Here is a 48,316-nt window from a genome sequence, read left to right on the forward strand (position 1 = left end):
TCTCCGGCCGCCTCAGCCACCGCCCCTCCCAGCTCTCCGGCGGCCAGCAGCAGCGCGTCGCCTGCGCCCGCGCCCTCGCCGGCAAGCCCGACATCGTCTTCGCCGACGAACCCACCGGCAACCTCGACTCCCGCTCCGGCGCCGAGATCCTCTCCTTCCTACGCAACTCCGTGCGCGAACTCGGCCAGACCGTCGTCATGGTCACCCACGACCCCGTCGCCGCCTCCTACGCCGACCGCGTCGTCTTCCTCGCCGACGGCCGCATCGTCGACGAACTCCACAACCCCACCGCCGACACCGTCCTGGACCGCATGCGCCGCTTCGACGCCAAGGGCCGCACCAGCTGAGGCCGCACGGACACCGCTGCGCCGACGCCCCCTAACCCACCAGGACTGACTCTCCCCCATGTACCGCACCGCACTGCGCAACGTGCTGGCCCACAAGGCCCGCCTGCTGATGACGGTCCTCGCCGTCATGCTGGGCACCGCCTTCGTCGCCGGCACGCTCGTCTTCACCGACACCCTCGGCAACGCCCTCAGGTCGCAGAACGCCAAGAGCTACACCGACATCGCCGTCACCGTCTCCGACCGGGGCGCCGTCGGCCGCGGCTACGACCACGGCGGCAAGTCCGCCACGAACGCGCCGCTCACCGAGGAGACCCGCAAGGCCGTCGCGGCCCTGCCCGGCACCGCCGACGCCCGCGGCATCGTCAGCGGCTTCGCCGGCATCGCCGACAAGAAGGGCGCGCTGGTCGGCGACGGCTTCTCGACCACCGGCACCAACTTCGTGCCCGGCGCCGACGGCACCGACCCGCGCTACCCGCTGGTCGAGGGCCGCGGCCCGAAGAACGCCACCGAGATCGCCCTCGACGCCAAGACCGCCGAGAAGGGCGGCTACCAGGTCGGCGACACCGTCCGGGTGGCCGTCAACGGGCCGGTCATGGAGCTGAAGCTCACCGGCACCCTGCACACCAACGACCCGCGCGTCGTCTCCGGCGGCTCGCTCGCCGCCTTCGACACCGCCACCGCCCAGCAGCTCTACCTGAGCCCGGGCCACTTCGCCGAGCTCGACGTGAAGGCCAAGCCGGGCACGGACGACGACGCGCTGCTCGCCACCGTCCGGCAGGCCCTGCCGCAGGGCGGCGAATTCGAGGCCAAGACCGGCCGCGCGCTCGCCGACGAGCAGGACAAGATGATCGAAGCCGGCACCAAGGGCATGAGCAAGGCGCTGCTGGTCTTCGCCGGCATCGCGCTGTTCGTCGGCATCTTCATCATCGCCAACACCTTCACCATGCTGATCGCCCAGCGCACCAAGGAGCTCGCGCTGCTCCGCGCGATCGGCGCCGGCCGCCGGCAGGTCACCCGCTCCGTCCTGGTCGAGGCGTTCCTGGTCGGCCTGACCGCCTCGGTGGCCGGTCTGGCCGCCGGTGTCGGCATCGCGGCCGGGCTGCGCTCGCTGCTCAACGGCCCGATGGAGGCCAACCTGCCGGACGGCCCGCTGGTGGTCGCACCGGGCACGGTGGTCACCGCGATCCTCGTCGGCGTCCTGGTGACCGTGCTGTCGGCCCTGCTGCCCGCCATCCGCGCCGCGCGGATCGCCCCGATCGCGGCGATGAGCTCGGTCGAGCAGCCGGCCACCCAGAAGAGCCTGCTGCTCCGCAACGTGATCGGCCTGGTCCTCACGGGCATCGGCGCGGCCGCCCTGGCGCTCGGCGCCGTCGGCAAGACGGTCGGCCTGGTCGGCCTCGGCGCGGCCGTGCTGATGATCGGCGTGTTCGTCCTCACCCCGCTGCTGGCCCGGCCGCTGATCACCCTGTTCGCCCCGCTGCTGCGCGCCGTGTACGGCACGCCGGGCCGGCTCGCCAGGGAGAACGCGGTCCGCAACCCGCGCCGCACCGCCGCCACCGCCTCGGCGCTGACCATCGGCGTCATGCTGATCACCGCACTGACGGTGGTCGGCGCCTCGGTGAACAAGGCCGTGGACGACGCCACCGCGAGCGACTCCAAGGCCGACTACACCGTCGCCATGGCGAACTACTCGATGCTCTCCCCCGACGTCGTCCCGCAGATCGCCAAGGCGCCCGGCGTCACCGCGGTGAGCGGCACCCGGACCGTTCCGGTGGAGACCGGCACGGACGACAGCGAGTGGCTGACGGCGGTCGACGCGAACACCCTCGACCAGCTGGTCACGGTCAAGGTCAAGGACGGTTCGGCGGACGCCCTCAAGCAGGGCAAGCTGCTGGTGAGTTCGGGCCGCTCGGAGACCGCCGGCTACAAGGTCGGCGACGTCCTCAGCGTCACCTACCCGGACGGCGCCAAGGGCTCGCTCACCGTCGGCGGCGTCATGGAGGCCAACTCCGTACTGGCCGGAGTCGTCGCCCCCGAGGCCGTCGTCGGCCCGCACGCCCAGCCGGGCACCGGCCCGGACAAGGTCCTGGTCAAGGGTGCCGATGGCGCGGACGCGAAGCTCAAGCAGGCGCTGCGCGACGCGACCGGCGGCAACCCGCTGATCGAGGTCAAGGGCGAGGCGGACGTGAAGAAGGAGAACCGTCGCATGATCACGGACCTCCTGAGCGTCCTCTACGGCCTGCTCGGCATGGCCGTCGTCATCGCGGTGCTCGGCGTGGTCAACACCATGGCGATGTCGGTCTTCGAGCGCCGCCGGGAGATCGGCATGCTGCGGGCGATCGGCCTCGACCGGCGCGGCGTCGGCCGGATGATCCGGCTGGAGTCGCTGCTGATCGCGCTGTTCGGCGGCGTGGTCGGCGTGGTCCTCGGGATCGTGGTCGCCTGGGCGGGCCTCAAGACGCTCGGCGACACGTTCAAGGGCATGTCGACCGTGGTGCCGCCGCTGCAGATCCTCGGCTTCCTGGTCGCGGCCGCCCTGATCGGCCTGCTGGCCGCCCTCTGGCCGGCCCGCCGGGCCGCCCGGACGGACATCCTGGGCGCGATCAAGAGCGAGTAGAAGCCCCCGGCCACGAGGGGCCCCGCACCATCGGTGCGGGGCCCCTCGTCGTTGCACGGCCCGGTGAACCCACACCCTGGTGCGAGGGTTGCGGCGACCCGGTGGTGAACCCGGCCGACGGGACGAGGAGTCGGACGACGTGCCGGACGTTGACGCCGTCCACGTCGGCGATCGGCGGCCCGGTCTCGTCCGGCGGGGTGAGCCGGAGGCCGGACGGTGATGCGGTCCACCCGTCGGCACGAACGTGGCGCCGGCAGCAGAACCGAACCGGCCCCGCACGGCGGCGGATTGCCGTGCGGGGCCGGTCGAGGAGAACGGGCGGGTCAGGCGGCGACGGGCTTGCGGGTCGCCTTCCCTCCGAACAGGCCGAAGAACACGGCCAGCGTCGGGACGAGGTAGCCGAGCCAGACCACCAGCTGGAGGACCGTCGGGTCCGGCTGGAAGTTGAACACGCCCTTCAGCAGCGTGCCGTACCAGCTGTCCTTCGGGATCGTGCTGCTGATGTCGAAGGCCAGGCTGTGCAGGCCCGGCAGCCAGCCCGCCTCCTGGAGGTCGTGCACGCCGTACGCGAGCACGCCGGCCGCGACGACGACGAGCATCGCGCCGGTCCAGGTGAAGAACTTCGCCAGGTTGATCCGCAGCGCGCCGCGGTAGAACAGCCAGCCGAGCACGACGGCGGTCAGCAGGCCGAGCGCGGCGCCGGCCAGCGGGTTCCACCCGTCGTCGGTGGCCTGCACGGCCGACCAGATGAACAGCGCCGTCTCCAGGCCCTCGCGGCCGACCGCGAGGAAGGCCGTGACGACGAGCGCCGTGGTGCCCATCGCGATCGCCGCGTCCAGCTTGCCGTGCAGCTCGGTCTTCAGGTGCCGGGCGGTGCGCCGCATCCAGAAGACCATCCAGGTCACCAGGCCGACCGAGACGATCGACAGGCTGCCGCCGAGCGCCTCCTGGGCCTCGAAGGTGAGCTGCGAGGAGCCGAACTGGAGCACCGCGCCGAACGCCATGCTGAGCACGACCGCCGAGCCGACGCCGAGCCACACCGGCGGCAGCTTGTCCCGGCGGTCGGTCTTGACCAGGTAGGCGATCAGGATGCAGACGACCAGGCTGGCTTCGAGGCCTTCGCGCAGGCCGATCAGGTAGTTGCCGAACACGGCTGACTCCTCGGGGTGATAGGGGTATGCGGGATCAGCCGAACAGGGCCTGGCCCCACCACTCCCCCGGCTTGCGGACGCCCGCCGGGCAGGCGAAGTGCGCGGAACCGACGTGCTGGATGTACTCGTTGAGCTTGTCGCTCGCCGCGAGGCGCTGCTGGAGCGGCACGAACGCCTTGCGGCTGTCGCGCTGGTAGGCCAGGAAGAACAGGCCCGCGTCCAGGCGGCCGAGGCCGTCGGTGCCGTCGGTGAAGGAGAAGCCGCGGCGCAGGATCATCAGCCCGCTGTTGGCGTCGGGGTGGGCCAGGGCGACGTGCGAGTCGGCCGGCATCGCCTTGAGGTCCGGGTCGTCGTGCTCCCGGGCCTTGCCGTAGGGGGCGCCCTCGCCCTTCGTGCGGCCGAAGACGTCCTCCTGCTCCTTGAGCGAGGTGCGGTCCCACGTCTCGATGTGCATCCGGATCCGCCGGGCGACCAGGTAGGAGCCGCCGGTCATCCAGTCCGGGCCGTCGCCGGGGGCCGCCCACACGTGGTCGGCCAGCCGGGCGGTGTCGGTGCCCGCGATGTTGTGGGTGCCGTCCTTGAAGCCCAGGAGGTTGCGGGGGGTCTGCTGGTCCGGCGTGGTGGAGGAGGTCTTGCCGAAGCCCAGCTGCGACCAGCGGATGCTCACCGTCCCCATCCCGATCCGGGCGAGGTTGCGGATCGCGTGCACGGCGACCTGCGGGTCGTCGGCGCAGGCCTGGACGCAGAGGTCGCCGCCGCTGCGCAGCGGGTCGAGCTTGTCGCCCTTGAAGTTCGGCAGCTCGATCAGGGCCTCGGGGCGCCTGGCCTTGAGGCCGAAGCGGTCGACGCCGTCCTTCTCGAACAGGCCCGGGCCGAAGCCGATCGTCAGAGTGAGCCGGGAGGCGGGCAGGCCGAGGGCCTCGCCGGTGTCGTCCGGCGGCGCCTCGGGCAGGCCGCTGGCGGCGCCGGTGCCGACCTCGCGGCCGCCGGTCATGGCCGCGGCGGCCTTCGTCCACTCCTTGAGCAGCTTGACCAGCGAATCGCGGGTGGCCTTCTCGGAGACGTCGAACGCGGCGAAGTGCAGCCGGTCCTGGACGGGGGTGGCGATGCCGGCCTGGTGGTCGCCGTAGAAGGGCACCTCGGCGCCCGGGGCCGCGGCGGGCGCCGGTGCGGGGTCGTCCTGCCGGGTGGCGGCGGCGACCGAGCCGACGGCGGCGGCGCCGAGCGCGACGCCCGCCCCGGCCCAGCCGATGACGGCGCGGCGGCTGACCGCGCTGCGGGGGTCGGCGTCGGCAGCGGCCGTGTCCGTGCGGTCCATCGGGTTCTCGGCGTCCATCGGCGGGCGGGCCCTTCTCTGTGCTGCTGGGTCCCACGGCTGCCGTGACGACCGGACGGGGCCGCCACGGCGGCCGTGGGGTGTGGTGAATACGGGCTGGGGGTCGGCGACTTGACGACTATCGGATGGTCGGCGGCTCGCCGACCACCGCGTGGCCGGTCGGTCGACGGCCACCGCGCGGCCGGTCACGCGCCGGCCACGGCGCGGTCGGCTACTTGACGACCACGGCGGCGGCCAGCTTCGACAGCGGCTCGCCCAGCGAGTTGACGGCGTCGGAGAAGGTCTTGCGCTCGGCCTCGGTGACCTTGTCATAGGACGTGTAGGTGCCGTCGGCCTGCTTGTACTTGGCGAGCAGCGCCTGGATCGAGGCGAACTCGGAGTCCAGGGTCTTCGCGAGGTCGGGGTTCTTCTCGGCGGCGACCGGCTTCAGCAGCTCGTACGCCTTCTGCGCGCCCTCGACGTTGGCGTTGAAGTCCGCCAGGTCGGTGTGGCTGTAGCGGTCCTCCTCGCCGGTGATCTTGTTGGTGGCGACCTCGTCCAGCAGCTCCTTGGCGCCGTTGGCCATGCTGGTCGCGGTGATCTCCGCCTCGGGGATCTTCTTCTGCCAGTCCAACAGGTCGCCCACGAGCTGGTCGGCGAGCTGCTTCTCGTCGTCGCCGATCTTCCCGTCGGCCCAGAGGGACTTCTCCAGGCGGTGCCAGCCGGTCCACGGCTTGCCGGCCTCGACCTTGTCCTCGCGGGTGTCGGTCTTCGGGTCGACGTCGCCGAAGCTCTCGGCGACCGGCTCGGTGCGCTCCCAGCCGGTGCGCGAGGGGGCGTAGAGGGACTTGGCCTTCTCCACGTCGCCCGCCTTGATCGCGGCGGCGAAGGCCTCGACCGCCGGGATGGTGGCGTCGGCCTGCTCCTGCGCGTACCTGCGGTAGGCGTCGACGGCGGCGGCCAGGCGCGGGTCCGCGGAGGCGGTGGCGGCGCCCTCGCCGGTCACCGTGATCTTCTGCCGGATGCCGTCGCCGACCATGCCGGGCTTGCAGGCGATCTCGTACGAGCCGGCCTTGATCTCGGCGTTGATGGTCGCCTTGGTGCCGGGGCCGATGTTCTCGCGCTCGGTGACGATCTTGTCGCCCTCGGCGTAGACGTAGACCTCGGTGGTCTTCGAGCCCTTGTTGCTGATGTCCAGGACGACGTGGCCGGCCGGGAAGGAGGTCTTCGAGACCTCGCACGCGGAGTCGGTGGCGTTGATCTTCACCGCGTCGGCGCCACCGGCCTTGTCGTCCTTCTTGTCCGCACAGCCGGCCAGCGTCGCGGTCGCGACGGCGAGAGTGAGCAGCGCGGCTGCGGTCGTACGACGACGGGCGGGCATGACGGCTCCAACGGAAAAGGGCATGGGTGTGCCAGGGCGTGGCGAGGCGCCGACCGGGTCGGCGCCTCGTGATTAGCTAAGGCATACCTTACGTAAGATTTCCTTACCGGCGATACCCACCCCCCTGAGTCCGTCGCCTCCGGCCTCCTGAAGAGCGGCGCTTCGTCAGAGCAGCGCTCAGCTCCCCGGGGTGCGGCGGGCCGCGGCGCGGGCGGTCCAGCGGCCCTCGTGGCGGGTGATCCGGATCGGGTGGCCGAAGGTCGCGCTGATCAGTTCGGTCGTCATCACCTCGTCGACCGGCCCGGCCGCCACGCACTCGCCCTCCCGCAGCAGGAGGGCGTGGGTCGTCGTCTCCGGCAGCTCCTCCAGGTGGTGGGTGACCAGCACGCTGGCGAGGTCGGGGTGCTGGTGGCGCAGCAGGTCGAGGCTGTCGAGCAGGAGTTCGCGGGCGGTCAGGTCGAGCCCGGTGGCCGGCTCGTCGAGCAGGAGCAGGCGGGGGCTCGGCATCAGCGCGCGGGCGATCAGCGCCCGGCCGCGCTCGCCCTGGGAGAGCGTCGTCCACGGGGCCCCGGCCATGGCCGTCATGCCGAGGGTCTCGATCAGGAGCTCCGCCCGCTCGACCGCCCCGGGGGCGGGCTTGCGGTGCCACTCCGGCTCGATGGTGTTGGTGGCCCCGGTGAGCACCACCTCCCGCACGGTCAGCGGCGAGCGCAGCGGGTGGCGCGGATTGACGTGCCCGAGGTGGGCGCGCAGTTCGCGGACGTCGACCCGCCCGAGCCGGCGGCCGAGCACGTCCACCTCGCCCCGGGTCGGGTGGGAGACCGCCCCGAGGAGGGCGAGCAGCGTGGACTTCCCGGCGCCGTTGGGGCCGAGCAGCGCCCAGTGCTCGCCGGGCCGGATGGTCAGGGAGATCCCGCGCAGGAGGTGGCGGCCGTCGCGGACGACGTCCACGTCCCGGGTGCGCAGCAGGGGGGCGGGCGATGTCATGCGTGCACGGTACAACCATCCCGAACAGACCGTCATGAACCGTTCACATGCTGGATCTTCACCCCTGGTCAGACCCGGTCTGGATTGATCTGCACAGGACACAACTTGGCAAAGATATGACCATTCCCCTGGCCATTCATGACCGATCACCGTCAATCTCGGTCACAGCTGTTCGCGGGCCGTAGTTCGCCCGAGCTTTACCGCGCGTTTCCCCAACCACGCGCGTCCCCTGCCACGCGCGTTTCCCTGTCACCACCCCACTGGAGTCAGAGTGAGCCCCACCTCCTCGTCGGCGTCCCGTCGTGCCCGCATAGCCGGTGCCACCGCCGTCATCGCCGCCCTCGTCGCCGTCACCGTCCCCGCCGGCACCGCCTCCGCCGCGCCCGCCGGACGGGACGCCGCGGTCGCCCAGGCCCGCGCCAACGTGGCCCGCAACGCCGGGGTGTTCGGGTTCGGCGACGGCCAGGACCTCGTGCTCAAGGACGTCGTCCTGGACGCCGACGGCTCGTCACACGTCCGCTTCGACCGCACCTACCAGGGCCTGCCCGTCGTCGGCGGCGACCTCGTCGTCCACCAGAACGCCCGCGGCCGCCTCAAGGACTCCACCCGCGCCGCCGCCCACGACCCCGCCGTGGCGTCCACCTCCCCGGCCGTGGCCCCGCAGGCCACCGCCGGCAAGGCGATCGCCTCCGCCCCGGGCGTCCACGACGCCGTCGGCACGCCCGAACTGGTCGTCTGGGCCGCCGACGGCACGCCCCGCCTCGCCTGGCGCACCACCGTCGCCGGCACCGGCGAGCACGGCCAGCCCGCCGGCCGGGTCGTCGTCACCGACGCCACCACCGGCGACGAGATCGAGGCCTACGACAAGGAGCACCAGGCCGCCGGCACCGGCCACTCCGAGTACACCGGCGACGTCACCGTCGACACCACCCCGGCCGCCGGTGGCGGTTACACCCTCGCGGACCCCGTGCGCGGCCACGTCACCAAGGACGCCGGCAACGCCTCCGCCGACGCCATCACCGCGGCCTCCGGCACGCCGTTCACCAGCAGCACGAACGTGTGGGGGGACGGCAAGAAGTTCTCCACCGACCGCTCCACCGCGGCCGTCGACGCCCACGCGAACACCGCCTGGACGTACGACTACTACAAGAAGACCTTCGGCCGGAACGGCATCAAGAACGACGGCAAGGGCGCCACCGTCTTCGTCCACGTCGGCACCAACTGGGACAACGCCCAGTGGTCCGACGACTGCTTCTGCATGATGACCGGCGACGGCAACGGCACCAGCGACCCCGAGCAGGTCGACCTCGACACCATGGGCCACGAGATGACCCACGGCGTCACCAGCGCCACCGCCAACCTCCGCTACAGCGGGGAATCCGGCGGCCTCAACGAGTCCACCAGCGACATCTTCGGCACCATGGTCGAGTGGTTCGCCAACAACAAGGTCGACACCCCCGACTACCTGTTCAGCGACCAGTCCACCCCGCCGTGGCTGCGCCGCTTCGACAAGCCCTCGCTGGACGGCAAGTCGGCGGACTGCTGGAGCGCCACCGTCGGCAAGCTCAACGTCCACTACTCCTCCGGCGTCGGCAACCACTGGTTCTACCTGGCCAGTGAGGGCAGCGGCAGCAAGACCATCAACGGCGTCGCGTACAACAGCCCCACCTGCAACGGCTCCAAGGTGACCGGCGTCGGCAACCAGAAGATCGCCAAGATCTGGTACCGCGCGCTGACCGTCTACATGACGTCCACCACCAACTACAAGGGCGCGCGCACCGCCTCGCTCAACGCCGCGAGCGACCTGTACGGGCTCAACAGCGCCGAGTACAAGGCCGTCGCGGCGGCGTGGAGCGCGGTCAAGGTCAACTGACGGCCGCCGCTCAGGCGGTGAACCCGACGTGGACGTGGTCGTGGTGGGTGTCGTCGGTGAAGAACTGGTTGCCGGCCCCCGGGATCGCGATCGGCCCGCCCACGTTGTACGAACCGGCGGCGGCCGCGGCCCGCATGAAGGACTCGATCAGCTGCCGCGGCGTCGCCGGGTCCACCACCGGGTGCCCGTCGATCCGCCAGACGTCGAAGGCCCGGCCCAGCGGATGGTCGCTGGGCCGGGTCGTGCCGAAGACGTCCAGCGGGTGGCCGGTGCGCACGACGCTCACCGACAGCGCGTAGGTGCCGGCCAGGCCCAGCATCGCGTTCATCACGCTGTCGTGGACGCTCCCGCTGCGCAGATCGGCGAGCGCCTCCGGCGGCAGCTCGATCCGCGGCTGCGCCAGCACCTTCGCCAGCGCCGCGGGCGGCGGCTCGGCGGGCGGGCCCGGCACGCCCGGGTGCAGGTCGGTGACGGTCCAGCGCGGCTCGGCGCGGCTCAGGCGGACGTCCACCGTGACGCCGCCCCCGGCGGCCGAGCCGTCCGGCTGCCGGGTCCACTGGCGGCAGACGACAAGCACGCTCGCCGAGCCGGTCAGGATCCCGCCGTACTGGGCGTCGATCACCTCCAGGCTCGCCTCCGGCGCGGCGGGGGCGAGCGGCCCGGCCGCGTCCGCGAGGGCCGGCGGCAGCCCGAGCGCCGCCACCCGGGCCCGCGCCGCCTCCGCCCCCTGCCCGCCGGGCGGCCACGCCCCGAGCGCGGCGACCAGCTCGACGGCGCGGCGCTTGACGTCGGGCTGCACCTCGGACGGGCCGGGCTGCCAGAGCGGCGGGTTGGGGAGGGGGGTCTGGCTGGGGCTGGGGCTCGGGCTCGCCGTCGGAGTCGGGCTCGGGCTCGGGCTCGCCGCTGGGGCGGGGCTCGCGGTCGTCGAACTCGGCGCCGCCACCGGTTGCCTGCTCCCGCTCCCGCACCCGGCGGCGCCGAGCAGCAGCGCCGCCGCGCCCGCCCGCAGCACCCCGCGCCGGCCCGCCGTCCGCATGTCGTCCTGGCTGGTCACGCGCCCAGTATGCGGCGGACCGGGCCCGATCCCGTGGAGGGCTCAGCCGAGCCGGCGGATCGGGTCGCCCGCGAGGAAGGCCGCGATGTCCTCGATCGCCTCGCCGTAGTAGCGGCCGTAGTTGTCCCGCGTCACGTACCCCAGGTGCGGTGTGGCCAGCAGCCGGGGAGCGGTCCGCATCGGGTGGTCGGCGGGCAGCGGCTCGACGTCGAAGACGTCCACGGCGGCGCCCGCGATCCGGCCCTCGGTGAGCGCGGCGATCAGCGCCGCCTGGTCGACGATCGCCGCCCGGGACGTGTTCACCAGGTACGCGGACGGCTTCATCAGGTCCAGTTCGGCGTCGCCGATGAGTCCGCGGGTGCCCTCGTTCAGACCGACGTGGACGGACACGAAGTCGCTCTCGCGCAGCAGTTCCTCCTTGCTCGCCGCCCGCCGCACGCCCGCCTGGGCGGCGCCCTCGTCCGTCAGGCTCCGGCTCCACGCGACGACGTCCATGCCGAACGCGACCCCGACCCTCGCCACCAGGGCGCCGATCCGGCCGAGCCCGATCAGGCCGAGCACCCGGCCGTGCAGGTCGGCACCGACGGTGCTCTGCCAGGGGCCGTTCCCGCGCAGCGCGTCGTTCTCCGCCATGATCCCGCGGGCGAGCCCGAGCAGCAGCGCCCAGGTCAGCTCGACCGGCGGCGTGCCGGAGCTGGCGGTGCCGCACACGGTGACGCCGTGCGCCTCGGCGGCGGCGAGGTCGATCACCGAGTTCCGCATGCCGGAGGCGATCAGCAGCCGCAGCCGGGGCAGCCGGGCGAACAGCGAGGCGGGGAACGGCACGCGCTCGCGCAGCGTCACGACGATGTCGAACTCGGCCAGGGCTTCGGCGAGTTCGTCCTCGGTGGCGAAGTGTTCGCGGAACGGGACCGGCTCGACCCGGTCGGCGATCGCGGACCAGTCGGCGAACGCGGTTCCGACGCCCTGGAAGTCGTCGAGCAGGGCGCAGCGGAGTTTCACGGCAGGAAGATTCATGCCGTCAACTGTCGCAGACGCCTTGGTTTCCCGTCGCTCCGGTGGGGTGCAGGCCGTAGTGGTCGCGCGGGCTCTCCACGATCCATGACGGCTCACCGAGCTTGTTCCCCAGGATCCGGATCGGCACCCGGAGGTCGCGTGCGTGCGGCCAGTCGACCTCCCACGCACGCCGCATGATCTCCTCGGCCGGATGCGTCCCGTCACCGAGCTCGACGAGCCCGTGCAGGAGATCCGTCTCCTTGAAGGTGAGCTGCGTCGCGCGGCCGTCGACTGTCGCGACGCGGGCGTCCAGGTCGACGACCAGACGGCCGTCGAACGCGGTCACGGTGCCGCGCCGCGGCAGGTCCTCGGGGGTCGGCCACGTCATGCCCCGCAGCCTACCGACCGGCCGCGGCCTGGAGCCAGGCCGCGTTCCAACCGGCCAGCTCCGCGGGGCGGTTGGTGATGATGCCGTCCGCCCCGGCCTCCTCCAGCGCCTTCCAGCGGGCCGGCGCGTCGACCGTCCAGACGTTCACGGCGACGCCGGCGGCGTGCAGGTCCTTGACCACTCCGGGACGCGGGGCGAGGGCGTCGTCCGACGGGTTGTAGGCGGTGAGCCCGAGGTCGCGCGCGGTGGCGACGGGATCGGGGTCGAGCTCGGAGCGCAGCAGGCCGAGGGGCAGCTCGGGCGCGAGCTCGCGGGCGTAGCGCAGGGCGTCCACCTGGAAGCTCTGCACGAAGACCCGGCCCGTCATGCCGTGGTCGCGGACCTCCTTCACGATCCGGGCGACCTCGTCGCGGGTGTGCGGCCCCTTGATCTCCAGGAGCAGGTTGCCGCCGCGGGTGCGCAGGTCCTCCAGCTGGGCGGCGAGCGTCGGCAGCCGGGTGCCCGCGTAGGCCGGGGCGAACCAGGAGCCGGCGTCGAGCGCGTCCAGCTGGGCGGCCGTCAGGTCGCGGACGCGGCCGGTGCCGTTCGTCGTGCGGTCCACGGTGTCGTCGTGCAGCACGTACGGGACGCCGTCCCTGCTCGGCTGGACGTCGTTCTCGATCCACTGGGCGCCCGCCCGGCGGGCGACCTCGTCCGAGACGAGCGTGTTCTCCGGCGCCGCGGACGACCCGCCGCGGTGCGCGAACACCGTCACCGGCGTCCCGGCCGGACGGATCCACGCGTTCGGCGCGAGCGCCGTCACCTTCACCGCCGCGAACGACACCCGCGCGCCGTTCACCAGCAGCGCCTGGCCGCCGTCCGCGCTGCGGGCCAGCCGGGTGGTGCGCAGCGCCTCGCGGCCCTCGAAGATCCAGCGGGCGCTGGTGCCGTGCACCTCGACGGCGATCCGCACGTCCCGGCCGGTGGTGGCGGCGGACGGTGCGGCGGCGGTGTCGGTGACGTTCCACGTGTCGCCGGTGGTGCGCCGGGCGAACTCCAGCCCGTTGCCGGCCGTGCTGCCGGAGCGGACGGTGGCGATCGACCAGGGCGTCGTACCGGCGGCGGGGACGTCCAGGCCGAGGGCCGTCCAGCGGGTGGCGTCCTGGACGGTCTCGAAGCGGGCGGTGGCCTCCAGCCGGAAGTCGTCCAGGTGGCGGCCGAAGGTGATCCGGCTCTGCCGCGCCCCGTCGGCGGAGCTGCCGACCAGACGGCCGTTCTCGACGCGCCAGTCGCCCTCGACGGGGTTCCACCCGGCGGGGAGGCCGGGGCCGGCGAAGCTCTCGTCGACGACGACGTCGCCGGGGCTGCTCGTGCTTCCCGTGCTGCTCGTCGGCACGGCCGGCGCAGCCGGGGCGGTCAGGGCGACGGTCCCGAGCCCGAGGGCCGCCGCGACCAGCGCGGCGACGAGGCCGGTCCGTCGGCGGCGGGCGGCGGCTTGCCGACGTGGTGTCATGTACAGCACGCTACGCGCGGCCGGCGAATGCGCCCCGAAGAAACGGGGAACCTGCCGTGACGATTGGGCTTTTCGTAGGTTTTTCGCAGGCATTCCACCCGCTTTCCACCCCTGACGTCGAGCCCCTCGGTTCGCCGGACCGGACGGGTCGGGCACGACTCACCCCCGACGTCGCCCGGGAACCACATCGGGAAGCGACACCCACGACTCGGCACCGACCTTCGGCCACGCAGCCACCCCGGCCTCGCCCCGGCCTCGCCCGGGCCTCGCGCCGCCACCCCGGACATCGCTTCGCCACCCACCCGACCACCTCCGCCTCACGTCAGTGGCGCCAGGACCGCCTCCGCCGAGGCCGTGCGGGCGTACAGCACCGAGCGGCCCGCGCGGTGGGCGCTCACCAGGTGGGCGTCGCGGAGGGCCGTCAGGTACTGCGAGACGGCCGCGGGCGACAGGCCCGTACGCCGGGCGAGGTCGGTGGTCGACGCCGGGGCGTCCAGTTCGACGAGCAGGAGCGCGCGGGAACGGCCGAGGACGGCGGCGAGGGCCGCGTTCGGCGCGGCGGGCCGGGCGGCCCACAGGCTGCCGATGCCGCGCGCCGGGTACGCGAGCTGCGGCGGGTCCGGCGGCGCGACCCGCATCAGCGGGCCCGGTCCGGTGAAGGCCGAGGGGATCAGCAGCAGGCCCGCCCCGGACGTCCGGCGGTCCAGCGGCTTCGGGCGGCGCTCCAGCCGGAGCGTGTCCCGCGACCAGCGGACCTCGGCGTGCAGGTCGTTGAGCACCCGCGCCGCACCGTGTTCGGCCACCTGCCGGGCGCGGTGCAGGACGTCCGCGTCCAGCGCGGCGCGGACGCGCGCCCAGTACGGCGCGAGCGCGACCTTCCAGTACGCCTCGAACGCCTCCGTGAGCCGCGCGAGGCCGGCCGGCGGGTCGGCGTACAGGGCGCGCAGCCGGGGGCCGAGGCCGTCGCCGTACTCCCGCAACCGGTCGAGGTCGCGCCGTACCCGCTCGGCCGGCGTGGCCCGGATCGCGGCCAGTTCCTCCGCGAGCGTGGGCGCCGGGCCGGCCGGGGCGGGGTTGACGAAGTCCGGCACGTACCCCGCGGGCGGCACGATCTCGGTGAGCCAGCCGCGCAACGGCCCGACGGCGGCGAGCCGGGGCCGCACCTGCTCGACCCACGGACGGTGCACCGGGTGGGCCCGGCCGGACGCGAGCAGGCGAAGGCTCGGCCCGAGCTCCCACATCGGCGAGACGGCGAAGCGCATGCTCGCCAGATCCCCCACCGTGAACGACAGTTCCGTCTCCACGGCCATGCGCGTCCTCCCGTACCCGTCCATTGGATTCGCACATTCCCGAATCATTGGCGATCAGGCTAGCCCGGATTCGATCATGTCGACCATGACTCCCCACATGACGCCCGACACCTCGCCGACCACCGTGCACGCCTCCGCCGCCGGCACCTGGACCCTCGGCGACCGCGCCGTCCACCGGATCGGCTTCGGCGCCATGCGCCTCCCCCAGACCGGCCCCGCCCTCACCCCGCACGCCGTCCCGCGCGACCGCGACCAGGCCGTCGCCGTCCTGCGCCGCGCCGTCGAACTCGGCGTCAACCACATCGACACCGCCGCCTTCTACTTCTCCCCGCTGCGCTCCGCCAACGAGCTCATCAACCGCGCCCTCGCGCCCTACCCCGACGACCTCGTGATCGCCACCAAGGTCGGCCCCGCCCGCGCCCTCGACGGCACGTGGGCCGAACACGCCCGCACCCCCGAGGCCCTGCGCGCCCAGGTGGAGGAGAACCTCCGCCAGCTCGGCCGCGACCACCTCGACCTGGTGAACCTGCGCGTCCTCGGCACCGACTCCATCGCCGAACGCTTCGGCGCCCTCGCCGAGTTGCGCCGGGCCGGACTCATCCGCCACCTCGGCCTCTCCAACATCCACCCGCACCACCTGGCCGAGGCCCGGGAGATCGCCCCCGTCGTGTGCGTCCAGAACCCGTACGGCATCGGCGCCGCCCCCGCACAGGACGAGGTGCTGCGCCTCTGCACCGAGCAGGGCATCGCCTTCGTCCCGTTCTACGCCATCGCCGGCACCGGCCGCGAGCACGGCACCGGCGCGAGCACCGGCGAGCCGCCGCAGGTGGAGGCCGTGGCGAGGGCCCACGGCGCGAGCACCGCCCAGGTCCGCCTGGCCTGGACCCTCCACCGGGCCCCCAACGTCCTGGCCATCCCCGGCACCGGCGACCTCACCCACCTCACCGAGAACATCGCCGCCGGCACCCTGCACCTGACCCCCGACGACCTCACCCTCCTGAACACCGCCCACCAGGCCTGACACCACCCGAGAAGTCGCCCCACCCGACTTCTCACGCAGCCGGTCATTCGCTCCCGGCCCCCGGCCCCCGCAAGCACCCCGCGTGGAAGGTCGCCCCCGCACCCAACATCAGAAGTCGACCCGCCCGACTTCCTGCGCACACCTCCGAGCCAACGCCACAGCCGCGCAAGGAATCGGGGGCCACGGTCCCGCACCCGCCGCATCCCAGAAGCCGGAAGGACACCGCGCAGGGGCGGCGCGTGCGACTTCCCACGCGCGGAACACGCCACCGTCCAACACCAGAAGTCGGCCCGCTCGACTTCCTGTGCACGCCCCTGGCCCAACGCCACACCCGCGCAAGGAGTCGGGTGAGGCGACTTCCTACACGCTCGCAGCAGCCCGGAGGCCGTAAGGACGGTGCCTGGGAAGTCGACCCCTCCGACTTCCCAGGCGCGCGACCAGCGGATGAACGCCCAGGGGGCGCCTCGCAGAGGAAGTCGGCCCGCCCGACTTCTCGCGCGCGGCGGGACGGCGGGGGGCTTCTGGTCCCTGCGGAACCGGGTGGGTGGGGTGGGACGTCGGTTCGGGGGAGTTGATCACTGTGCCCAGGAGGCCCTGCATGGCTGGAAACGCTGCCCGTTACCTCTACCTCGTCCGGCACGGGGAGGCGCTGCCGGACGAGAGCGGGCTCTCGGAGGTCGGGCGGCGTCAGGCTGCGCTGCTCGGGCGGCGGTTGGCGGGGCGGCCGATCTCTGCCGTGCACCATGGACCGCTGGCCCGCGCCGCGCAGACGGCCGGGCTGATCGCCGAGCACCTGCCCGCGGCCACCGCCCGGGCCTGCGACGCGGCGGGCGACTACGTTCCCTACGTCCCCGGGCGGGCGGAGTTGCCCGCCGAGAGTGCCGACCTCTTCCTCCGCTTCGTCGCGCGTTCCGAGCCCCAGGAGTCGGGGCCCGAGCTGGCGCGGCAGGCCGTGGCAACGTTCACCGGGCCCGTGCCCGGGGACGAGGAGCGGCACGAGCTCGTCGTCACGCACAACTTCCTCATCGCCTGGCTCGTACGCCATGCCCTCGATGCGCCGCCGTGGCGTTGGCTCGGGCTCAACCATGCCCATGCCTCGCTGACCGTCATCCGGTACGCCCCCGGGCGGCCGCCCTCGCCGCTGCTGGTCAACGACCTCGGCCACCTGCCCGAGGACCTTCGCTGGACCGGCTTTCCGGCCGGGTACGGGGTGTGAGCCGCGCGACCCGACGCCCTCCCGTTGGCAAAATATATAGACCGGTCTATTCTCTTCCGCATGGGAGCCAAGGGTGAGGAAACCCGCGCCCGGCTGATCGCCGGCGCGCGGGCGCTGATCGAGGCGCAGGGGTACTTCGGCAGCGGCGTCAACCAGATCGTCGCCGAGAGCGGCGCGCCGCGCGGTTCGCTGTACTTCCACTTCCCCGAGGGCAAGGACCAGTTGGTCGCCGCCGCCCTCGTCCAGGCCGGGCGGGAGGTCGAGGACCTGCTCAGGTCGCTCGCCGCCGAGGGCGTCGACGCCGGCGCGCTCACCCGGCGGCTGACCGAGGTCTTCGCCGACCGCCTGGAACGCTCCGACTTCACCAAGGGCTGCCCGATCGCCACCGTCGCACTGGAGGTCGCGGGCACCAACGAGCCGCTGCGCGCGGTCTGTTCGGCGGTGTACGAGAGCTGGCAGCGGGTCCTCGCCGAGCGGCTGGAGGCCGGTCGGTTCGGACCCGCCGAGGCCTGGACCGCCGCCGGGCAGGCGCTCGCCCTGATGGAGGGCGCGGTGCTGCTCGCGTCGGTCCGGCGCAGCCGGGAGCCGCTCGACCACGCCCAGCACGCCGTGCAGTACCTCATCGGCGCCAAGGGCTGATTCCGCGGGCCTCGCCGCTCGGGAGCTCCCGTGCTCCCGCATGCCCAGAAAATATACAGACCGGTCTACAGAGAATGGACGTCCCGCCGTGCCACTCCCCACCACCTTCGTCCTCGGCGCCACCGGCTTCATCGGGCGCTGGCTGGTCCTCGAACTCCTCACCCGCGGCGAACCCGTCGCCGTCGCCGTCCGCGGCGGCACCGGCAGCCCGCGCGACACCGCCCTCCGCTCGTGGCTGCGCGCCCACGGCACCGTCGACACCACCCTCACCACCGTCGCCGCCGACCTCACGGACCCCGGCCTCGGCCTCTCCCCCGACGACGACGCCCGCCTCGCCGCGGTCCGCGACGTCCACAACCTGGCCGCCCGCTACGAGTTCGGCCTCACCCGCGCCGAGGCCCAGCCCGCCAACGTCGACGGTGCCCTGCACGCGCTCCGGTGGTCCGCGACCCGCCCCCACCTGCGCCGCCACGTCCACCTCTCCGGCTACCGCGTCGGTCGCGACCCCCAGCCCCGGTACCCGCTCACGCCCCGCGAGACCGCCGCCCTCTACTCCCGGCTCGGCGCCTACGAAGCCTCGAAGCAACTCGGCGACGCAGCAGTGCGCGTCACGGCCGACCGGCTGGGCATCCCCGTCACGACCGTCAACCCGAGCAGCGTCATCGGGCACTCGGCCACCGGCGAGGCCGGGCAGTACCTCGGGCTCGCCCACCTCGTCCGGCAGCTCCACCGCGGCCGCCTCCCCCTGCTCCCCGGGACACGACGGACCTTCGTCCCGGTGGTCACGGTCGACCACCTGGCCCGCTTCCTCGCCGCCGTCCCCGCCCACGACCGGGAGCCCGCGCCGGCCCGCACCGTCCTCGACCCCGAGACCCCGGCCCTCCCGGACCTCATCGCCCTCCTCGCCGCCCACCTCGGCGTCCGCCCACCGCGCGGCCTCATCCCCGTCCCCGTGGTCCGCTGCCTCCCCCGGGCCCTCACCGGCGCGGACCCCGAGACCCTCACCTTCCTCTCCGAGGACCGCTACGACACCACGTCCGCCGACGAGTTGGCCGCCGCCACCGGCCTCGCCCACCCACCCGTCCGGGCCGCCCTCCGCACCTGGGCCACCCGCCTGGTGGCCGACGGCTTCGGAGCCGACCCCGGAGCCGACCCCGGAGCCGCCGAGTAGAGCGCCCACAGCCGGACAACCGGGTACGGTCGCCCCGTGAGCGCCGAATACAGCGAACTGGGCCTGCCTCCGACGGATCTCGCGCACGCCGCACTACGCCGCGCGAAGACCCTGCTCCCGACGGCGATCTTCAACCACAGCCTGCGCACCTACCTCTACGGACGTCTCCTCGGCGAGCGGCGCGGCCTGCGGCCGGACCGCGACTACGACGACGAACTCCTCTTTCTGGGCTGCGTCCTGCACGACTGCGGGCTCAGCGACGAGGGCGACGGCGACCAGCGGTTCGAGCTGGACGGCGCCGACCTGGCCGTCCGCTTCCTGGCGGAGCAGGGCGTGCCGCCGGACCGGACGGACGTCGTGTGGGACGCGGTCGCGCTGCACCTGGACCGTGAAGTCGCCCTGCGGAAGCGGCCGGAGATCGCGCTGGTCGCGCTCGGGGCGGGCTTCGACCTGGGCGGCGGGCCGGCCGCCCTGCCGGACGGCTACGCGGACCGCGTCCACCGGGCGCTGCCCCGGCTGCGCGCGGCGGCGGTCCTCCACGACCGCATCGTCGGCCAGGCGCTGGAGAAACCGCACAAGGCGCCGCCCTTCACGCTGGCCGGCGAGCTCGTGCGCCAGGCGACGGGACGGACCTGGCCGGCATGGGAGCAGCTTGCGCGATCGTCGGGCTGGAACGACTACGACGAAACCGCCCCTGCGTAGGAAGTCTGCGTAGGAAGTCGGACCCGCCGACTTCCTACGCAGAGCCTCGCGAGGTCGCCCCGGCGGCCGTTCTTCACGAAGTGCCAGCGGGCCTGACAGCCGATCGCCAAGCTGTACATCGTGAATGGAGCTACCAGCAGCACGGTCCTCGCCCTGATCGGTGTCCTCCTGGGGACCACCGGGACGCTCGTGGGGCAGCACCTGGCGACACGCGCCGAAGCGCGACGGGACCGACAACACCGCACGGACGCGGAGCGGGCCGAACGCAAGGAGGCGATCCTGGGCTTCCTCGCCGCGGCGCAGCAGGTCGAGTTGGTGCTGGATCGCCGGAGCCTCGGCCTGCCGGCTTCGGAGGACCCCGAGGACCAGAAGCTGCACGACCTGTGGCTGACCAAGAAGGCCGTCGAGTTGGTCTGCTCGCACACGGCGAGTCAGGCCGCACACGAGTACACCACGGCCCTCCACGAACACCTGCGGAACAGCGTGTCGCCCGAACGGCCCGCCAAGCGCGATTGCCGGCACGCATTCGTGGAATCGGCCCGAGCGGAGCTGGGGGGCGGGCCGTCGGGAATTCTCCGCTGACGCCCGCACCGACCGGGAACACGGCGCCCGGAGGCACCGGATGCACTGCGGGTAGGCGTGGTACGGGCGTCAGGGTTTCGGGGCGTCAGAACTCCGGGGGTGTCAAGGCGTCAGCCCGCCGCCTCGAAGGCCAGGATCGTCCACCCCACCCCCGGGCGACCGTGCAGATCGGTGCGGCTGATGCGGTGGATGGGGTGCAGGCCGTTGGCGGCGGCCTGGGCGACCGTCTCCTCCGGCGGGACGTCGAACATCCGACGGCCGGGCGGTACCGGGCCGTGGCGCAGCGACAGGATCATCCGGCCGCCGGGGGCGACCAGGCGGGCCAGTGAGGCCATCGCGGGCGGGCGTTCGGCGGGGGCGAGGTGCATCCAGACGGCCGTCAGGAGGACGAGGCCGAAGCGTTCCGCGCCGAGCGAGGGCAGCTCCGGGAGGGCGTCGGAGATCCATCTGACACCGGAGTCCCGGTGCAACTCCTCGCCGATGTGCCGGAGTTCTGGTGTCGGTTCGGCGGCGACCACCGGGTGGCCGAGGGCGGCGAGGGCCGCCGCGTCGCGCCCGGTGCCGGCGCCGACGTCGAGGACGGCGGCGGGCGGCGCGGGGAAGAGGTGGAGCATCTCGCGGTGCACCTCGGCGAAGGTGACGCTCTCGTACTGGACGGCCAGCGCCTGCGCCTCGGCGCCGTAACCCGCCGTGCCGGACGGCCCGTTCACAACGCCCCCCGCATGATCACCGCATCGCCGGCCGCCGCCGCGTCCGCGAAGAAGTCCCGCAGCTCCCGCAGGTCGGCGACGACCTCGGCGGCGAGGGTCTCGGACCACGGGGTCGCGAAGCCGAGCGCGACGACGGTCCGCGCGAGCACCGGGTCCTGCTGGCGGACCAGCTCCCCGAGGGCCGAGCCCCGCAGGAACACCGAGGCGGCGGCGACCTGTTCGGGGCGCAGCACGAGCACGTCGGGCTCCCCCGCCGGGCGCGGTGCGCCGCCGTGGAGGGGCAGGCGGGCCGCCGGGTCGGGGTGCAGGCCGTTCTCGGTGAGGGCGAGCGCCATCAGCCGCGCGGTGCGCCGTACGGCCAGGGCGAGCCCGGCGGCCGTCAGCTCGGCGAAGCCCGCGTCGTACCGGGAGGGGACGAGCGCGCCGAGTTCGGTCGGCGAGCTGGTGTCCACGGCCTGCCCGGGCAGGCGCCGCCAGAAGTGGTCGCTCACCCGAACAGCCTAGCGCCGCCGGATCATGCCGGGCGGGAGGGCACGGGCGCGAGGGCTCCGGACGCGAGGGCTCCGGACGCGGTCAGGCCTCCCCCGCGTGCCAGGCGGGCCACTCCCACGGGCGGTCGGCCCAGTGGACGCGCGCGGGGTCGTGGGGGTCGACGTCGGGGAACAGCTGGTGGATCCGGGGCTCGAACTCCTCGGGGGCCAGCGGCTCCCAGCCGTGGCCCTCGAAGTGGACCAGCCGGTAGCGGCTGTCGGTGCGGAACTCCGCGACATCGACCAGGTGGCCGGACGTGCTGTTGGTCTCCATGCCCCCAATATGTGGCGCGATGGCAATCCGCGCCCGTCCGGAACCCTCTTCCGGGTCATGTCCGGGTTTCGGCGCGCCCGTTGGGCCCGGTGGCTCGTTGAGCACGAAGCACACCACGAACCGGGGGGTACCGGACGCAGGAGGACATCGACATGACAGGGCAGCCCAGCGGCGGGCAGTGGCAGTGGCCGCAGCAGGCCTGGCAGCCACCGCCGGTTCCCGCCCCGCCGCCGACCGGGCCCGCCTACACGTCCGTCCCCCCGCCGCCGCCCGACGTGCCACCACCGGCGGCGCCCGCCCCGAAGCGCTCGCGGAGGACGTGGGCGGCCGCGGCGCTGGGGACGGTGGCGCTGATGGCGGCCGTGCTGGCGATGTGCGGGCCGGGGGCGGGCGACGAGGTGTCCGTGGTGGCCGTGCCGCAGGCGGCCTCGCCGTCCCCGTCCGTCCCGGCGGCGCCGCACCTGTTGCCGGTCCCGCCGCGCCCGGTGACGCCGGCGCCGTCCCCCCTGCCCGCGCCGACCCCCGCGGGCGGCGAGTCGGCGAACGCGGGCAGCGTCGCACCCATGGCGGAGGAGGAGCCGACGGCGACGGAACACGCCTCGGGCCCGCACCCGAAGTCGAGCCGCGCCCCGCACACGACGCCCCACCCGACCTCCGCCCCGGCGGCGTCCTCCGCCGGACGGGCCGGCCCGCCGGGGAAACCCCCGGCCCTGGGCCCGGGCTCCCTCTGCGACCAGGCCGAACGCATCGGCCGCTGGTCCGCCGACTCGGAACAGGCCCGCCTCTGCCGAAGCATCTACGGCTAGCCGGCCGGTTCGAGGGGGGGTCGGTGGTGTGCGGCGGAGAGGCCCGAAGCCACGAGGTGATGCGGGGCTTGGCCCGTCTCGCGGCCGCATTCCCAGGTGGGGACTCGACGGTCCGTCCGGTCGGCCGGTGGTGCACCCGGCGGTCCCGTTCGGCGACGATCGCCCCCGGGCCGGCCCCGCCTGCGCCCTGCCCGGGCGGGGCCGGCTCACCCCTCGACGCACGTCGCGCCCCGGCCGTCAGGCCGGGCCCAGCAGTGCCCTGTCCAGCCGCGGTGCCAGCACGCGCGCCAGCGTGTCGGTGATGTGGCCGGTGTCGCGGTACAGGACCACGCCCTCAAGGACCGCCGGGCAGTCGGGGCCGCTGCCCGGGCAGAGGAGCGGGCTGACGTCCACCACGCGGACGCCGTACCGCGCCGCCAGGCCGCCGTCGAGCATCGGGTCGGGCTCGAAGGCGGTCGCCCGGGGGAAGAAGCAGGCGTCGGAGCGGCCGTCGGAGGCGGCGAGGCAGGTGGGGACGTCCTTGCCGGCCATCGGGGTGTCGCCGAGGTAGGCGAGGGGCGCACCGGTGGCGGCGAGGCGGTCGAGGGTGCGGGTCCAGCCTCGGGCGCGTTCGTCCTGGCTGCCGTAGCGGTTGAGGCCGGCCATGAGGATCAGGCGTGGCCTGGGTCCGGCGGCGAGCCGGGTGAGGGTGTTCTCGCGCCAGCGGTCGCACTCGTCGAACGTCCGGCCGAGGACGTCGTTGCGCACCGTGAGGGTGGCCAGCGGGCAGCCGGGTTTGACGAGGACCTCCAGGGCCCAGTGCCGTTGTTCGGCGATGGCGATGCCGGCCGAGATCCACTGTCCGGCGTGCGAGTCGCCGAGCAGGACGACGCGGTCGGGGCTGTTCTCGTCGCCGAACAGGCAGCGCGGGCTGGTGTCGGCGTTGAGCGGGATCTCGCAGCCCTTGCCGGGCGGGAAGTCGGCCCGGGCGCGCGCGAGCGACGGCGTGAGCCCGGTGACGCGCGTGCCGGGGGCGAGGAGGCCGGGCCCGTCGACGGCGCCGGCCGGGGCGACGGCCGGCGTGTCGGCGGTGCCGAGGGCGCGGACGGTGCCGCCGCCGAGGGTGAGGCCGGCGATCAGCGGGATGACGAGCGCGCTGGCGCCGACGGCGAGGCCTCGGCGCGGGGCCGGGCTGCTGCCGTACCGCAGGGGCTGTTCGACGAGCCGCAGGGTGAGCCAGGCGGGCAGGGCGGCGGCTGCGACGAGGGCGAGCTGGACGGGCCAGGACAGCGTGCCGTACCGGGCCTGGGCGATGGTCAGCACCGGCCAGTGCCACAGGTACCACGCGTACGAGAGGCGCCCGGCGGCGCGCAGCGGGCGGGTGCCGAGGAGCCGTCCGGCGTCCGGCGCACCGCCCGGGCCGGCGAGGAGGACGGCGGCGGTGCCGAGGACGGGCAGGAGTGCGGCGGTGCCGGGGAAGGGCGTGGTGTGGTCGTACAGGAGGACCGGCGCGACGACCGCCGCGAGGCCGCCCCACCCGACGATCCGCCGTGCCCACCCACCGCGGCCGAGCACCCCGCCGAGCAGCGCCGCCAGCGCCCCCGCCGTGAACTCCCAGAGCCGGCCGACGGTGGAGAAGTACGCGAGCGGCGCCGACGTCTGCGTCCACTGGATGCACAGCACCAGCGAGGCGGCACCGACGCCCGCCGTCACGAGGAGGGTGGCGGCGGTGCGGCGGCGGCCGTGGAGGTGGCGGGCGAGGCCGAGCAGCAGGACGCCCCACAAGAGGTAGAACTGGTTCTCGACGCCGAGCGACCAGAAGTGCTGGAGCGGGCTCGGGTCGCGCCCGGCGGCGAGGTAGTCGGTCTGCTGCCCGACGAACCGCCAGTTGGCGTACTGCCCGGCGGCGGCGATCAGGTCACGGGCGAGGTCGGTGCCGCGCAGCGGGTCGAGCAGGACGCCGCCCGCGACGGCGGTGGCGACGAGCACGACGGCGGCGGCGGGCAGGATGCGGCGGGCGCGGCGGGCGAGGAAGTCGACGAGGCCGGGCGGACGGCCGGACGAACCGCCGGACGAACTGCCGGTCAGCAGGCCGGTGATGAGGAATCCGGAGATGACGAAGAAGACGTCGACGCCGACGTAGCCGCCGGTGAGGCCGGGCACGGCGGCGTGGTAGGCGAGGACGGACAGGACGGCGACGCCGCGCAGGCCCTCGACGTCGGGACGGAAGGCGGCACGCTTGCGCGGCGCGCCGGCATCGGGAACGGGAACGGCTGCGGGAACGGGAACGGCTGCGGGAACGACGGGCCGCTCGACCCGGACGACGCCGGGGAGCAGGGACGCAGAGTCGGAGGCGGTGTCGGAGTCGGATGAGGTCGGCGGTTCGGCGCTCGCCGGTGGTACGGCCGTCGGCACGGCGGGGCTCCTTGCTGGGCAGGCAGCGGGGATCGGGGGCCGCCTGGCCGATGGGGCGGCCGGGCGGCGGGTCCGCGCCGGTGGGGCGACGCGCAAGGAAGGGAAGAGCTCGTAGGACTCGTAAGGGGGGCGCGGGTCAGAAGACCAGCGGGTCGGCCCAGCCGGACGCCAGCAGGCCGCAGAGCAGCAGCACGGCGGTGACGGCGACGGCCTCGGCCCGGCCGAAGCCCGGGTCGGTGCGGCGCCGCGCGGGCGGGGCGACGTCGGCGACGGCGGCTCCGTTGCCGCCGCGCAGCAGGGGACACAGGGCCCTGATGAGCGGGACGATCGTGTACGCGGTGAGCGCGAGGAGCGCGGTGAGCGCCCAGTACGGCCGCCAGCCGTGTTCGGCGACGGCGCGGCCGAGTCCGGCGGCGCCCGCGAGGACGACGAGCCCGAGCCAGCCGACGCCGATCCGGGCGACGGTCCGGGCGAGCGAGCCGCCGCGCGACACGGCGCCGGTGGGCACCCAGTCGGCGCTGCGGCGGCGCAGCGCGTGCGCGATGGCGACCACGTGGCAGAGCCCGCCGAGGAGTTGGACGCGGGTGACCTCGAAGCGCCAGCGGGTGCGGGACATCGCGGGCAGCAGGACGAGGGCGACCCAGATCGGCGGCAGGAAGGGCAGGACCTGCCAGGGCCGGATGTCGTCCGGGGCGAAGAACAGCATGATCAGGGCGGGCAGCGGAACGGCGAAGACGTTCACCGCGCTCGTCACGTAGCCGAGGATGCCGTTCCAGAAGCAGAGCCGGGCGGAGCGGGGCAGCGGTCCCCGGCGGAAGTCCGGGTCGCGGACGAGGGCCAGGGAGCCGAGGCACCAGCGGTACTGCTGGCTGATGAAGGCGGGCAGGCCGGTGGGCGACATGCCCTTGGCGACCAGGGCCGGCACGTACCGGGTGGTCCACCCGGCGCGGGCGAGCGAGAGGCCGGTGTAGAGGTCCTCGCTGTGGTCGGTCTCGGCGAAGCCGCCGACGCGCATCAGCGCGGCGCGGCGGTAGAGGGCGTTGGTGCCGCAGCAGACGGTGCCGTCCTGCGCGTCCCGGGAGGGCTGGATCCAGCGGTAGAAGATCTCCTGGGTGGCTCCGGCGGCGCGTTCGAGCCAGGACATGTCGGCGTCCGTGTCGAAGCACTGCGGGCTCTGCACGATGCCGACCTCGGGGGTGTCGAGGTAGGGCACCAGGTGGTGCAGGAAGTCGGGGCGCGGGCAGAAGTCGGCGTCGAGGACGGCGATGATCTCGCCGTCGCCCTCGGCGAGGCCGTGGTTGAGGTTGCCGGCCTTCTTGAACCGGCCGCGGTCGGGCCGGGCGCGGTAGCGGAAGCCGTAGGACTCGGCGAGTTCGCGCACCTCGGGGCGGGCGGCGTCGTCGAGGACGAGGACGGTGAGTTCGCCGGGCCAGTGGACGGCGGCGGTGTGCCGGTAGGCGTTGTCGAGGACGGCCAGCGGCTCTCCGGCGGTGGGCAGCAGCAGGTCGACGCCGGGGTGCCGGGCGGGCCGCCAGGCGCGGATCAGCAGGTCGTGCGAGTCGCGCGTGTAGCGGCGGGCGCGCTGGCCGTCGGTGAGCGAGAGCAGCCAGGTGGCCGCGTTGAGGACGGTGAGGAGCAGGAAGGGCCAGAGCAGCGGCCGGCTCAGGGCGAACAGACCGAGGGTGGCGGTGGCTCCGGCGTAGGAGAGCGTCGCGCACAGCGGCACCCAGCGGCGTTGCGGGCCGAAGTACCAGTAGAGCTCGTCGTCGCCGGGCGGGGCGGGCAGTCGGTGGTCATCAGGGCGGTCGGGGTCGTCGGGCCGGCCCGGATCGGGTGTCCGGCGCGGGCCGGTGTCGGGTGCGGGCATGGCGGTGCCATGGAGTACGGGCATGCGGAATTGGCCCCCTGGGAGTGGGACGGAACGTCGGCCGTTCGAGCCCAGGGTCTCACATTGGCCTAGACCAATCATGAACGAGGTATGACATCTCCGCATCGGTGCTGGTCAGCGACTTTGACGGCACATCAGCTCGGGACCGCCCTCCAGGGATCATGGATCCGGACACGAGAAGACGCCCCCGGCCGTGCCTCGTGGGCAACGTCCGGGGGCGTCGGGACCGCGACCGCTCCCGTCGTGGAAAGGGTCAGATCTCCTTCGTCAGCGTCTCGAAGCGCAGGTCCTCGCGGCGCGGGATGCCGAAGCGCTCGTCGCCGTACGGGAACGGCGTGTAGACGCCGGTCCGGCGGTAGCCGCGGCGCTCGTACCAGGCGATGAGGTCGGCGCGCTGCTCGATCACCTTCATCTCCAGCACCGTGACGCCCCACTCCTCCCCCGCGAGCCGCTCCGCCTCGGCCAGCACGGACCGGCCGAGGCCGCCGCCCTGGAGGCCGGGGCGCACCGAGAACATGCCGAAGTAGGCGTGGCCGGCGTGGCGTTCCAGCTGGCAGCAGGCGAGGAGTTCGCCGTCCCGCTCGGCGACCAGGACGACGCCGTCGGGGTCGCCGACCGCCTCGGCGACGGCGTCGGCGTCGGTGCGCTGCCCGTCCAGGAGATCGGCCTCGGTGGTCCAGCCGGTGCGGCTGGAGTCGCCGCGGTAGGCGGACTCGACGAGGGCGACGAGTGCGGGCACGTCGGCGGCGGTCGCCGGACGGAAGACGGGCGGGTGAGCGGTCTCGGTCATGGGGGCGGTCCTTCCGCTTGCTCTGGTCTGTCGCGATCGGCCCAGGTGGGGCGGCCTTGCGGGCATCGTGTCACAGCCGTGGAGACCCCTGAGCGGCAGGCCCGGGGCGAACCGCGGACGACAAACGGGAGGCGCACGGGCAACGGGCGGACGACCGGGGCGCGCGGTGTCACCCCGCCACACGGGGCGGCGGTTCAGGATGTGGCCCCGGCGTCTGGTCTTCCTGGCGGGTGCATGGCTACTCTGCTCCCCGGCCGGGCCAACTCCCCGCCACACCGGCCCCATTGGGCCGCCACGCACCGGACCAGAGGAGTGTTCATGTCCAGCACTTCCCGCTCCGCCCGCACCACCAGATCCACCGCGACCCGCCGCCGCACCACGCTCGCCGCGCTGGCCGCGACCGTCGCGCTCGTCGCGGGCGCCGCCGCCCCGGCGTACGCGGACGCTCCCGCGCCCGCCGCCGCACCCGCCGCCCGCGGCGACCACCCCGAGCTCGACTTCGCCGGCTCCACGGTCGCCGCGCACGAGGGCGGCGACGCCGACCCGGCCGCGATCCGCTCGCTCGCCGTCACCCAGACCGCCGGGATGGACGTCTCCGGCTGGCAGGGCAGCGTCGACTGGGCCACGGCCGCCGCCAACGGCGCCACCTTCGCCTACGTCAAGGCGACCGAGGGCACCACGTACCGGAACCCGTCCTTCGCGCAGCAGTACAACGGCTCCTACGACGCCGGGCTGATCCGCGGCGCCTACCACTTCGCGCTGCCGGACCGCTCCTCCGGCGCCACCCAGGCCGACTTCCTGGTGGACCACGGCGGTGGCTGGTCCGCCGACGGCGTCACGCTGCCGCCCGCGCTCGACATCGAGTACAACCCGTACGGCGCGACCTGCTACGGGCTGAGCCAGGGCGCCATGGTCGCCTGGATCCACTCCTTCAGCGACACCGTCCTCGCCCGCACCGGCCGCTACCCGACGATCTACACCACGACCAACTGGTGGTCCCAGTGCACCGGAAACAACGGTGACTTCGGCGCCACCAACCCGCTCTGGATAGCCCGCTACTCCAGTTCGCCCGGCACCCTGCCGAACGGCTGGGGCTACCAGACCATCTGGCAGTACGCCTCCTCCGGCACCTTCCCCGGCGACCAGGACCTCTTCAACGGCGCCTACGACCGCCTCCAGGCGCTCGCCGCCGGCTGACGCGCGAAGGGAGCCCCCGGCAGATGCCCGGGGGCTCCCCTGCGTCGCGCTCAGCGCGGGTCGACGAGGTCCTGGGCGAAGACCGTCCCGAGCGGCTCGGGGCCCACGTACTGCTGGCAGTTGCACTGGCGCGGCTCGAACTGCACCGGCCGGCGCTCGGCGTCCCACGCGGTGGGCGCCTCGACCTCCTCGTGGCAGCGGCCCTGCTTGTCGTGCTTGGCCAGGTGGTGCGTGCAGCCGCAGACCGGCTCCGGCGGGCGCTTGGCCGCCTCCAGCGCGGCCTGCTGGCGGTCGGCCGCGTCCAGCAGCTCCAGCTTGCGCTCGTGCCGCGTCTTCAGCGCCCGGCGGGCGTTGTTGGCGACGTACCCGCCGCCGTACAGCACTGCCGGCACGATCCACCACGCGATGTCGAACATCGGCCCATCCCCCGTCGTCCCCGAATTCCCCCCTTGCGGGGTTCCGGCGCACATCGTACGCCTGACCTGCGGTGGAGGACCCAACGAGGACCCGACGAGGATCCGACGAGGACTCGGGTCAGCGGATCACGGGGAGCACCGCGGCGTCCGAACGGCCCGACGCCGCCTCGATGAACGCGACCGGGTCGGCCACCTCGGCGAGCAGCGCGCGGACCGCGCGCAGGGCCGCGTCGGCGGGCGGCGGGCCGCCGACGGCCGCGATCAGGTCGAGCAGGTGGACGGTCGCCTCCATGAGCGCCACCTCGGCCAGCGCGCCGATTCGCACGGTGCCGAGGAGCGGGTGGGCGGCGACGGTGTCGGGCGGGAGGTCCGCGCAGCCGGCCAGCGCGGCAGGGCCCTCGACCTCGAAGCGGGCGATCAGCCCGGCCGGGTCCGTCCCGGCGGCGGTCTGCTTCGCGGCGTCGGCGACCTGCCCGGCGGCGGTGTGCGCGAGACCGCCCGGCTGGTTGAAGAAGCGCAGGATGTCGGCAGCGGACTCCACCTTCGCCGGGCCGTCGACGATGGCGGAGCGCAGCTGCGTGAACGATTCGGCGCTGGGGGCGACGTGCGCGAACAGGTCCAGGACCGTCCACTCCGGCAGCCGGGTCCGCCGGGCCCACGTCTCGGCGTCCAGCCCCTTGCCGCGTTCCGCCCAGGAGAGCCAGGCCTCAGCCAACAGCTCGGTCGCGGGGGCGATGTGACGGGTCATTAGGTCTCCTCCGGCAGGGGCGCGGACAACGTGCGTCCACCGTAACCGAACGGCCCGGAAAACCGGTTGCCGGATGGGCACTTGAGACCCCACGATCGGGGCATGACCAGGACCTCCGCCCGCCCGCTGCCGCTTGCCCCCGCCGCCCGCCCGGCCCGGGCCCAGCAGCAGCGCCGCCACCGCCGGAGGCCCGACCGCGCCCACGCGTGAGCGCCGAGCTCGTCCCGGGGCTCCTCGCCGGCTACGGCATCGCCGTCCCGGTCGGGGCCGTCGGGGCCTACCTCGTGGCGCTCACCGCCCGCACCGGGCTGCGCACCGGGGCCTGCGCGGCCCTCGGCGTGGCCACGGCCGACGGGCTGTACGCGCTGCTCGCCGCCGTCGGCGGGGCCGGGCTGGCGCCGCTGCTCACGCCGGTCGCCGGGCCGCTGCGGATCGCCTCGGCGCTGGTACTGCTCGCCCTCGCCGTCCGGACGGCCGTCACCGCGCTCCGCGCCGGGTTCCGGACCGGGCAGGCCGTCGAGGCCGCACCGCCCGGACCGGCCAGGGCCTACCTCACGCTGCTCGGCATCACGCTGATGAACCCGCTCACCGTGCTCTACTTCGCCGCACTCGTCCTCGGCCGGCAGGACACGGCTCCGGGCTCGGCTCCGGGCTCGGCCGGGCGGGCGGTCTTCGTCGCCGCCGCGTTCGCGGCCTCCGCCAGCTGGCAGCTCCTGCTCGCCGCCGGCGGGGCCCTGCTGGGCCGGGCGCTCACCGGTCCGCGCGCCCGGCTGCTCACAGCACTCGCCTCCGCGGCGGTGATCGGCGGGCTGGCGGTGCACCTCCTCGCCGGTGCGCCCGGTTCACCCTGAATCGGAGCAGTTCATCCGCTTCGGTAGCACATTTACCTTGTATCCTGGATTCGTATCCCTGGACATCCCTCGCCGTCCCCCACCGCGAAGGAGTGCGGACATGGCCGAGCAGGACAGCCCCGGGCCGGACGACACCGGTCAGGTCGGCCCCGCACCCGACAGCCGCGCACACGAGGGCCCCGAGAAGCGGGGACGCCTGAACCGTCCGCTGGTGCTCCGCACGGCCGTCGCGCTCGTCGACCGCGAGGGCCTCGCGGCGCTCACCATGCGGCGCCTGGCCGGGGAGCTCGGCGTCGAGTCCATGGCCCTCTACCGCTACACCCCCGGCAAGGAGGCGCTGCTCGACGGACTGATCGAGGCCTACTTCGCCGAGGTCAACGAGCGACTGCGCAGCTCCGCGCAGTCCCCGGAGCCCGCCTGGCGCGCCGAACTGCGCCGCATCGCGCGGACGTTCGCCGCCGTCGCGCACGCCCACCCCGAGATCCTGCCGCTCGTCGCCACCCGCCCGCTCGCCGTGCCGATGGCCCGCCGGCCCGCGTCCGTGCTCGACCTCACCGAGCACATCCTCGCCGTCCTCGGGCGGGCCGGCTTCGACGACTCCACCGCGCTCACCGTCTACCGCGCCTTCGTCGCCTGGAGCCTCGGCTGCATGCTCGTCGACAAGCGCCAGGTCGTCGACAACGAGGCCGAGCCGGACCCGGCGCTGCGCCTGGGCCTGCACCGGCTGTCCGCCGCCGACTACCCCCGGCTGCGCGCGCTGGTGCCCCGGTTCGCGGACTTCGACGACGAGGCGGAGCTGCTGGCCGGCCTGGACAGCCTGCTCGACCGGATGCCCCCGTCCCCGCTTGACGGGTTCTACGGCGGCGGCGCATCCTGAGGATACGAGGTACACGTCGGACATATCCCCCGCGCCCGAAAGAGGCCGCCATGATGTCCGCCGTTCCCAACGAACCATTCCCCGACGACATCCTCCGCGTCCGCGTCACCGCCAGGGACGCGGACACCCTGCGCGCGCTCCTGCGCGAGGTCCGCCCCGACAGGGGCGGCAGCCCGAGCATCGCCCCCGACGGGAGCGTCGGCATCGACGCGTACGTCCCGGAGGAACTGATTCCCGCCCTCGAACGCGAGGGCGTCACGGTCGTCCGGATCGCGAACGCCAGCGCCAAGGGCCGGGCTGCCCAGGCCGAGGTCGGCACCGGCAACCGGTTCGCCGAAGGCGCCGTGCCGCGCGGCCTGGCCGCCAAGCTCCCCGGCTGACCAGGGAGGAGAGCGTCATGCCGTACCTGAACATCGTCGAGGTCGAGTCCGCGCTGGAGAACCTCGCCACCGCGTACCCGGGCCTCGCCCAACTCGTCGACCTGCCCGAGACCTCCGTCGAGAACCGGACGATCCACGCGCTGAAGATCGGCGCCCCCGCGCCCTTCCCCAAGGACGCCGTCGTCATGCTCGGCGGCGTGCACGCCCGCGAGTGGGGCAGCTGCGAGATCCTCGTGCACCTCGCCGCCGACCTGCTGGAGGCCCACCAGAACGGCACCGGCCTCGGCTACGGCGGCGCGACGTACAGCGCCGCCCAGGTGACCGGGCTGCTCCAGCGCCTGGACCTCGTCCTCCTCCCGCTCGTCAACCCCGACGGCCGGCTCTACAGCCAGACCGTCCAGCCGATGTGGCGCAAGAACCGCAACCCGGCCTACGGCGGCGGGAACCCGGCCCCCGGCTGCACCGGCGTCGACCTCAACCGCAACTACGACTTCCTCTTCGACTTCACCACCGCCTTCTCGCCGGCCGCCGACGTCACCCACATGTCGACCAACCCGTGCGATCCGATGGTCTACGCGGGCCCGCACGCGTTCTCCGAGCCCGAGACCCGCAACGTCCGCTGGCTGCTCGACCAGTACCCGCGCACCGGCTGGCTGATCGACGTGCACAGCTACTCCGAGGACATGCTCTACAACTGGGGTGACGACGACAACCAGTCCGACAACCCCCGGATGAACTTCCAGAACGCGACGTTCGACCACAGGCGGGGCGTCGCGAACGACCTCGACTACGCCGAGTACATCGACAAGGGCGACGTCGACAACGAGGTGCTGCTCGCCGAGCGGTTCTGCCAGGGCGTCGCGAGCGTCCGCGGGATCGTCTACACGCCGAAGACCGGGTTCAACCTGTACCCGACCAGCGGGACCAGCGACGACTACGCGTTCGCGCGGCACTTCGTCGACCCGCAGAAGGGCAGGGTGCTCGGGTTCACCGTCGAGTGGGGAACGGAGTTCCACCCGAAGTGGGCGGACATGGAGAAGATCATCCTCGACGTGGACGCGGGCCTCGTGGCGTTCTGCCTGGCCACCGCGTGAAACCCCCTGAGTGAAATCCCCTGAGCCATCGTGCCCGACAGCGCCGCCCCCCCCCCCCCGGGGGGGGGCGGGCGCTCCAAGGCGTCTGCAACTCGTCTGCTCAGGCGGCCCGGTGGAAGAAGAACGGGTCGATCGACACCGCCACGCCGGAGGTGCCGTCGACGTCGAGCAGTTGGTGGGTCGTGAAGTCCGCGTTGCGCTGGTACGTCACGCCCACCGGGAAGTTGGCGTTGTCGGGGGTGTTGTTGCCCGAGAACACGCCGTAGAAGTCGGCGCCGACCGTGAGCAGCCGGATGTAGTCGCCGAGGTACGGCAGGCCGACGGCCACGGGCACGTCGGCGGGGGCCTGGTGGAGCACAGTGGTCTCCGGCGTGCTCTTCCAGCCGTCCGCGGTGGTCTCCAGGACCGTCGTCCACTGGTTGTCGGCGAACTTCTGGTAGGCCAGGCCGACCAGGCCGGCGGAGTTGACGGCCAGCGCCGGGTTCTTGACGTCGGTGATGTCCTGGCGCGCCTGCGCCCAGCTCTGGCCACGGTCGGCCGAGTGCCGGACGTGCAGGGTGTTGTCGGTGCCGCCCGCTCCGCCGACCCGGTCGCACCAGGCGATCCAGACGCTGTCCGCGTCCTTCGGGTCGACCGCGATGGTCAGGTCACCGCCGAGGCGTTCCTGCCCCAGGGTCGAGTTGAAGGCCACGAAGCGGCCGGTCGCCACCCGCTGGCCCGGGCTGCTGTCGGTGGCGTCCTTGAGGTCCTGGAACGGATTGGCCCCGGCGCCGGCGCTGTCGTCGCGGGTCACCACGACGTCGAAGGTGACGTCGGAGACGGCCTGGACGGCGGTCGTGGACGTCCAGCTCTCGAACGCCGCGTAGACCGTGCCGTCGGGGTGCAGGGCCAGCCTGACCGGCGGGCCGTCCTGACCGTCCGGGGTGCGCCGTTCGATGCCGGTGGACGCGAAGCCGGCCGGGGCGCGGGCCGTCCGGGCGTCGGCCGAGACGTCCACGGTGGCGGTCTGGGAGGTCGGGGACGGGTGGTTGAAGTTGTTGTTGCCGACGAGGACGCGGTCGTGGTCTGCGCCGGCGCTCGCGACGGTGTCGGCGATGGTCCACGGCTGGTCCACCTGGTCCCGGCTGACGAGGACCTCCATCGGGGCGGTCGACGTGAGGGACGGCGCGCGCAGGATCTGCAGGAGGGTCTTGTTCTGCCGGAAGGCGGCCACACCGTTCAGGATGCCCGCGTAGAGGGCACCGCCCCGGTCCGCGAACGCCACGGTGATGTCGCCCGTGCCGAAGCCCCGCCCCCCGCCCGGGACGATCGTGTTCAGCGACCAGGTGTTGCCGCCGTCCGTGGACACGTACACCGGCGCGAACCGGCCGCCCATCGGGTCGGAGGTGAAGGCGGTCGCCACCATCTCGGTGGGCTTCTCCGGATTGACCGCGAGGAACGGCTCGGAGTCCTGCTCGGACTCGCCGCTCAACGCCTTGGGGGTCAGGTCGACGACCTTGAAGGTGGGCATGCCGGCTCACATCCCTTCGCGCAGCGCGGCGAGCCGGTGCGCCGGCTGGTAGTCGTCGGCGTCCCGCAGCGCGTACGGCGCCAGCTCCCGCTGGTCGCCCTCGGTCGCGTGCAGGAGCCACAGCCCGCTCTGGCCGGCCGCGGGCTTGGGAACGTGGTTCCAGTGGCGGTCACGGCTGTTGGGGTACAGCACCCGGACGGTGCGGTCGGGGACCGTGCCCCGCTCCACGTGCTCGACGTCCAGGCCGGCCCGCCACCAGTGCGGGTCGTGTTCGGAGCGGGGGCCTGCCCCGTCCAGCCGCTCCAGCCCGGTCACCGTGCCGAGCAGCACGGCATCGGCCTCCCGGGCGTGCACGGCGAGGTCCTGCCGGTGGATCTCGCGCAGCACGGCGGAGAACGGCAGTTCGTCGGCGCTGGTCGCCGCGAGGGCGATGTGCGGGCGGACGGCGTGGGCGGGCAGGCGGCCGACCTCGGTGACGGCGAGGTCGGCGCCGTAGTGCAGGCCTTCGGTGAAGAACGCGGCCGAGTCGCCGACCTCCAGCCGGGGAGCATCGGCCTTCAGCTGCACGGTGACCCGGCTGCCGGCGAGCCGCCGGAACGCGTCGGGCGCGTGCAGGACGTGGTCGACCCGGACGACGGCGGTGTGCTCGTCGGCCTCCACGGTCGACAGCGGGGTACCGCCGGTGCGGGTCACGGTGCCGACGAAGCTCAGCGGGGTGCGCCGGACGAGGTCGGTGATCTCGCCGGGCGGCACCGCGGGGGCCGCGGCCGGTGTGGGATCGGTCATGGCGATCCTCCTTGGATGGCGCGGTCAGTGCGCGGCGCGGGCGGCGGACGGGTGCGTCCGGCGCCACTCGGTCCGCGCGCCGAGGGCGCAGGCGGCGGTGACGGCCGCGGCGAGCGCGACGACGAGCCACTCGGCGGCTCCGCTGCCGGCGTCCGGGTCGACGCCGAGCAGGGTCTCGATCCACTGCGGCCACACCAGGGTGATCAGGAACAGCAGCCCGGAGAGGCTGCCGAGGGCGGTCTCCAGCCAGAAGCGGGGCCGGACCCGGCTCTCGTGACGGGCTGGTTCGCGGGACTGGAAGGACTCGAAGAACTGGAAGGGCTGGAAGGGCATGACTGCACCTCCCCTTCTCCAGACCGGAACGCCCGGGCCGCTCATGGCGCGGTGCACGACCGCGCCGGGACGGCCCGGGGCGGGGTCTGCTCGGGGATCTTGCGGGGTTCTCGCTGGACGTTCTTGCTCGGTTCCGGAGTGTCACGACCGCTTGGGAGTTCGCCGGGCGGGGCGGCGGCGCGGTGTCGGGCCCGCGCGCTCCGGGCGGCGATGTACACCTGCGGCGTACACCTGCGTTGTAGACCTACGAGGCACACGTACTTCGTATACGAGTCTGCTCGCCGCGGGGAGCCCGGTCAAGGCCGGGAACGGCGGGCTCGGCGCTCAGACCTGCGCGCCGAGCATCCTCAGCACCAACTCGCCGTAACGGCGCCCGAGTTCCTCCGGCGTCTCGGTGCTGCGGTCGGTGTACCAGCGGGACACGTCGATGCCGAGCGAGGTGACCGCGCGGGCGGCCGTGCGCACCTCGGAGACGGCGAAGGCGCCCGACGCGACGCCCTCCTCGATCAGTGCGCTCACCTCGCGCTCGATGTCCAGCCGCAGCGCCGCGACGACCGCGTACGCGTCCTCGGGCAGCGCGTGCAGCTCGTAGTTGACCACCCGGCCGACCATCCGGCCCCGCGCGTGCCAGGCGCTGAACTCCTCGACCAGCCGCCGCATCCGCTGCGCCGGCTCCTCCTCGCCCGCCGCCGCCCGCCGGACCAGCGCCAGCGTCGCGGCGTGCCCGGCCTGGCTGATCTCGGCGAGCAGCGCGGCCTTGGACGGGTAGTGGATGTACAGCGCGGCCGGGCTCATCCCCGCGGCGGTCGCGATGTCGCGGGTGGTGGTGGCGTGGAAGCCGCGCTCGGCGAAGGACTCGACGGCGGCCTGGAGCAGCCGGTACGCCGCCTCGGGGCGGGAGTCGGTGCCGCCGGGCGGGGCGGGCCAGAGGTCGGCGATGGGCGTGCTGGTCATGGCGTCATCCTCGCATCATCCTCACCGGGAACTCGTACGCGCATTCGCGCCGGCCGCCCCGGACGTCCCCGGTTCGCCCCGGCCCCGGACGGTCCGGGTGGGCTGTTGACAGGCTCCCCCACCGACACCATGCTGAGCAAGCGCTTAGTCAGCGCTCCTCTCACCGTTGCTCCTCCCGTCGAACCGCGCGAAAGGCAGGACCCTCCGTGGTGCACTCCTTCAAGGGCAAGGTGGCCGTCGTCACCGGATCGAGCCGGGGCATCGGCCTCGGGATCGCGCGCGAGCTGGTCGCCCGCGGGGCCAAGGTCTGCCTGACCGCCCGCAACCCCGAGCCGCTCGCCGAGGCCGTCCGCGACCTGGGCGGCCCGGAGAACGCGATCGCCGTCGCCGGCAAGTCCGACGACCCGGCCCACCAGGAGGAGGCCGTCGCCCGCACCCTGGAGGCCTTCGGGCGGCTCGACCACCTCGTCAACAACACCGGGATCAACCCGGTCTACGGGCCGGTGCTGACCACCGACGAGGACGCCGCCGCCAAGATCCTCGCCGTCAACGTGCTCGCCCCGCTCGCCTGGACCCGCCGGGTGCACGCCGCGTGGATGGGCGAGCACGGCGGGTCGATCGTCAACGTCGCCTCCGTCGCCGGCATCCGCGCCTCGCTCGGCATCGGCATGTACGGCGTCAGCAAGGCCGCGCTGATCCGGCTCACCGCGGAGCTCGGCGCCGCGCTCGGCCCGCAGGGGATCCGGGTCAACGCCGTCGCCCCCGCCGTCGTCAAGACGAAGTTCGCCGAGGCGCTGTACGAGGGCCGCGAGGAGAAGGTCGCCGCCAAGTACCCGCTGGGCCGCCTCGGCGTGCCGGAGGACATCGCCGGCGCCGTCGCCTTCCTGCTCTCCCCCGACGCCGGGTGGATCACCGGCCAGACCGTCGTCCTGGACGGCGGCGTGACGCTGGGCGGTGGCATGTGAGCGCCTTCGACGGACAGGGCTTCGACGGACAGGACTTCACCGGACAGGGCGTCGTGGTCACCGGCGCCGGACGCGGCATCGGCGCCGCGCTCGCGACGGCCTTCGCCGCCGCCGGCGCGCACGTCGTGGTCAACGACCTGGACGCGGACGCCGCCGGCGCCGTCGCCGCCCGGATCGGCGGCACCGCCCTGCCCGGCGACGCGGCCTCCGCCGACGGGCTCGCCGAGCTGATCGGGCGGGCCCGCGAGGCCGTCGGCGAGATCGACGTCTGGTGCGCCAACGCGGGCGTCGCCCCGATCGGCGGCGCCGACGCGCCCGCCGCGGCCTGGGCCGGCGCGTGGGAGGTCAACGTCCTCGCCCACGTCCGGGCCGCCGACCTGCTGCTCCCCCGCTGGCTGGAGCGCGGCCGGGGCCGGTTCCTCGCCACCGTCTCCGCCGCCGGGCTGCTCAGCATGCTCGGCTCGGCCCCGTACGCCGTCACCAAGCACGGCGCGCTCGCCTTCGCCGAGTGGCTCTCCGCGACCTACCGCCACCGCGGCATCCACGTCCACGCGCTCTGCCCGCAGGGCGTGCGCACCGACATGCTCGCCGGTACGGGCGCCGTCGGCGAGGCCCTGCTCGCGCCGACCGCCATCGCCCCCGAGGACGTCGCCGAGGCGGCCCTCGCCGGCCTGCGCGAGGACCGCTTCCTGATCCTCCCGCACCCCGAGGTCGCCGAGTACTACCGCGCCCGCGCCACCGACCCGGACCGCTGGCTCGGCTCGATGAACCGGCTCCAGCAGGGACTCGAGAAGGGCGGCGCGCTGTGAGGGCCTGGCAGGTGGGCGAGCTCGGCGAGCCGCTCGGCGTGATGAAGCTGGTCGAGGACGTGCCCCGACCCGTGGCCGGTCCCGGGCAGTTGCTCGTCCGGGTGCGCGCGGCGGCCGTCAACTTCCCGGACGCGCTGATGGTCCGCGGCCAGTACCAGGTGCGCCCGCCGCTGCCGTTCACGCCCGGCGTCGAGCTGTGCGGCGAGGTCGTGGCCGGCGCCCGGCGCGGCGAGCGGCTGATCGGCAACCCCGTGCTGCCGCACGGCGCGTTCGCCGAGTACGCGCTGCTCGACGCCGCCGCCGCGTTCCCCGCCCCCGAGGCGCTGGACGACGCCGAGGCGAGCGCGCTGCACATCGGCTACCAGACCGCCTGGTTCGCCCTGCACCGGCGGGCCCGGCTGCGCGCGGGCGAGACGCTGCTGGTGCACGCGGCGGCGGGCGGGGTCGGCAGCGCGGCGGTCCAGCTCGGCCGCGCCGCCGGGGCCCGGGTGATCGCCGTGGTCGGCGGCCCGGCCAAGGCGGAGGCGGCCCGCGCGCTCGGCGCCGACGTCGTCGTGAACCGGACGGCCGAGGACTTCGTCGCCGTCGTGAAGCAGGCGACCGAAGGCCGCGGCGCCGACGTCGTCTTCGACCCGGTCGGCGGCGACGCCTTCACCGGCTCGACGAAGTGCATCGCCTTCGAGGGCCGGATCGTCGTGGTCGGCTTCGCCGCCGGGCAGATCCCGGCTCCCGCGCTCAACCACGCCCTGGTGAAGAACTACGCGATCCTGGGCCTGCACTGGGGCCTGTACAACACGCGCGCCCCGCAGACCGTCCAGGCCGCGCACGAGGAGCTCACCAAGCTGTCCGAGACGGGCGTCGTCCGCCCGCTGGTCGGCGCCCGCCTCCCGCTAGCCTCGGCCGCGGAGGCCGTCCAGCGGGTGGCGGACGGGCTGAGCGTGGGGCGCCTGGTGGTGCTGGGTGATTAGTTCGGGGCGATGACGTCCAGCTCGCGGATTCGCGAAGCCGCCGTTCCGTCCGGCGGTGCGCGAGCCGCGCAGGGCAGGTGGTCGCCGTCGCCGGACAGGCTCGTGCTCACGGCGTGCTCGACGCCCGCTTCCTCGGCCGCCGCCGTGAGGCCTCGCCCGGCGGGGGTTCAGTCTGCCGGGCCTCCGAGCGGCGCCCGGTGCTGGAGGAGCACCGTCATCTCCACGGCCACCCGGTCCCCCACCGAGAGGCCGTGCAGCCTGCGCACGGCGTTCTTGATCGGCAGCAGGTAGCCGCCGTCCTTCGGGAAGAGCGACGTGGCGAACGCCTTCCCGCCGATCCGGGCCTCGACCGGGACGACTCCCCAGCCGTACGTGGCCATCGCCGCGACCTCGCGCACGTCGGCGGCCTGCTCCTCGGCCACGGGGACGAAGAAGTACGGGGAAGGCCCGCGCCATTCGATCACGTGGCCGGTGAAGGCGATGTCCATGAGGCCGATCCGATCGTGAGAACGCCCGATGCCCGCCCAGCGTATGACGGTGGGCGAGGTGCCCCCGGGAACCAGTGGTTCCCGGGGGCACCTCGCTCACGCACGTCACGCGTGACACCGGCCGCGCACTACCGCTCGTAGACCATCTCGGGGAAGCGCGGCGACGGGCCGTCCAGGAGGTGGTCGTCGTGGCCGCGCAGCCAGCGGTCGAAGAACGACGCGACGTAGGAGCGGGTGGCGAGCACCGCACGGTCCGGGCGGACGTCGCCGACGTCCTCGGTCAGCTGCGCCTGGCTGATCGCGCCCTGGCGGGCGAGCTGGGGCAGCAGGGACTGCGCGTCGGTGTAGGAGCCGTGGCGCGAGCCGGCGAGGGTGACGTCGGCGTGCCAGCCGGTGCTGTGCTGCCACAGGGCGTCCCAGCCGGGCTGCTTGTGATAGCTGCCGGAGTCGGGGTTCTGGGTGCCCATGAGCAGGAAGGGCCGGGTCAGGCCGTCCTCGGCGACGCTGGTCAGGTGGACGCCGGTGCCGTCCGGGCCGGGGAAGTGCAGCTGGCCGTCGAGGTTGACGCCGACCTTGAGGCGCGGGTCGTCGTGCATGGTCTGGAGGGCCGCGGAGCCGCCCCCGGAGTGGCCGACCATGCCGATCCGGTCGAGGTCCAGGGAGGCGGCGAGGCCGGGCGGCAGCTGCTTGTCGTGGCGCAGCCCGGCCAGCTGGTCCAGCACGAAGCGGGTGTCGTCGACCCGGGTCTGCAGCGTCTTGCGCAGGAGGGCCTCCATGTCGAGACCGGGCTGGGCCATCAGCGCGGGGAACACGGAGGTGGCGAGGTCCCCGTCGGGGAAGGCGACCTCGGAGGCGTCGTACGTGTGGTCGACGGTGACGACGACGTAGCCGCGCGAGGCGAGGTCCTCGACCAGGCCGGTGCCCCACGTGCGCGGGTCGCCGAAGCCCGCCGAGTACAGCACGACGGGCCGCTTGCCGCCGGGGAGGGCGGGCGCGTCGGCGCGGGCGTGGGTGCGGATGCCGGCCCAGTCGGTGCGGCCGGGCTCGAAGCCGAGGTCGCTCTGGCCGACGCTCCCGGCGCTGCCGAAGTGGTCGGCGGCGGCGGGGAGCATGTACGGCGCGCGGTCGTTGCCGGTGGCGGGCCGGGTGGTCGGGTACCAGAAGCTGATCATCAGCTTGCGGGCCTGCCCGGGCTTCCAGGGGTCGTCCCGGTGGTCGTCCGTGAGCTGCAGGGACGTCGTGCCGACCGGGTACGGCCCGGTGGGCTGCGGCAGCCAGGCCCTGGCCTGCTGCGCGGTGCCCTGCCCGGTGGCTGCCAGCGCGGCCGGTGCGGCCACCACGCCCAGTGTCGCCGTCGCCGCCAGCAGCACGGCCGCCACGGCCCGTCCTCGCCTGTTCATCGCCGTTCCTCCTCGTTCGGGATCCGTCTCTCGACACGAGGGACGGTACGGGTGAGGAGGGGCCTGGGCCGTCATACCGGGGTGCCAAGTCGGCCCGTAGTACCCCGGTATGACGTCCATACGGTCACAGGTACTTCTTCAGCTCCCGGCGCGCCAGCGAGCGCTTGTGCACCTCGTCCGGCCCGTCGGCCAGGCGCAGCGTGCGGTTGCCGGCCCAGAGCTGGGCGAGCGGGGTGTCCTGGCTGACGCCGGCGGCGCCGTGGGCCTGGACGGCCTTGTCGAGGATCCACTCGACGGTGATCGGGGTGGCGATCTTGATGGCCTGGATCTCGGTGTGCGCGCCGCGGTTGCCGACGGTGTCCATCAGCCACGCGGTCTTGAGCACGAGCAGCCGCAACTGCTCGATGCGGACCCGGGATTCGGCGATCCAGTCCTGCACGACGCCCTGGTCGGCGAGCGGCCGGCCGAAGGCCTCGCGCCCGATGGACCGGCGGCACATGAGCTCCAGCGCGCGCTCGGCGATGCCGATGGCGCGCATGCAGTGGTGGATGCGGCCGGGCCCGAGGCGGGCCTGGGCGATGGCGAAGCCGGCGCCCTCCTCGCCGATCAGGTTCGCGGCGGGGACCCGGACGTCCTCGAACAGCACCTCGGCGTGGCCGCCGTGGTCGGAGTCGTCGTAGCCGAACACCTTCATGCCGCGCTTGACGGTGACGCCGGGGGTGTCGCGCGGCACGAGGATCATGCTCTGCTGGCGGTGCTTGGCGGCGGCCGGGTCCGTCTTGCCCATCACGATGAGGATCCGGCACTGCGGGTTCATCGCGCCGGTGATGTACCACTTGCGGCCGTTGACCACGTACTCGTCGCCGTCGCGCTCGATGCGGGTGGCGATGTTGGTGGCGTCGGAGGAGGCGACCTCGGGCTCGGTCATCGCGAAGGCGGAGCGGAGCTCGCCGTCGAGGAGGGGGCGCAGCCAGCGCTCGCGCTGCTCGGGGCTGCCGAACTGGGCGAGGAGCTCCATGTTGCCGGTGTCGGGGGCGGCGCAGTTGAACGCGGGCGGGGCCAACTGGGGGCTGCGGCCGGTGATTTCGGCGAGCGGGGCGTACTGGAGGTTGGTGAGGCCGGCGCCCTCGTCGCCGGGCAGGAAGAGGTTCCACAGGCCCTGCTTGCGGGCCTCGGCCTGGAGGTCCGCGACGATCGGCGGGACGCTCCAGGCGGGGCGGGCGGGGTCGGCGAGCTGCTCTTCGAGGACGGGCTCGGCGGGGTACACGTGCGCGTCCATGAAGGCGAGCAGCTGCTCGCGGAGCTGGTTCGTGCGGGCGTCGTAGGCGAAGTCCATCAGGCTGCTTCCTTCAGGGTGGTCAGGCCGTACCGGGCGAGGATCGGGGCCATCTCGCCGGCCCGCTCGAAGCCGGCGCCGAGGGTGCCGCCCTGCCGGAAGCGGTAGTGGATGCCCTCGGCGACGACGGCGAGCTTGAAGGCGGCGAAGGCGACGTACCATTCGAGGTCTTCGGCCTGACGTCCCGTCAATTCCGCGTAGTGGGCGACCATTTCCTTGCTGGACGGGAAGCCGGGGGCGGTCATGGCGGCGGGGATGATGCCGCCGCCGACGCCGGCGACCTCGGTGTACATCACGAGGAGGCCGATGTCGGTGAGGGGGTCGCCGAGGGTGGACATCTCCCAGTCGAGGACGGCGGCGATCGCGTCGTTGTCATCGACGAGGACGTTGTCCAGCCGGTAGTCCCCGTGGACGAGCGCGGGGGCGGGCGACTCCGGGCGGCGGGCGGAGAGGAGGTCGTGCAGCCTGTCGAGCTCGGGGAGGTCCCGACTCCGGGAGGCAGCGAGCTGCTTCGACCAGCGGCGCAGCTGGCGTTCGAGGTAGCCGTCCGGGTGCCCGAAGTCGGCGAGCCCGACGGCGGCCGGGTCGATCCGGTGCAAGGCGGCGAGGGTCGAGATGAGGCGGCGGCCGAGGGCACGGACACGGTCCTCGCCGAGGGCGACGAGGGGGGCGGGGTCACGGTGAGCGACGCCGGGGACGAACTCCATGAGGTACCAGGGCGCGCCGAGGACGTCCGGGGTGGGGTCGTGGTGGAGCGTGCGCGGGACGGGGACGTCGGTGTCGCGGAGGGCGGTCATGACGCGGTACTCGCGGCCCATGTCGTGAGCGGTGGCGAGCACGTGCCCGAGCGGCGGCCGCCGGAGGACCCACTGAGAGTGGCCGTCGGTGAGCACGTAGGTGAGGTTGGAGCGCCCGCCCTCGATGAGCGAGGCAGAGAGAGGGCCCTGGACGAGGCCGGGCAGCTCACGGTCCAGGTGGGCGCGGAGCAGGCCCAGATCCAGCCCGGGCGGATCGGCGGGGGTCGTCTCGGGCATCGGGCGGCTCCTGGGGGTGGGGAAGATCGATGACTAAGCGCTTGCTTAGCATTCAACCGAGGGCTACCTGCTGTCAATGCCGCGCGGGAGCCGGCGAGCCTGACCTCACAGCCGACCAGTCCAGTAACGCTCCGTGCCCACCCTGGGATCGATGCCGGAATCCACGACTCGCGGCAAAGTCACCTCTCCATACGAGATCAGCGGCCACGAGATCGAACGCCTGCCACGCAGCGCAAATGGACACAAGTCACGTGCAGGAGAGACGGCCGTGGCCCTAAAGTTCATGAGGCCCGAGCTCGCGGAAGCCAGCGAGACCGAGTGGGCGACAGGTCACAAGGTCGGCGCACGTTCCCACGAGTCCGCGATCAGCAATCCCGGGCGCATGATCCCCTGCATCAGAAAGGCTTGCGATGCAATCGAACGTGCCGGACTTCAGGACTCTGCTCAGGGAGACGAAGAAGTCGGCCGTCCATCTGGAGATGCGTGATCAGTACAGCGTCGCCGACGAAGCCGACCAGTTCGCCGCCTGGAAGGCCGGGCACCGGTACTCCCTGGCGAACCGGGCCGAGTGGTGGCACCCGTTCCACGACTTCGTCGTCGAAACCGTTGCGCGCGGCGTGACCATCCGGCGCGCCCGGATCGTGTCGGAGCCCGTCAGCGAGTACATCCGCTACGAGCACTCCCACACGTTCACCAACATCGCCGCCGGTGAGCAGATCCGCTGGCTTCCCCGGAGTCGGGCGTTCGACATCGCCCTGCCGGGAGTCGACTTCTGGCTGTTCGACAGCCGGATCGTGCGGTTCAACTTGTTCACGGGCGATGGAGAGTGGGCCGATCCCCGGAACATCATGACGGAGGAACCGGTCACGGTGGAGCTGTGCATGAAGGCCTTCGAGGCCGTCTGGGAACGGGCCGTTCCCCACGACGACTTCGAGGTCTGAGCCGGCTCCGGAGCACTGGGTGAACAACCCGGCCAAATCGCGGGCGACCGGAGGCATGCGGAAGACCGGAAGCCCATGAGCGGATCGGCGCAACGCTCCAGCCGACGACCAGCACATTCCTGATGACGCGCCATGTCCCGTCGAGCTCGACAAGGGCTCAGCCGTCGTCGCGGCACTCCCCTGTCAGCGGCATCCCGGGGCGCGAGCGCGCAAGGCAGTAGTCGGATTGGCCGAAGCCCGGACATGCCGTCCGCGCACGCGCCAGGATGAGGGGTCACTGACATGCGACTACGCGGAACCGAGTCCACCGGGAGCATCGTGCAGCCCCTACAGTTCCTCGGAATCATCCCCAACACCCCGACCGACGACTCACCGACGATCTGGCGGGACCCCGAGAACGGGGACCTGATCATCCAGTCCTACAAGGCCAGCGAAGAGGATCTGAGGCGTTGCGAAGAGGTCGGGTCCATCCCCGGCCACTCGACCAGGGTCCCCGAGCACGAGACCGTGATCAGGCTCCCCGAGGTCATGATCAAGTACATCCTGGCCCTCGGCGCGAATGCGAAGGAGTGACGTGACGACGCCCACCCGTGACGGGCTGGCCAAGGCCGCCAGGACAGCCGTCCACCTTGAGATGCGCGACGCCTACGGCGCGAGTGATCCCGAGTTCGCCAGGTGGCAGAAGGGTCACCGCTACCAGCCCGAGGAGCGGCCCGAGTGGTTCTGGGGATGGGGCGACGCGGTGCAGGATGCCTTTGCCCGCGGGGTGGTCGTCAGACGCCTCCGGATCGTCTCGGAACCCGTCACGGACTACATCAAGTACGAACACCACGTCACCTTCCTGAACCTGGCCGCCGGAGAAGAGGTCCGCTGGCTCCGACGGTCCGCAATCCGCGCACTGCCTGTCCCTGCCAACGACTTCTGGCTGTTCGACGGTGAGCGGGCCGTCGTCAACCACTTCAGCGGAGACGGCGAGATCGTGCGGCGTGAGATTGTCGAACCGGCCGCCGAGCCGGACTTGGTCGCGTTCTTCGACTCGGCATTCGACTCGCTCTGGGACATCGCGACCCCACACCAGGAGTACGAGCCCGAGTAGTCGAACGTCATGCGCACATCTCGCTCGTCGAGCGTCCAGCAGGCCCGGAAGCTCCTGGCCGACCGGCTGCGCGAGCTCCGCCGGCTGGCCGAGCTCACCGGGCCTGTTCTCGCACTCCGCTGCGGCTGGCACAAGTCGAAGGTGTCCCGGATCGAGAACGCCATCACGGCACCGTCGGAGCAGGACATCCGGGACTGGTGCCGCGCGTGCGACGCCGGCGAGCAGGCCGAAGACCTGGTGGCGAGCCTCAGGTCCGTGGAGGGCATGTTCGTCGAGTGGAGGCGGATGGAGCGCAGCGGTCTGAAGCGCGCCCAAGAGGCCGTGCTGCCACTATTCGAGCGCATAGAGCGATTCCGCGCCTACTCCCCCGGCATCGTCCCCGGATTGCTCCAGACAAGGGACTACACAACCGCGATCCTCCGGGCCACACAGAAGCGGCGCGTCCAGGTGGACGACGTCGAGGCGGCCGTCCAGGTCCGCATGAACCGTCAACGCATCATCCACGACTCGCACCGGACGTTCGCCTTCCTCATCGAAGAGGCCGTGCTCCTGTCCGGAATCGGCGGCCTGGAGGTGGCAGCCGGACAGCTCGGGCACCTCATCGACATCGCGTCCCGGGCGAACACGAGCCTTGGCATCATCCCTTTCAACACGGCTCGTACGTCGATGCAGGTGGAAGGATTCTGGATCTTCGACAACGCCCAGGCCAACGTCGAGCTTGTGTCCGGCTATCTGACCATCACCCAGCCTTCCGAGGTCGCGATGTACGCCAATCGCTATCGGGATCTGTCGTCGGATGCCGTGTACGGCAAGGCTGCCCGCGCGCTCATCACGAAGGCCATGAACGCCCTCGCGTGATTGATGTGCAACTCGCTGCAACTCCTTTGGGTGACCGCGTGATTACTCCCTAACGTTGTCGATGCCGTCCCGAAGGGACGAGCCCGGCATGGGAGGAGCGCTGCGTTGACCACCCCCGAGAAGCCGCCCGCCCCGGGGCCGCCGAACCCCGGCCCCATCCCCCGGACCACGACCGCGAGGCAGTAGGAGACGACATGGGAGACGAGAACAAGGGCGGGCCGAACGACGGCAAGGGCGGCGACCACGCCAAGCCCGGCGGCCCCGTCATCGGCCCGAAGCCCAGCCCCGACGGCCAGGGCCCCGACAAGGGCGGTAAGCACCGCTGATGACGAACCACCAGCACGGCGTGGAGCAGGCCGCCGTGCGTGGCCTGCTCCAGAGCGTCAGCGATAGTCACGGTCACGCCGTGGCCCCCGAGTGGATCAAGGCTGCCACAGCGGCCACGCGCCATTCCTTCCTCCCCGACCGCATCTGGATCGACCAGGACGGCGCCTACCGCACTCTGGATCGCCAGGACGACCTCGGCGCGTGGCTCACTGCCGCGTACGCCGACGAACCGGTGGTGACGCAGGTCAACGACGGAGCCGAACCCGAAGACCCCGCCGATGCGTGGCCGTCCAGTTCATCCTCGGCCCCTTCGGTCGTCTTCCGGATGCTCGAAGCCCTCGATCTCCAGCCGGGCATGCGCGTGCTGGAGATCGGGACCGGCACCGGCTGGACGAGCGCCATGCTGTCCCACCATCTCGGGGACGCCAACGTGACCACGATCGAGGTCGATCGCGGGCTTGCCGAGCGCGCCCGGGCTGCTCTCCGCACCGCCGGCTTCGCCCCGGAGGTGGTGTGCGGGGACGGCGCTCTCGGCTGGGGCATCCGCGCGCCGTACGACCGGATCGTGTCCACGTGTTCGGTGCGGCGGATTCCATTGCCGTGGATCGTGCAGACGAGGCAGGGCGGGATGGTCCTCACCCCGTGGGACAACCCGTGGATCTGCTGGGGCCTGCTGCGGCTCACCGTCGGGGAGGACGGAACGGCGGTCGGCCGGTTCAGCGCGGACAGCTCGTTCATGCTCATGCGGACGCAACGCGACGACGTGGACCTGCTCCGGGACGTCGTCAGCGACGACCACGAGGCCGAGGTGTCCGAGACCGCGCTGCCCCGCCGCTCGGTCGTCCACGGGGACGCGGCGTTCGCGATCGGCCACCGGATCGGCGACATCTGGCACGCCTGGCAGGACGCCCCGGCCGAGGGGGTAGCGGACCGGTTGTGGATCGCCTCCACTGACCGGTCGTCCTGGGCGGCCGTTGACCACGATGGCAGCGACGAGGACGTCTTCACCGTCCACCAGCGCGGGCCGCGCCGCCTGTGGGACGAGATCGAGGCGGCTCACCGGTGGTGGATCGCCAACGGCCGGCCCGGGCCGGAACGGTTCGGACTCACCGTCACGCCCGAGGGCCACCAGGCATGGCTGGACACCCCGGCGGACTCCTGGCCGATGGATTGAGCGGGCTGCGGGGGGGGGGGGGGGGGGCGCCCCCCCCCCCCCCCCCCCCCCCCCCCCCCCCCCCGGAGGCGCCGACCCCCCCCCCGCCGCGGCGCCCCCCCCGGGCGGGGCGCGCGGGGGGGGGGGCACGCCCGCCCCCG

At 73.3% G+C, this 48,316-nt stretch carries 49 protein-coding genes; 24 read left to right on the top strand and 25 right to left on the bottom strand.

Annotated features, from left to right (window positions below; genetic code table 11):
• On the top strand, positions 1 to 347 hold a 347-nt coding region (locus tag ACFV4F_RS15020), incomplete at its 5' end, for an ABC transporter ATP-binding protein (protein ID WP_380502605.1).
• Between the two features lie 58 nt (positions 348 to 405).
• On the top strand, positions 406 to 2,964 hold the full coding sequence (locus tag ACFV4F_RS15025) for an ABC transporter permease (RefSeq protein ID WP_380502608.1): 2,559 nt from the start codon (positions 406 to 408) through the stop codon (positions 2,962 to 2,964).
• 323 nt (positions 2,965 to 3,287) lie between these two features.
• Here the strand turns inward: ACFV4F_RS15025 and efeU are convergent, their stop codons facing one another.
• The 4 genes from efeU to ACFV4F_RS15045 form a co-directional block, all read right to left on the bottom strand.
• Positions 3,288 to 4,115, bottom strand: coding sequence for an iron uptake transporter permease EfeU (gene efeU, locus ACFV4F_RS15030; RefSeq protein WP_359961676.1), 828 nt, complete (start codon positions 4,113 to 4,115; stop codon positions 3,288 to 3,290).
• A gap of 34 nt (positions 4,116 to 4,149) precedes the next feature.
• Positions 4,150 to 5,451, bottom strand: coding sequence for an iron uptake transporter deferrochelatase/peroxidase subunit (gene efeB / locus ACFV4F_RS15035; protein ID WP_380447319.1), 1,302 nt, complete (start codon positions 5,449 to 5,451; stop codon positions 4,150 to 4,152).
• 211 nt (positions 5,452 to 5,662) lie between these two features.
• Entirely contained in the window at positions 5,663 to 6,811 is a 1,149-nt protein-coding gene (gene efeO, locus ACFV4F_RS15040; protein ID WP_380447317.1) for an iron uptake system protein EfeO, read from the bottom strand.
• A gap of 177 nt (positions 6,812 to 6,988) precedes the next feature.
• A complete protein-coding gene (locus ACFV4F_RS15045; RefSeq protein ID WP_380502611.1) occupies positions 6,989 to 7,798 on the bottom strand; it encodes an ABC transporter ATP-binding protein in 810 nt (269 codons plus the stop codon).
• 271 nt (positions 7,799 to 8,069) lie between these two features.
• Between ACFV4F_RS15045 and ACFV4F_RS15050 the strand changes: the two genes are divergently transcribed.
• Positions 8,070 to 9,671, top strand: coding sequence for a M4 family metallopeptidase (locus ACFV4F_RS15050; RefSeq protein ID WP_380502614.1), 1,602 nt, complete (start codon positions 8,070 to 8,072; stop codon positions 9,669 to 9,671).
• A gap of 10 nt (positions 9,672 to 9,681) precedes the next feature.
• Here ACFV4F_RS15050 and ACFV4F_RS15055 read toward each other — a convergent pair whose 3' ends face one another.
• From ACFV4F_RS15055 to ACFV4F_RS15075, 5 genes are all read right to left on the bottom strand, one after another.
• Positions 9,682 to 10,725, bottom strand: coding sequence for a hypothetical protein (locus ACFV4F_RS15055; RefSeq protein WP_380502616.1), 1,044 nt, complete (start codon positions 10,723 to 10,725; stop codon positions 9,682 to 9,684).
• A 42-nt stretch (positions 10,726 to 10,767) separates the two neighbouring features.
• Positions 10,768 to 11,727, bottom strand: coding sequence for a D-2-hydroxyacid dehydrogenase family protein (locus ACFV4F_RS15060; protein ID WP_380502836.1), 960 nt, complete (start codon positions 11,725 to 11,727; stop codon positions 10,768 to 10,770).
• 19 nt (positions 11,728 to 11,746) lie between these two features.
• The gene (locus tag ACFV4F_RS15065) at positions 11,747 to 12,109 is read right to left on the bottom strand and encodes a hypothetical protein (RefSeq protein ID WP_380502619.1); all 363 of its coding nucleotides are present in this window, start codon (positions 12,107 to 12,109) and stop codon (positions 11,747 to 11,749) included.
• A gap of 10 nt (positions 12,110 to 12,119) precedes the next feature.
• Positions 12,120 to 13,601: a glycerophosphodiester phosphodiesterase gene (locus ACFV4F_RS15070; protein WP_380502622.1), complete on the bottom strand. Its 1,482-nt coding sequence runs from the start codon at positions 13,599 to 13,601 to the stop codon at positions 12,120 to 12,122.
• Positions 13,602 to 13,918: 317 nt separating this feature from the next.
• On the bottom strand, positions 13,919 to 14,911 hold the full coding sequence (locus ACFV4F_RS15075) for a DUF5937 family protein (RefSeq protein ID WP_380447303.1): 993 nt from the start codon (positions 14,909 to 14,911) through the stop codon (positions 13,919 to 13,921).
• An 85-nt stretch (positions 14,912 to 14,996) separates the two neighbouring features.
• Between ACFV4F_RS15075 and ACFV4F_RS15080 the strand changes: the two genes are divergently transcribed.
• The 6 genes from ACFV4F_RS15080 to ACFV4F_RS15105 all read left to right on the top strand — a co-directional run bounded on the left by ACFV4F_RS15080 (position 14,997) and on the right by ACFV4F_RS15105 (position 20,242).
• Entirely contained in the window at positions 14,997 to 15,932 is a 936-nt protein-coding gene (locus ACFV4F_RS15080; protein ID WP_380447301.1) for an oxidoreductase, read from the top strand.
• A 598-nt stretch (positions 15,933 to 16,530) separates the two neighbouring features.
• Positions 16,531 to 17,148: a histidine phosphatase family protein gene (locus tag ACFV4F_RS15085; RefSeq protein WP_380502625.1), complete on the top strand. Its 618-nt coding sequence runs from the start codon at positions 16,531 to 16,533 to the stop codon at positions 17,146 to 17,148.
• Positions 17,149 to 17,208: 60 nt separating this feature from the next.
• Positions 17,209 to 17,787: a TetR/AcrR family transcriptional regulator gene (locus tag ACFV4F_RS15090; RefSeq protein WP_380502628.1), complete on the top strand. Its 579-nt coding sequence runs from the start codon at positions 17,209 to 17,211 to the stop codon at positions 17,785 to 17,787.
• Between the two features lie 88 nt (positions 17,788 to 17,875).
• A complete protein-coding gene (locus ACFV4F_RS15095; RefSeq protein WP_380502631.1) occupies positions 17,876 to 18,958 on the top strand; it encodes an SDR family oxidoreductase in 1,083 nt (360 codons plus the stop codon).
• A 36-nt stretch (positions 18,959 to 18,994) separates the two neighbouring features.
• Positions 18,995 to 19,660, top strand: coding sequence for an HD domain-containing protein (locus ACFV4F_RS15100; RefSeq protein ID WP_380502634.1), 666 nt, complete (start codon positions 18,995 to 18,997; stop codon positions 19,658 to 19,660).
• 120 nt (positions 19,661 to 19,780) lie between these two features.
• Complete coding sequence (locus ACFV4F_RS15105; protein WP_380447291.1) at positions 19,781 to 20,242, top strand: hypothetical protein; 462 nt, start codon at positions 19,781 to 19,783, stop codon at positions 20,240 to 20,242.
• A gap of 110 nt (positions 20,243 to 20,352) precedes the next feature.
• On the opposite strand, the gene ACFV4F_RS15110 is transcribed toward ACFV4F_RS15105, so the two are convergent.
• From ACFV4F_RS15110 to ACFV4F_RS15120, 3 genes are all read right to left on the bottom strand, one after another.
• On the bottom strand, positions 20,353 to 20,952 hold the full coding sequence (locus ACFV4F_RS15110) for a class I SAM-dependent methyltransferase (RefSeq protein WP_380502637.1): 600 nt from the start codon (positions 20,950 to 20,952) through the stop codon (positions 20,353 to 20,355).
• Entirely contained in the window at positions 20,949 to 21,443 is a 495-nt protein-coding gene (locus ACFV4F_RS15115; RefSeq protein ID WP_380444117.1) for a hypothetical protein, read from the bottom strand. Before ACFV4F_RS15115 ends, ACFV4F_RS15110 begins: the two co-directional genes overlap by 4 nt.
• A gap of 82 nt (positions 21,444 to 21,525) precedes the next feature.
• The gene (locus tag ACFV4F_RS15120) at positions 21,526 to 21,756 is read right to left on the bottom strand and encodes a hypothetical protein (RefSeq protein WP_380444115.1); all 231 of its coding nucleotides are present in this window, start codon (positions 21,754 to 21,756) and stop codon (positions 21,526 to 21,528) included.
• Positions 21,757 to 21,908: 152 nt separating this feature from the next.
• On the opposite strand from ACFV4F_RS15120, the gene ACFV4F_RS15125 reads away from it, so the two are divergent.
• Entirely contained in the window at positions 21,909 to 22,562 is a 654-nt protein-coding gene (locus tag ACFV4F_RS15125) for a hypothetical protein (RefSeq protein ID WP_380502640.1), read from the top strand.
• Positions 22,563 to 22,799: 237 nt separating this feature from the next.
• Here ACFV4F_RS15125 and ACFV4F_RS15130 read toward each other — a convergent pair whose 3' ends face one another.
• The 3 genes from ACFV4F_RS15130 to ACFV4F_RS15140 all read right to left on the bottom strand — a co-directional run bounded on the left by ACFV4F_RS15130 (position 22,800) and on the right by ACFV4F_RS15140 (position 27,634).
• Entirely contained in the window at positions 22,800 to 24,956 is a 2,157-nt protein-coding gene (locus ACFV4F_RS15130; RefSeq protein ID WP_380502643.1) for an acyltransferase family protein, read from the bottom strand.
• Positions 24,957 to 25,092: 136 nt separating this feature from the next.
• On the bottom strand, positions 25,093 to 26,847 hold the full coding sequence (locus ACFV4F_RS15135) for a glycosyltransferase family 2 protein (protein WP_380502645.1): 1,755 nt from the start codon (positions 26,845 to 26,847) through the stop codon (positions 25,093 to 25,095).
• Positions 26,848 to 27,097: 250 nt separating this feature from the next.
• Positions 27,098 to 27,634, bottom strand: a complete 537-nt coding sequence (locus tag ACFV4F_RS15140; RefSeq protein ID WP_380444107.1) for a GNAT family N-acetyltransferase — start codon at positions 27,632 to 27,634, stop codon at positions 27,098 to 27,100.
• A 318-nt stretch (positions 27,635 to 27,952) separates the two neighbouring features.
• Here ACFV4F_RS15140 and ACFV4F_RS15145 point away from each other — a divergent pair, with 318 nt between their 5' ends.
• Positions 27,953 to 28,831 carry a lysozyme gene (locus ACFV4F_RS15145; protein WP_380502648.1) on the top strand — a complete coding sequence of 293 codons (879 nt, stop codon included), beginning with the start codon at positions 27,953 to 27,955 and terminating at the stop codon, positions 28,829 to 28,831.
• A gap of 50 nt (positions 28,832 to 28,881) precedes the next feature.
• Here the strand turns inward: ACFV4F_RS15145 and ACFV4F_RS15150 are convergent, their stop codons facing one another.
• Together ACFV4F_RS15150 and ACFV4F_RS15155 are read right to left on the bottom strand one after the other, a co-directional pair.
• The gene (locus ACFV4F_RS15150; RefSeq protein WP_380444103.1) at positions 28,882 to 29,247 is read right to left on the bottom strand and encodes a hypothetical protein; all 366 of its coding nucleotides are present in this window, start codon (positions 29,245 to 29,247) and stop codon (positions 28,882 to 28,884) included.
• Positions 29,248 to 29,365: 118 nt separating this feature from the next.
• Positions 29,366 to 29,995 (bottom strand): maleylpyruvate isomerase N-terminal domain-containing protein, encoded by a 630-nt coding sequence (locus ACFV4F_RS15155; protein ID WP_380502651.1) that lies wholly within the window; start codon positions 29,993 to 29,995, stop codon positions 29,366 to 29,368.
• A gap of 206 nt (positions 29,996 to 30,201) precedes the next feature.
• Here ACFV4F_RS15155 and ACFV4F_RS15160 point away from each other — a divergent pair, with 206 nt between their 5' ends.
• From ACFV4F_RS15160 to ACFV4F_RS15175, 4 genes are all read left to right on the top strand, one after another.
• Positions 30,202 to 30,846 carry a LysE family transporter gene (locus tag ACFV4F_RS15160; RefSeq protein ID WP_380502653.1) on the top strand — a complete coding sequence of 215 codons (645 nt, stop codon included), beginning with the start codon at positions 30,202 to 30,204 and terminating at the stop codon, positions 30,844 to 30,846.
• Positions 30,847 to 30,946: 100 nt separating this feature from the next.
• Positions 30,947 to 31,723: a TetR/AcrR family transcriptional regulator gene (locus ACFV4F_RS15165; RefSeq protein ID WP_380444097.1), complete on the top strand. Its 777-nt coding sequence runs from the start codon at positions 30,947 to 30,949 to the stop codon at positions 31,721 to 31,723.
• A gap of 50 nt (positions 31,724 to 31,773) precedes the next feature.
• Complete coding sequence (locus ACFV4F_RS15170; protein WP_380502655.1) at positions 31,774 to 32,103, top strand: hypothetical protein; 330 nt, start codon at positions 31,774 to 31,776, stop codon at positions 32,101 to 32,103.
• A gap of 17 nt (positions 32,104 to 32,120) precedes the next feature.
• Complete coding sequence (locus tag ACFV4F_RS15175) at positions 32,121 to 33,197, top strand: M14 family metallopeptidase (RefSeq protein WP_380502658.1); 1,077 nt, start codon at positions 32,121 to 32,123, stop codon at positions 33,195 to 33,197.
• Positions 33,198 to 33,297: 100 nt separating this feature from the next.
• Here ACFV4F_RS15175 and ACFV4F_RS15180 read toward each other — a convergent pair whose 3' ends face one another.
• The 4 genes from ACFV4F_RS15180 to ACFV4F_RS15195 form a co-directional block, all read right to left on the bottom strand.
• On the bottom strand, positions 33,298 to 34,707 hold the full coding sequence (locus ACFV4F_RS15180) for a hypothetical protein (protein WP_380494856.1): 1,410 nt from the start codon (positions 34,705 to 34,707) through the stop codon (positions 33,298 to 33,300).
• Between the two features lie 6 nt (positions 34,708 to 34,713).
• On the bottom strand, positions 34,714 to 35,493 hold the full coding sequence (locus tag ACFV4F_RS15185; protein WP_380502661.1) for a hypothetical protein: 780 nt from the start codon (positions 35,491 to 35,493) through the stop codon (positions 34,714 to 34,716).
• 24 nt (positions 35,494 to 35,517) lie between these two features.
• Entirely contained in the window at positions 35,518 to 35,826 is a 309-nt protein-coding gene (locus tag ACFV4F_RS15190; protein ID WP_380444087.1) for an ABC transporter permease, read from the bottom strand.
• A gap of 324 nt (positions 35,827 to 36,150) precedes the next feature.
• Positions 36,151 to 36,780: a TetR/AcrR family transcriptional regulator gene (locus ACFV4F_RS15195; protein ID WP_380494862.1), complete on the bottom strand. Its 630-nt coding sequence runs from the start codon at positions 36,778 to 36,780 to the stop codon at positions 36,151 to 36,153.
• A 206-nt stretch (positions 36,781 to 36,986) separates the two neighbouring features.
• On the opposite strand from ACFV4F_RS15195, the gene ACFV4F_RS15200 reads away from it, so the two are divergent.
• The 3 genes from ACFV4F_RS15200 to ACFV4F_RS15210 are packed head-to-tail and all read left to right on the top strand — an operon-like array spanning position 36,987 to position 39,522.
• Complete coding sequence (locus ACFV4F_RS15200) at positions 36,987 to 37,745, top strand: SDR family oxidoreductase (protein ID WP_380444083.1); 759 nt, start codon at positions 36,987 to 36,989, stop codon at positions 37,743 to 37,745.
• Complete coding sequence (locus ACFV4F_RS15205; protein WP_380502664.1) at positions 37,742 to 38,554, top strand: SDR family NAD(P)-dependent oxidoreductase; 813 nt, start codon at positions 37,742 to 37,744, stop codon at positions 38,552 to 38,554. The genes ACFV4F_RS15200 and ACFV4F_RS15205 overlap by 4 nt, the downstream gene beginning before the upstream one ends.
• Entirely contained in the window at positions 38,551 to 39,522 is a 972-nt protein-coding gene (locus ACFV4F_RS15210) for an NADPH:quinone oxidoreductase family protein (RefSeq protein ID WP_380502666.1), read from the top strand. Before ACFV4F_RS15205 ends, ACFV4F_RS15210 begins: the two co-directional genes overlap by 4 nt.
• A 167-nt stretch (positions 39,523 to 39,689) precedes the next feature.
• Here ACFV4F_RS15210 and ACFV4F_RS15215 read toward each other — a convergent pair whose 3' ends face one another.
• The 4 genes from ACFV4F_RS15215 to ACFV4F_RS15230 form a co-directional block, all read right to left on the bottom strand.
• Positions 39,690 to 40,010 (bottom strand): DUF1905 domain-containing protein, encoded by a 321-nt coding sequence (locus ACFV4F_RS15215; protein ID WP_380502669.1) that lies wholly within the window; start codon positions 40,008 to 40,010, stop codon positions 39,690 to 39,692.
• 128 nt (positions 40,011 to 40,138) lie between these two features.
• Positions 40,139 to 41,410, bottom strand: a complete 1,272-nt coding sequence (locus tag ACFV4F_RS15220; RefSeq protein WP_380502672.1) for an alpha/beta hydrolase family protein — start codon at positions 41,408 to 41,410, stop codon at positions 40,139 to 40,141.
• 124 nt (positions 41,411 to 41,534) lie between these two features.
• The gene (locus ACFV4F_RS15225; protein WP_380502675.1) at positions 41,535 to 42,746 is read right to left on the bottom strand and encodes an acyl-CoA dehydrogenase family protein; all 1,212 of its coding nucleotides are present in this window, start codon (positions 42,744 to 42,746) and stop codon (positions 41,535 to 41,537) included.
• Positions 42,746 to 43,780: a phosphotransferase family protein gene (locus ACFV4F_RS15230; RefSeq protein ID WP_380502678.1), complete on the bottom strand. Its 1,035-nt coding sequence runs from the start codon at positions 43,778 to 43,780 to the stop codon at positions 42,746 to 42,748. The genes ACFV4F_RS15225 and ACFV4F_RS15230 overlap by 1 nt, the downstream gene beginning before the upstream one ends.
• 410 nt (positions 43,781 to 44,190) lie before the next feature.
• Here ACFV4F_RS15230 and ACFV4F_RS15235 point away from each other — a divergent pair, with 410 nt between their 5' ends.
• The 6 genes from ACFV4F_RS15235 (at position 44,191) to ACFV4F_RS15260 (ending at position 48,176) form a co-directional block, all read left to right on the top strand.
• Positions 44,191 to 44,721 (top strand): DUF6879 family protein, encoded by a 531-nt coding sequence (locus ACFV4F_RS15235; RefSeq protein ID WP_380502681.1) that lies wholly within the window; start codon positions 44,191 to 44,193, stop codon positions 44,719 to 44,721.
• Positions 44,722 to 45,003: 282 nt separating this feature from the next.
• Complete coding sequence (locus ACFV4F_RS15240) at positions 45,004 to 45,294, top strand: hypothetical protein (RefSeq protein ID WP_380502684.1); 291 nt, start codon at positions 45,004 to 45,006, stop codon at positions 45,292 to 45,294.
• 1 nt (position 45,295) lies between these two features.
• Positions 45,296 to 45,817, top strand: coding sequence for a DUF6879 family protein (locus tag ACFV4F_RS15245; protein WP_380502687.1), 522 nt, complete (start codon positions 45,296 to 45,298; stop codon positions 45,815 to 45,817).
• Between the two features lie 9 nt (positions 45,818 to 45,826).
• Entirely contained in the window at positions 45,827 to 46,675 is an 849-nt protein-coding gene (locus tag ACFV4F_RS15250; RefSeq protein ID WP_380502690.1) for a helix-turn-helix domain-containing protein, read from the top strand.
• Positions 46,676 to 46,869: 194 nt separating this feature from the next.
• The gene (locus ACFV4F_RS15255) at positions 46,870 to 47,001 is read left to right on the top strand and encodes a hypothetical protein (protein ID WP_380444065.1); all 132 of its coding nucleotides are present in this window, start codon (positions 46,870 to 46,872) and stop codon (positions 46,999 to 47,001) included.
• Positions 47,001 to 48,176, top strand: a complete 1,176-nt coding sequence (locus ACFV4F_RS15260) for an rRNA adenine N-6-methyltransferase family protein (RefSeq protein ID WP_380502693.1) — start codon at positions 47,001 to 47,003, stop codon at positions 48,174 to 48,176. Before ACFV4F_RS15255 ends, ACFV4F_RS15260 begins: the two co-directional genes overlap by 1 nt.
• Positions 48,177 to 48,316 lie beyond the last annotated feature (140 nt).

This window comes from Kitasatospora sp. NPDC059722, assembly GCF_042733235.1.
In the GTDB taxonomy this organism is placed as follows: domain Bacteria; phylum Actinomycetota; class Actinomycetes; order Streptomycetales; family Streptomycetaceae; genus Kitasatospora.

Bases quoted from the DNA above. Each gene is read 5' to 3' on its own strand.
- ACFV4F_RS15085 (WP_380502625.1), top strand. From the start codon at position 16,531: ATGGCTGGAAACGCTGCCCGTTACCTCTACCTCGTCCGGCACGGGGAG.
- ACFV4F_RS15120 (WP_380444115.1), bottom strand. From the start codon at position 21,756: ATGGAGACCAACAGCACGTCCGGCCACCTGGTCGATGTCGCGGAGTTC.
- efeO (WP_380447317.1), bottom strand. From the start codon at position 6,811: ATGCCCGCCCGTCGTCGTACGACCGCAGCCGCGCTGCTCACTCTCGCC.
- ACFV4F_RS15235 (WP_380502681.1), top strand. From the start codon at position 44,191: ATGCAATCGAACGTGCCGGACTTCAGGACTCTGCTCAGGGAGACGAAG.
- ACFV4F_RS15225 (WP_380502675.1), bottom strand. From the start codon at position 42,746: ATGGACTTCGCCTACGACGCCCGCACGAACCAGCTCCGCGAGCAGCTG.
- ACFV4F_RS15140 (WP_380444107.1), bottom strand. From the start codon at position 27,634: ATGACCGAGACCGCTCACCCGCCCGTCTTCCGTCCGGCGACCGCCGCC.
- ACFV4F_RS15145 (WP_380502648.1), top strand. From the start codon at position 27,953: ATGTCCAGCACTTCCCGCTCCGCCCGCACCACCAGATCCACCGCGACC.
- ACFV4F_RS15070 (WP_380502622.1), bottom strand. From the start codon at position 13,601: ATGACACCACGTCGGCAAGCCGCCGCCCGCCGCCGACGGACCGGCCTC.
- ACFV4F_RS15185 (WP_380502661.1), bottom strand. From the start codon at position 35,493: ATGACCGATCCCACACCGGCCGCGGCCCCCGCGGTGCCGCCCGGCGAG.
- efeB (WP_380447319.1), bottom strand. From the start codon at position 5,451: ATGGACGCCGAGAACCCGATGGACCGCACGGACACGGCCGCTGCCGAC.
- ACFV4F_RS15075 (WP_380447303.1), bottom strand. From the start codon at position 14,911: ATGGCCGTGGAGACGGAACTGTCGTTCACGGTGGGGGATCTGGCGAGC.
- ACFV4F_RS15125 (WP_380502640.1), top strand. From the start codon at position 21,909: ATGACAGGGCAGCCCAGCGGCGGGCAGTGGCAGTGGCCGCAGCAGGCC.
- ACFV4F_RS15080 (WP_380447301.1), top strand. From the start codon at position 14,997: ATGACTCCCCACATGACGCCCGACACCTCGCCGACCACCGTGCACGCC.
- ACFV4F_RS15240 (WP_380502684.1), top strand. From the start codon at position 45,004: ATGCGACTACGCGGAACCGAGTCCACCGGGAGCATCGTGCAGCCCCTA.
- ACFV4F_RS15255 (WP_380444065.1), top strand. From the start codon at position 46,870: ATGGGAGACGAGAACAAGGGCGGGCCGAACGACGGCAAGGGCGGCGAC.
- ACFV4F_RS15190 (WP_380444087.1), bottom strand. From the start codon at position 35,826: ATGCCCTTCCAGCCCTTCCAGTTCTTCGAGTCCTTCCAGTCCCGCGAA.
- ACFV4F_RS15250 (WP_380502690.1), top strand. From the start codon at position 45,827: ATGCGCACATCTCGCTCGTCGAGCGTCCAGCAGGCCCGGAAGCTCCTG.
- ACFV4F_RS15260 (WP_380502693.1), top strand. From the start codon at position 47,001: ATGACGAACCACCAGCACGGCGTGGAGCAGGCCGCCGTGCGTGGCCTG.
- ACFV4F_RS15175 (WP_380502658.1), top strand. From the start codon at position 32,121: ATGCCGTACCTGAACATCGTCGAGGTCGAGTCCGCGCTGGAGAACCTC.
- ACFV4F_RS15155 (WP_380502651.1), bottom strand. From the start codon at position 29,995: ATGACCCGTCACATCGCCCCCGCGACCGAGCTGTTGGCTGAGGCCTGG.
- ACFV4F_RS15220 (WP_380502672.1), bottom strand. From the start codon at position 41,410: ATGAACAGGCGAGGACGGGCCGTGGCGGCCGTGCTGCTGGCGGCGACG.
- ACFV4F_RS15230 (WP_380502678.1), bottom strand. From the start codon at position 43,780: ATGCCCGAGACGACCCCCGCCGATCCGCCCGGGCTGGATCTGGGCCTG.
- ACFV4F_RS15150 (WP_380444103.1), bottom strand. From the start codon at position 29,247: ATGTTCGACATCGCGTGGTGGATCGTGCCGGCAGTGCTGTACGGCGGC.
- ACFV4F_RS15065 (WP_380502619.1), bottom strand. From the start codon at position 12,109: ATGACGTGGCCGACCCCCGAGGACCTGCCGCGGCGCGGCACCGTGACC.
- ACFV4F_RS15025 (WP_380502608.1), top strand. From the start codon at position 406: ATGTACCGCACCGCACTGCGCAACGTGCTGGCCCACAAGGCCCGCCTG.
- ACFV4F_RS15215 (WP_380502669.1), bottom strand. From the start codon at position 40,010: ATGGACATCGCCTTCACCGGCCACGTGATCGAATGGCGCGGGCCTTCC.
- ACFV4F_RS15195 (WP_380494862.1), bottom strand. From the start codon at position 36,780: ATGACCAGCACGCCCATCGCCGACCTCTGGCCCGCCCCGCCCGGCGGC.
- ACFV4F_RS15170 (WP_380502655.1), top strand. From the start codon at position 31,774: ATGATGTCCGCCGTTCCCAACGAACCATTCCCCGACGACATCCTCCGC.
- ACFV4F_RS15090 (WP_380502628.1), top strand. From the start codon at position 17,209: ATGGGAGCCAAGGGTGAGGAAACCCGCGCCCGGCTGATCGCCGGCGCG.
- ACFV4F_RS15135 (WP_380502645.1), bottom strand. From the start codon at position 26,847: ATGCCCGTACTCCATGGCACCGCCATGCCCGCACCCGACACCGGCCCG.
- ACFV4F_RS15180 (WP_380494856.1), bottom strand. From the start codon at position 34,707: ATGCCCACCTTCAAGGTCGTCGACCTGACCCCCAAGGCGTTGAGCGGC.
- ACFV4F_RS15165 (WP_380444097.1), top strand. From the start codon at position 30,947: ATGGCCGAGCAGGACAGCCCCGGGCCGGACGACACCGGTCAGGTCGGC.
- ACFV4F_RS15045 (WP_380502611.1), bottom strand. From the start codon at position 7,798: ATGACATCGCCCGCCCCCCTGCTGCGCACCCGGGACGTGGACGTCGTC.